This is a genomic window from Leucobacter sp. GX24907 (assembly GCF_053567335.1).
The window spans coordinates 1-54742 of the sequence record NZ_JBSGPD010000003.1 but is presented as its reverse complement, the minus strand read 5'-3'; the positions used below and the strand labels follow the sequence as shown (position 1 = coordinate 54742).

General features: G+C 65.1%; 58 protein-coding genes and 2 tRNA genes (1 of these 60 cut by a window edge). 28 read left to right on the top strand and 32 right to left on the bottom strand.

Annotation, left to right across the window (positions count from 1 at the left end):
• The 4 genes in view from ACUYV6_RS05340 to ACUYV6_RS05325 are tightly spaced (at most 20 nt apart) and all read left to right on the top strand, a layout consistent with a single transcriptional unit that may run on beyond the window.
• A protein-coding gene (locus tag ACUYV6_RS05340) for a sensor histidine kinase (RefSeq protein ID WP_449277622.1) crosses the window boundary here: on the top strand, window positions 1-983 show its 3' portion. Its footprint begins 292 nt before the window's first position; 983 of the gene's 1275 nt are visible here — the last part of the coding sequence; its start codon lies off the left edge, out of view; the stop codon is at window positions 981-983.
• Complete coding sequence (locus tag ACUYV6_RS05335; RefSeq protein ID WP_449277621.1) at window positions 971-1666, top strand: LuxR C-terminal-related transcriptional regulator; 696 nt, start codon at window positions 971-973, stop codon at window positions 1664-1666. Before ACUYV6_RS05340 ends, ACUYV6_RS05335 begins: the two co-directional genes overlap by 13 nt.
• Complete coding sequence (locus tag ACUYV6_RS05330) at window positions 1663-2553, top strand: hypothetical protein (protein ID WP_449277620.1); 891 nt, start codon at window positions 1663-1665, stop codon at window positions 2551-2553. The genes ACUYV6_RS05335 and ACUYV6_RS05330 overlap by 4 nt, the downstream gene beginning before the upstream one ends.
• Before the next feature lie 20 nt (window positions 2554-2573).
• Window positions 2574-4064, top strand: coding sequence for a SulP family inorganic anion transporter (locus tag ACUYV6_RS05325; protein ID WP_449277619.1), 1491 nt, complete (start codon window positions 2574-2576; stop codon window positions 4062-4064).
• 26 nt (window positions 4065-4090) lie between these two features.
• On the opposite strand, the gene ACUYV6_RS05320 is transcribed toward ACUYV6_RS05325, so the two are convergent.
• Window positions 4091-4594 (bottom strand): FBP domain-containing protein, encoded by a 504-nt coding sequence (locus tag ACUYV6_RS05320; RefSeq protein ID WP_449277618.1) that lies wholly within the window; start codon window positions 4592-4594, stop codon window positions 4091-4093.
• Window positions 4595-5041: 447 nt separating this feature from the next.
• Here ACUYV6_RS05320 and ACUYV6_RS05315 point away from each other — a divergent pair, with 447 nt between their 5' ends.
• Together ACUYV6_RS05315 and ACUYV6_RS05310 are read left to right on the top strand one after the other, a co-directional pair.
• The gene (locus tag ACUYV6_RS05315) at window positions 5042-5668 is read left to right on the top strand and encodes a GyrI-like domain-containing protein (protein ID WP_449277617.1); all 627 of its coding nucleotides are present in this window, start codon (window positions 5042-5044) and stop codon (window positions 5666-5668) included.
• Window positions 5669-5706: 38 nt separating this feature from the next.
• Window positions 5707-6294, top strand: coding sequence for an HhH-GPD-type base excision DNA repair protein (locus ACUYV6_RS05310; RefSeq protein ID WP_449277616.1), 588 nt, complete (start codon window positions 5707-5709; stop codon window positions 6292-6294).
• Window positions 6295-6370: 76 nt separating this feature from the next.
• Here ACUYV6_RS05310 and ACUYV6_RS05305 read toward each other — a convergent pair whose 3' ends face one another.
• The 3 genes from ACUYV6_RS05305 to ACUYV6_RS05295 form a co-directional block, all read right to left on the bottom strand.
• Window positions 6371-7363, bottom strand: a complete 993-nt coding sequence (locus ACUYV6_RS05305) for an SRPBCC family protein (protein WP_449277615.1) — start codon at window positions 7361-7363, stop codon at window positions 6371-6373.
• A 102-nt stretch (window positions 7364-7465) separates the two neighbouring features.
• On the bottom strand, window positions 7466-7807 hold the full coding sequence (locus ACUYV6_RS05300; protein ID WP_449277614.1) for an ArsR/SmtB family transcription factor: 342 nt from the start codon (window positions 7805-7807) through the stop codon (window positions 7466-7468).
• Window positions 7808-7904: 97 nt separating this feature from the next.
• Window positions 7905-8618, bottom strand: coding sequence for a DedA family protein (locus ACUYV6_RS05295; RefSeq protein ID WP_449277613.1), 714 nt, complete (start codon window positions 8616-8618; stop codon window positions 7905-7907).
• A gap of 90 nt (window positions 8619-8708) precedes the next feature.
• On the opposite strand from ACUYV6_RS05295, the gene ACUYV6_RS05290 reads away from it, so the two are divergent.
• A complete protein-coding gene (locus tag ACUYV6_RS05290; RefSeq protein WP_449277612.1) occupies window positions 8709-9689 on the top strand; it encodes a DUF368 domain-containing protein in 981 nt (326 codons plus the stop codon).
• 138 nt (window positions 9690-9827) lie between these two features.
• Here the strand turns inward: ACUYV6_RS05290 and ACUYV6_RS05285 are convergent, their stop codons facing one another.
• Genes ACUYV6_RS05285 through metG form a run of 4 tightly spaced genes read right to left on the bottom strand, consistent with a single transcriptional unit; the run spans window position 9828 to window position 14306 of the window.
• On the bottom strand, window positions 9828-10754 hold the full coding sequence (locus ACUYV6_RS05285; protein ID WP_449277611.1) for a 4-(cytidine 5'-diphospho)-2-C-methyl-D-erythritol kinase: 927 nt from the start codon (window positions 10752-10754) through the stop codon (window positions 9828-9830).
• 56 nt (window positions 10755-10810) lie between these two features.
• On the bottom strand, window positions 10811-11698 hold the full coding sequence (rsmA, locus tag ACUYV6_RS05280; protein WP_449277914.1) for a 16S rRNA (adenine(1518)-N(6)/adenine(1519)-N(6))-dimethyltransferase RsmA: 888 nt from the start codon (window positions 11696-11698) through the stop codon (window positions 10811-10813).
• 41 nt (window positions 11699-11739) lie between these two features.
• Complete coding sequence (locus ACUYV6_RS05275) at window positions 11740-12648, bottom strand: TatD family hydrolase (protein WP_449277913.1); 909 nt, start codon at window positions 12646-12648, stop codon at window positions 11740-11742.
• A gap of 20 nt (window positions 12649-12668) precedes the next feature.
• Window positions 12669-14306, bottom strand: coding sequence for a methionine--tRNA ligase (metG, locus tag ACUYV6_RS05270; RefSeq protein WP_449277610.1), 1638 nt, complete (start codon window positions 14304-14306; stop codon window positions 12669-12671).
• A 112-nt stretch (window positions 14307-14418) separates the two neighbouring features.
• Between metG and ACUYV6_RS05265 the strand changes: the two genes are divergently transcribed.
• Window positions 14419-15759, top strand: coding sequence for an aminotransferase class III-fold pyridoxal phosphate-dependent enzyme (locus ACUYV6_RS05265; RefSeq protein ID WP_449277609.1), 1341 nt, complete (start codon window positions 14419-14421; stop codon window positions 15757-15759).
• A 114-nt stretch (window positions 15760-15873) separates the two neighbouring features.
• Here the strand turns inward: ACUYV6_RS05265 and ACUYV6_RS05260 are convergent, their stop codons facing one another.
• The 16 genes from ACUYV6_RS05260 to ACUYV6_RS05185 form a co-directional block, all read right to left on the bottom strand.
• Entirely contained in the window at window positions 15874-16380 is a 507-nt protein-coding gene (locus tag ACUYV6_RS05260; protein ID WP_449277608.1) for a YehR family protein, read from the bottom strand.
• A gap of 76 nt (window positions 16381-16456) precedes the next feature.
• The gene (locus ACUYV6_RS05255) at window positions 16457-17356 is read right to left on the bottom strand and encodes a PP2C family protein-serine/threonine phosphatase (RefSeq protein ID WP_449277607.1); all 900 of its coding nucleotides are present in this window, start codon (window positions 17354-17356) and stop codon (window positions 16457-16459) included.
• Between the two features lie 29 nt (window positions 17357-17385).
• Window positions 17386-18162 (bottom strand): YaaA family protein, encoded by a 777-nt coding sequence (locus ACUYV6_RS05250; protein WP_449277606.1) that lies wholly within the window; start codon window positions 18160-18162, stop codon window positions 17386-17388.
• Window positions 18163-18285: 123 nt separating this feature from the next.
• Window positions 18286-18561, bottom strand: a complete 276-nt coding sequence (locus tag ACUYV6_RS05245) for a F0F1 ATP synthase subunit epsilon (RefSeq protein WP_449277605.1) — start codon at window positions 18559-18561, stop codon at window positions 18286-18288.
• Between the two features lie 2 nt (window positions 18562-18563).
• Entirely contained in the window at window positions 18564-20027 is a 1464-nt protein-coding gene (atpD, locus tag ACUYV6_RS05240) for a F0F1 ATP synthase subunit beta (protein WP_449277604.1), read from the bottom strand.
• 24 nt (window positions 20028-20051) lie between these two features.
• Window positions 20052-20942, bottom strand: coding sequence for a F0F1 ATP synthase subunit gamma (locus tag ACUYV6_RS05235; protein WP_449277603.1), 891 nt, complete (start codon window positions 20940-20942; stop codon window positions 20052-20054).
• 80 nt (window positions 20943-21022) lie between these two features.
• On the bottom strand, window positions 21023-22648 hold the full coding sequence (gene atpA / locus ACUYV6_RS05230) for a F0F1 ATP synthase subunit alpha (protein WP_449277602.1): 1626 nt from the start codon (window positions 22646-22648) through the stop codon (window positions 21023-21025).
• A gap of 54 nt (window positions 22649-22702) precedes the next feature.
• On the bottom strand, window positions 22703-23479 hold the full coding sequence (locus tag ACUYV6_RS05225; protein WP_449277601.1) for a F0F1 ATP synthase subunit delta: 777 nt from the start codon (window positions 23477-23479) through the stop codon (window positions 22703-22705).
• Complete coding sequence (locus ACUYV6_RS05220) at window positions 23479-24033, bottom strand: F0F1 ATP synthase subunit B (protein ID WP_449277600.1); 555 nt, start codon at window positions 24031-24033, stop codon at window positions 23479-23481. Before ACUYV6_RS05220 ends, ACUYV6_RS05225 begins: the two co-directional genes overlap by 1 nt.
• A gap of 35 nt (window positions 24034-24068) precedes the next feature.
• Complete coding sequence (gene atpE, locus ACUYV6_RS05215) at window positions 24069-24296, bottom strand: ATP synthase F0 subunit C (RefSeq protein ID WP_449277599.1); 228 nt, start codon at window positions 24294-24296, stop codon at window positions 24069-24071.
• Between the two features lie 51 nt (window positions 24297-24347).
• A complete protein-coding gene (atpB, locus tag ACUYV6_RS05210) occupies window positions 24348-25169 on the bottom strand; it encodes a F0F1 ATP synthase subunit A (RefSeq protein ID WP_449277598.1) in 822 nt (273 codons plus the stop codon).
• Between the two features lie 156 nt (window positions 25170-25325).
• Window positions 25326-25829: a 3-oxoacyl-ACP reductase gene (locus tag ACUYV6_RS05205; protein WP_449277597.1), complete on the bottom strand. Its 504-nt coding sequence runs from the start codon at window positions 25827-25829 to the stop codon at window positions 25326-25328.
• A 113-nt stretch (window positions 25830-25942) separates the two neighbouring features.
• Entirely contained in the window at window positions 25943-27085 is a 1143-nt protein-coding gene (locus ACUYV6_RS05200; RefSeq protein ID WP_449277596.1) for an MraY family glycosyltransferase, read from the bottom strand.
• A gap of 1 nt (window position 27086) precedes the next feature.
• Window positions 27087-27752 (bottom strand): L-threonylcarbamoyladenylate synthase, encoded by a 666-nt coding sequence (locus tag ACUYV6_RS05195; RefSeq protein ID WP_449277595.1) that lies wholly within the window; start codon window positions 27750-27752, stop codon window positions 27087-27089.
• A 102-nt stretch (window positions 27753-27854) separates the two neighbouring features.
• Window positions 27855-28859 carry a peptide chain release factor N(5)-glutamine methyltransferase gene (prmC, locus tag ACUYV6_RS05190; protein WP_449277594.1) on the bottom strand — a complete coding sequence of 335 codons (1005 nt, stop codon included), beginning with the start codon at window positions 28857-28859 and terminating at the stop codon, window positions 27855-27857.
• 177 nt (window positions 28860-29036) lie between these two features.
• Window positions 29037-29612, bottom strand: coding sequence for a DNA modification methylase (locus ACUYV6_RS05185; RefSeq protein ID WP_449277593.1), 576 nt, complete (start codon window positions 29610-29612; stop codon window positions 29037-29039).
• 153 nt (window positions 29613-29765) lie between these two features.
• Between ACUYV6_RS05185 and ACUYV6_RS05180 the strand changes: the two genes are divergently transcribed.
• The 3 genes from ACUYV6_RS05180 (at window position 29766) to ispF (ending at window position 31657) form a co-directional block, all read left to right on the top strand.
• Window positions 29766-30251 (top strand): CarD family transcriptional regulator, encoded by a 486-nt coding sequence (locus ACUYV6_RS05180; RefSeq protein ID WP_449277592.1) that lies wholly within the window; start codon window positions 29766-29768, stop codon window positions 30249-30251.
• Between the two features lie 138 nt (window positions 30252-30389).
• Window positions 30390-31178, top strand: coding sequence for a 2-C-methyl-D-erythritol 4-phosphate cytidylyltransferase (gene ispD, locus ACUYV6_RS05175; RefSeq protein WP_449277591.1), 789 nt, complete (start codon window positions 30390-30392; stop codon window positions 31176-31178).
• A complete protein-coding gene (ispF, locus tag ACUYV6_RS05170; protein ID WP_449277590.1) occupies window positions 31175-31657 on the top strand; it encodes a 2-C-methyl-D-erythritol 2,4-cyclodiphosphate synthase in 483 nt (160 codons plus the stop codon). The genes ispD and ispF overlap by 4 nt, the downstream gene beginning before the upstream one ends.
• Window positions 31658-31897: 240 nt before the next feature.
• Here ispF and ACUYV6_RS05165 read toward each other — a convergent pair whose 3' ends face one another.
• From ACUYV6_RS05165 to ACUYV6_RS05155, 3 genes are all read right to left on the bottom strand, one after another.
• Complete coding sequence (locus ACUYV6_RS05165) at window positions 31898-32638, bottom strand: phosphoglyceromutase (protein WP_449277589.1); 741 nt, start codon at window positions 32636-32638, stop codon at window positions 31898-31900.
• A 101-nt stretch (window positions 32639-32739) separates the two neighbouring features.
• A complete protein-coding gene (gene ygfZ / locus ACUYV6_RS05160) occupies window positions 32740-33882 on the bottom strand; it encodes a CAF17-like 4Fe-4S cluster assembly/insertion protein YgfZ (RefSeq protein WP_449277588.1) in 1143 nt (380 codons plus the stop codon).
• Window positions 33883-34256: 374 nt separating this feature from the next.
• Window positions 34257-34559, bottom strand: a complete 303-nt coding sequence (locus ACUYV6_RS05155; protein WP_449277587.1) for a hypothetical protein — start codon at window positions 34557-34559, stop codon at window positions 34257-34259.
• 94 nt (window positions 34560-34653) lie between these two features.
• On the opposite strand from ACUYV6_RS05155, the gene ACUYV6_RS05150 reads away from it, so the two are divergent.
• The 4 genes from ACUYV6_RS05150 to ACUYV6_RS05135 are packed head-to-tail and all read left to right on the top strand — an operon-like array spanning window position 34654 to window position 39733.
• Window positions 34654-35325, top strand: a complete 672-nt coding sequence (locus ACUYV6_RS05150; protein WP_449277586.1) for a winged helix-turn-helix domain-containing protein — start codon at window positions 34654-34656, stop codon at window positions 35323-35325.
• A complete protein-coding gene (locus ACUYV6_RS05145; protein ID WP_449277585.1) occupies window positions 35322-36539 on the top strand; it encodes a GNAT family N-acetyltransferase in 1218 nt (405 codons plus the stop codon). The genes ACUYV6_RS05150 and ACUYV6_RS05145 overlap by 4 nt, the downstream gene beginning before the upstream one ends.
• A 45-nt stretch (window positions 36540-36584) precedes the next feature.
• On the top strand, window positions 36585-38798 hold the full coding sequence (locus tag ACUYV6_RS05140; RefSeq protein ID WP_449277584.1) for an RNA degradosome polyphosphate kinase: 2214 nt from the start codon (window positions 36585-36587) through the stop codon (window positions 38796-38798).
• A complete protein-coding gene (locus ACUYV6_RS05135; protein ID WP_449277583.1) occupies window positions 38795-39733 on the top strand; it encodes an NUDIX hydrolase in 939 nt (312 codons plus the stop codon). Before ACUYV6_RS05140 ends, ACUYV6_RS05135 begins: the two co-directional genes overlap by 4 nt.
• 51 nt (window positions 39734-39784) lie before the next feature.
• Here the strand turns inward: ACUYV6_RS05135 and ACUYV6_RS05130 are convergent, their stop codons facing one another.
• Entirely contained in the window at window positions 39785-41017 is a 1233-nt protein-coding gene (locus ACUYV6_RS05130) for a CapA family protein (protein WP_449277582.1), read from the bottom strand.
• A 232-nt stretch (window positions 41018-41249) separates the two neighbouring features.
• Between ACUYV6_RS05130 and pstS the strand changes: the two genes are divergently transcribed.
• The 6 genes from pstS to sufU all read left to right on the top strand — a co-directional run bounded on the left by pstS (window position 41250) and on the right by sufU (window position 47268).
• A complete protein-coding gene (gene pstS / locus ACUYV6_RS05125) occupies window positions 41250-42344 on the top strand; it encodes a phosphate ABC transporter substrate-binding protein PstS (protein WP_449277581.1) in 1095 nt (364 codons plus the stop codon).
• A gap of 143 nt (window positions 42345-42487) precedes the next feature.
• Complete coding sequence (pstC, locus tag ACUYV6_RS05120; protein ID WP_449277580.1) at window positions 42488-43426, top strand: phosphate ABC transporter permease subunit PstC; 939 nt, start codon at window positions 42488-42490, stop codon at window positions 43424-43426.
• Window positions 43427-43428: 2 nt separating this feature from the next.
• Window positions 43429-44508, top strand: coding sequence for a phosphate ABC transporter permease PstA (gene pstA, locus ACUYV6_RS05115; RefSeq protein ID WP_449277579.1), 1080 nt, complete (start codon window positions 43429-43431; stop codon window positions 44506-44508).
• Between the two features lie 51 nt (window positions 44509-44559).
• Window positions 44560-45339 (top strand): phosphate ABC transporter ATP-binding protein PstB, encoded by a 780-nt coding sequence (gene pstB / locus ACUYV6_RS05110; RefSeq protein ID WP_449277578.1) that lies wholly within the window; start codon window positions 44560-44562, stop codon window positions 45337-45339.
• Between the two features lie 163 nt (window positions 45340-45502).
• Window positions 45503-46804, top strand: a complete 1302-nt coding sequence (locus ACUYV6_RS05105; protein ID WP_449277577.1) for an aminotransferase class V-fold PLP-dependent enzyme — start codon at window positions 45503-45505, stop codon at window positions 46802-46804.
• Window positions 46801-47268 (top strand): Fe-S cluster assembly sulfur transfer protein SufU, encoded by a 468-nt coding sequence (gene sufU / locus ACUYV6_RS05100; protein ID WP_449277576.1) that lies wholly within the window; start codon window positions 46801-46803, stop codon window positions 47266-47268. Before ACUYV6_RS05105 ends, sufU begins: the two co-directional genes overlap by 4 nt.
• 256 nt (window positions 47269-47524) lie before the next feature.
• On the opposite strand, the gene ACUYV6_RS05095 is transcribed toward sufU, so the two are convergent.
• Window positions 47525-48349 (bottom strand): ArsR/SmtB family transcription factor, encoded by an 825-nt coding sequence (locus ACUYV6_RS05095; protein WP_449277575.1) that lies wholly within the window; start codon window positions 48347-48349, stop codon window positions 47525-47527.
• 140 nt (window positions 48350-48489) lie between these two features.
• Between ACUYV6_RS05095 and ACUYV6_RS05090 the strand changes: the two genes are divergently transcribed.
• The 3 genes from ACUYV6_RS05090 (at window position 48490) to ACUYV6_RS05080 (ending at window position 51001) form a co-directional block, all read left to right on the top strand.
• Window positions 48490-49872 carry a DUF4192 family protein gene (locus tag ACUYV6_RS05090; RefSeq protein ID WP_449277574.1) on the top strand — a complete coding sequence of 461 codons (1383 nt, stop codon included), beginning with the start codon at window positions 48490-48492 and terminating at the stop codon, window positions 49870-49872.
• Window positions 49873-50077: 205 nt separating this feature from the next.
• Window positions 50078-50281, top strand: coding sequence for a cold-shock protein (locus ACUYV6_RS05085; protein ID WP_449277573.1), 204 nt, complete (start codon window positions 50078-50080; stop codon window positions 50279-50281).
• A gap of 117 nt (window positions 50282-50398) precedes the next feature.
• Window positions 50399-51001 (top strand): histidine phosphatase family protein, encoded by a 603-nt coding sequence (locus tag ACUYV6_RS05080; RefSeq protein WP_449277572.1) that lies wholly within the window; start codon window positions 50399-50401, stop codon window positions 50999-51001.
• Window positions 51002-51033: 32 nt separating this feature from the next.
• Here the strand turns inward: ACUYV6_RS05080 and ACUYV6_RS05075 are convergent, their stop codons facing one another.
• Entirely contained in the window at window positions 51034-51522 is a 489-nt protein-coding gene (locus ACUYV6_RS05075) for a DUF1648 domain-containing protein (RefSeq protein WP_449277571.1), read from the bottom strand.
• 104 nt (window positions 51523-51626) lie between these two features.
• Between ACUYV6_RS05075 and ACUYV6_RS05070 the strand changes: the two genes are divergently transcribed.
• The 4 genes from ACUYV6_RS05070 (at window position 51627) to ACUYV6_RS05055 (ending at window position 53088) form a co-directional block, all read left to right on the top strand.
• Window positions 51627-52109 (top strand): NUDIX hydrolase, encoded by a 483-nt coding sequence (locus ACUYV6_RS05070; protein WP_449277570.1) that lies wholly within the window; start codon window positions 51627-51629, stop codon window positions 52107-52109.
• Window positions 52110-52118: 9 nt separating this feature from the next.
• Complete coding sequence (yczE, locus tag ACUYV6_RS05065) at window positions 52119-52778, top strand: membrane protein YczE (RefSeq protein WP_449277569.1); 660 nt, start codon at window positions 52119-52121, stop codon at window positions 52776-52778.
• A 156-nt stretch (window positions 52779-52934) separates the two neighbouring features.
• Window positions 52935-53003 (top strand) — tRNA-Pro (locus ACUYV6_RS05060).
• A gap of 11 nt (window positions 53004-53014) precedes the next feature.
• Window positions 53015-53088, top strand: a tRNA-Pro gene (locus ACUYV6_RS05055).
• Between the two features lie 169 nt (window positions 53089-53257).
• Here the strand turns inward: ACUYV6_RS05055 and ACUYV6_RS05050 are convergent.
• Window positions 53258-54478: a tyrosine-type recombinase/integrase gene (locus ACUYV6_RS05050; RefSeq protein WP_029608026.1), complete on the bottom strand. Its 1221-nt coding sequence runs from the start codon at window positions 54476-54478 to the stop codon at window positions 53258-53260.
• Window positions 54465-54605, bottom strand: a complete 141-nt coding sequence (locus ACUYV6_RS05045) for a helix-turn-helix transcriptional regulator (protein WP_449277912.1) — start codon at window positions 54603-54605, stop codon at window positions 54465-54467. Before ACUYV6_RS05045 ends, ACUYV6_RS05050 begins: the two co-directional genes overlap by 14 nt.
• Window positions 54606-54742 lie beyond the last annotated feature (137 nt).

Sequence of the window (54742 nt, the reverse complement as noted above, 5' to 3'; positions counted from 1 at the left end):
TGTGGCGTCAGCTCGGCGACGGGGCGATGTGGCGGGCGCTCGCGAGCTTCGCGCTCTCGTGCCTGCTGGGCATGCTGCTCATGCCCATCGTGCGGATCATCGCGACCAGCATCGGGCTGCTGTTCGCCCCGCTCAGTGAAAGATCAGAGCACTGGTGGCTCGGCATCGAGGTGCCTGCGGGTATGGCACCGTTGTTCGGGATCGGCGGCATCGTGTTGTCGCTCGCCGCCGTCGTCGCGCTCGCACTGCTGCATCGCACGCTGAGCGTGGCGATCATCGCCTCGGCTCCGACCGAAGAGCGGCTCACGGCGGAGGCGCAGCAGTCGGCGGATCGCGCGCGACAGTCGGCTGAGCAGCGCGAGGGCGCGGTACGCGCGGCCGATGTTGAGCGCACGCGAATCGAACGGGATCTTCACGACGGTGTGCAGCCGCGGCTGGTGTCGATCGGAATGACCCTCGGTCTCGCGCAGCAGCGCATCGACGACGACCCCGCCGCGACGAAGGCACTCATCGCCGAAGCGCACACCTCCACGAAGGCGGCGATCACCGAACTGCGCCAGCTCGCTCGTGGCATCCACGCGTCAGTCCTCGAGGATCGCGGACTCGATGCAGCGCTTTCAGCATTGGCCGGGAGATCACCGATTCCCGTGCAGCTCGATGTGCGGCTTCCCGCGCCCGGAGGCCTCGGAACGCACGATGCCGACCGTGATGCCGAAACCGCCGTGTACTTCTGCATCGCAGAATCGCTGACCAACGCGGCGAAGCACTCCCGAGCGAGCTCTTGCCGTGTCACGGTGCGACGGCGCGACACCGATCTCACGGCCGAAGTCAGGGATGACGGCATCGGCGGAGCTCGCGTGGTGCCGGGCGGAGGTCTCGATGGACTCGCCAACCGCGTTCGTGCCGCCGGCGGTACTATTCGCATCGACAGCCCGCAGGGCGGGCCCACCACTGTGGAGGTGAGCGTTCCGTGCGCATCCTGATCTGCGAAGACTCCGTACTGCTGCGCGAGGGCATCGCCCGCCTGCTCGAGCATTCTGGTCACGAGGTGGTGGCGGCACTGCACGACGCAACCGACATCGATCGAGCCGTCACAGACCATGCGCCTGAACTGTGCATCCTCGATGTTCGTCTGCCGCCGACGTTCACCGACGAAGGCATCCGCGCCGCGCTCGCATTGCGATCGACCCACCCGAATCTTCCGCTGCTGGTGCTCTCCCAGTACGTGGAAGAGCGCTACGCGAGCGATCTGATCGCGGCGAGTTCATCCTCACTCGGCTACCTGCTGAAGGATCGCGTGGCCGATGTCGCAGAGTTCGTCGCCGACGTCGAGCGCATCGCAGCGGGCGCAATGGTGCTCGACCCCGAAGTGGTGTCACAGCTGCTCACACGGCGCAGTCAAGACGAACGCATGCGATCCCTCACCGATCGTGAGCGCACGGTGCTTGCAGCGCTTGCCGAGGGCAAGTCGAACCAAGCCATCGCCGCACTGCTGCACCTGTCGGAGGCGAGTATCGAGAAGCACATTACGGCGATCTTCCAGAAGCTCGGGTTCGAAGCCGACGAATCCGGCAACCGCCGAGTGCTCGCCGCGCTCGCCCACCTCGAGAGCAACCCAGGCCACCCGAGCGGCACACACCCCGATCAATCAGGAGCCCGACCATGAGTACCTCCCCTCCCCCAGCACACACGTCCGCAGGCACCGAATCACGTACGGGATCGCGCACCGCATCACGCACCGTCGCCATCATCGTCTCGGCTGTCGGCGGTCTCGCACTCCTCGGTATGGGTGCTTCGTCAGCCATCGCCGTCGTGGCCGGAAGCACCGGTGGATTCAGCACCCCGGGCACTTCCGGTAGCGGAGGCTCGCACTCGGTCGCCGTCGACGGCGTGACGTCGATCGACGTCGAATCGAACGCATCGGACTTCGAGCTGCGTTTCGACGACGTGCCGGAGGCTCGCCTCGAGGTTGTTGGCGACACCCGGTACCAGTGGGACATGGCGGTCGATGACGACGAGCTCGTCGTGACGAGCGGCCAGCCCTTCTGGGATTTCTGCCTGGGATGGTGCTCAGCTGGTCCCGCACGCGTCACGCTCACCCTCCCCGAAGAACTGAGCACTGGCAATCTCGACGCAGAACTCGAAGTTGCAGCCGGCAGCCTGCGTGCTGACGGCGACTTCCGCAGCCTTGACCTCGACATGAGCGCAGGAGCCGCCGATGTTGACGGATCCGCCCAATCATTGTCGCTCAGCCTGAGCGCGGGGCGCGTCGATGTGCAACTGGATTCGGTGCGAGAAGCGGTGTTCGACCTCTCGGCAGGGCGCGCGGACGTGCAGCTGACAGGTGACGCCCCTCGGCGCACCGGCATCGATGTGAGCGCCGGGAACCTCGACCTCGCGCTGCCCGACGAGGCCTACTCCGTGCAGAGTGAGGTGTCTGCCGGAAACATCGACAACCGCCTCCGCACCGATCCCGGATCCTCCCGGACGATCGAAGCAAGCGTCTCGGCGGGATCCGTCGTGCTGAAGCCCGGGAACCCCCAAACGCACTGATCCGGTTACAGTAGGGGCTCGTGAAGACTCGTCAGCAGCCTCCCAGTGCCTCCCCCACAGTCGGGGAGGCACTGCGCTCTCCGAAGTTGCTCACTCGAGAGGCCCTGGCTGGTCTTGTCGTCGGGCTCGCGCTGATCCCCGAAGCGATCTCGTTCTCGATCATCGCCGGTGTCGATCCGAAGGTCGGCCTCTTCTCGTCGTTCATCTTGGCGATCGCGATCGCGTTTCTCGGCGGGCGCCCGGCCATGATCACCGCGGCGACCGGAGCCGTTGCTCTCGTCGTCGCACCGGTCGCCCGTGAACATGGCGTCGACATGCTCATCGCGACGATCATGCTCGCCGGTCTGATCCAGATCCTGTTCGCCGTACTCGGCGTCGCCAAGCTCATGCGTTTCATTCCACGCAGCGTCATGGTCGGATTCGTGAACTCACTCGCGATTCTGGTGCTCCTCTCGCAGTTGCCCCACCTCATCGGAGTCCCGTGGCTCGTATACCCGCTAGTCGCCGCGGGAGTGCTGCTCATCATCGTGATGCCGCGCGTGACGACTCTGGTTCCGGCACCGCTCGTCTCAGTGATCGTCATCACCGCGATCGCCGTACTCTTCGCCCTGAACGTGCCGACCGTGGGCGACCAGGGCGAGCTGCCTCGCTCACTGCCCGAACTGTTCATTCCGCAGATTCCCCTGAGCTGGGAGACGCTCGGCATCATCGGCCCATACGCGGTCGGCGTCGCTCTCGTCGGCCTCATGGAGTCGCTGATGACCGCCAAACTCGTCGATGAAATCACTGATACGCACTCCGACAAGACGCGTGAGTCGTGGGCGCAGGGCGCAGCGAACGTGCTGTCTGGTTTATTCGGCGGCATGGGCGGCTGCGCAGTGATCGGACAGACGATGATGAATGTGAAGATCTCAGGTGCCCGCACGCGTATCTCGACGCTGCTCGCCGGAGTCTTCCTCCTACTGCTCGTCGTTGTATTCGGCGACGCAGTCGGCAAGATTCCCATGGCTGCGCTCGTCGCCGTCATGATCATGGTGTCGGTGGCGGCCTTCGACTGGCACAGCATCGCACCATCCACCCTGCGGCGCATGCCGAAGAGTGAGACGCTCGTCATGCTGACGACCGTCGTGGTGGTAGTCGCGACGCACAACCTCGCGATCGGAGTCATCGCGGGCGTGCTCACGGCTTCAGTGCTGTTCGTGCGTCGAGTGGCGCACTTCGTCGCGGTGGATCGACGCCTCGTCGATGACGGTGTCTGCTACACCGTCACCGGCGAGCTGTTCTTCGCGTCGAGCAACGACCTGACGACGATGTTCGCGTACGCGGATGACCCCGAGCGGATCATCATCGACATGTCGCAGTCGCACATCTGGGATGCGTCCACCGTTGCCGCACTCGACGCGATCATCACCCGCTACGAGCAGCGCGGCAAGCACGTGGAACTCGTCGGCATGAATGAGACGACGACGGAATTTCACTCGAGGCTGAGCGGGTCACTCGGTGGCGAGTGACCCGCTCACGCACTCACTGCGCGAAGCTAGCGGCCTGCGATGAGCATTTCGGCGAAGCCGGTCGCCCGCAGGCGAAGGTCTTCGATTCGTCGCTCTCGAGCCGCTGCCACGTCGAAGCCTTCGTAGGCCGGCGGCGGGTCGTTGCGCACGTTGCGTGAGCACTCGAAGTCCCGACAGATCAGCGTGCCGACCGTGTTGCCTCTGCGGCCAGCGGGACCGACGCGCTTCGCACTCCAGAACGCGACGTCGTTCGGCAGACGAACATCACGGCACCAATTGCACATGGGGCGGGATCGAGCCGACGCTTCCGTCTGCTTCAAGGCGATGCCAACAGGATCACCGTTCTCCCGTGGGAGTACGACGTATGCGCGTCCGGCGAACTTCGGGTCGCGCCATCCGAAGTAGTCGAGAGATCGCCATTTCGCTTCGGAAAGTTCATGGAACGAGGCGGGGAGCACGAGCTCCTTCGCCTCCTTACGCGATGCATTGATGAAGGACGCACGGATGAAGTCTTCGGTCAGAGGGTACATGGGTATGCCTTTCGCGAGCACACCGCTGCGGCGTGCTCGCTAGATATGTGAGATGAGGGTCGACGACATCGCCGTGCGGGCCTGAACGGCAGGCACGGCCGAGGCGGCGTAGCTACTCACCGTCGGCGAGCGCTTCGCCGACGACCTCCTGACGCTGGGAGTACAACTCTCGATAACTCACGCGACCAGTGTACGCCCTGCTGCGTCCCGTCAATGTGGCGCTCGGGTCTGTCGCGTCGATGTCTCGGCTGAGACTGCCTCGGTCCGGGGCCCAGTGCAATACTGGACGGCATGGAAACCCGCCTCACCGATGAGGCCGAAGCCGACCGTCTGCTGACCGAAGATCCGCTCGCACTGCTCATCGGCATGCTGCTTGATCAGCAGGTTCGTTAGCCATGGAGATAGCACTTCAATGCAGAACCTGCCCACTCTCAAAGGTAGGTGCCAATGACTGAAAAGATCGACTTCAAGAAAAAGCTGGACGGTTATCAGGCCAGAGAGGGTCAGTTTCGCATCGTCGACATTCCCGATACGCAATACCTTATGGTCGATGGACACGGGGATCCCAACATTGCTCCGGCTTACCAGGAGGCACTGGCTGCCCTGTATCCGGTCGCCTATAAGCTTAAGTTCATCAGCAAGCGAGAGCTTGGTCGCGACTATGTCGTTCCACCACTCGAAGGGATCTGGTGGGCCGAAGATATGGATACTTTCACGGTCGCGCGCGACAAGTCTCAGTGGGACTGGACAATGATGATCATGGTCCCTAGCTGGATCGACAGTACCTCATTCGCGCAAGCGGTCCGGCAGGCCGGCGCTGCAAAGAACCGGCCCGTCAGCCTCGACTCGGTGCGTCTCGAATCGCTCACGGAAGGACGTTGCGTGCAGACTCTCCACGTGGGATCGTTCGATAACGAAGGTGCCGTTCTCGAACAGATACACAATGAGTTCATCCCTGAGAACGGTATGCGTGTGGACGGCAAACACCACGAGATCTATTTCAGTGACTTCCGCAGGGTTTCCCCCACTAAGCTGCGCACCATCCTCCGCCAGCCGGTTATCGTGCGCTCGTGATCGAGGCGATCGAGTATGTCGTTTGCAATACTGAGACCATGCCTGAAATCCGCCTCACCGATGATGCCGACGCCGACCGACTGCTGACCGAAGATCCGCTTGCACTGCTGATCGGCATGCTGCTCGACCAGCAGATCACCATGGAGGTCGCATTCGTCGGCCCGCTCAAGATCCAGCAACGAGTCGGCGCGATTGACGCGCAGACACTCGCCGATGCGGATCCCGATGCGTTCGTCGAGGCCTTCCGGCAGACCCCGGCGGTACACCGCTTCCCCGGATCGATGGCCGGTCGCGTGCAGACACTCTGTCGGCAGATCGTGGACGAATGGGACGGTCGCGCCGAAGGCATCTGGACGCAGCCGACAGCAGACGGCGCGGAACCTGACGGCAAGACGGTGCTGAAGCGCCTGAAGTCGCTGCCCGGTTTCGGCGATCAGAAGGCGAAGATCTTTCTCGCCCTGCTCGGCAAGCAGTGCGGTTTCTCGGGTGCGGGCTGGCGCGAAGTATCGGCGCCGTACGGGGAGGAAGGCTCGTATCGCAGCGTGGCCGACATCGTCTCACCCGAGACCTTGCTCAAGGTACGCGACACCAAACGAGCGATGAAGGCAGCGGCCAAGCGCGGCTGATCGCCCGGCACCCAACGCACAAGCGGCGGGTCACGTCTGAACAGTAAGACCCGCCGCGCCGCCCGGAGCTTTGCGCTTAGCGCCCGAGAACCTCCTGCTCGAGTCGGGCATATCCGGTCTCCATGCCGTCAACCATGCCCGTCGCGAGCACGGTTTCGCGGATGTCAGCATCCGGATACGTGATGAGGTAGGCGAGCAGTGTCCCACCTTCGACAGGGGTGAGCGTCATCTCGTTGAGAGACTCCGGGCTCTCGGTCCCGTCAGGGTCCGCCGGAGAAATCATGCGCTCAGTAGTGACGAGTCGTCGGGGAGGGTCAGCTGCGACGACCTCTCCGACGAATCCGAAGCGCTCCCCCGACTCGTCGTTCTGCCACTCGGTGCGCAGCTTCTGGCCCGGCTTCGAGCTGTACTCGCAGACCGGCATGCTCCAGCCGTCGGGGCCGAGTTGCCAACGGTGCAACACCTCGGGGTCGACGTGGGCCCGCCACACCTCTTCGAGTGAGCCTCGGATGACTCTCGCAACGCGGACCTGGCGATCCCCGATGAGCTGCGCGTCAGTGTGACGATCGGCGGCAAATGCTCGTAGATCTTCGAGCACCGCGTCGATCTGTCCCATCGCAGCGCGAGTGCCCTCGATCATGCCCATCGCGGTGAGTTGCTCCAGCTCTTCCAGCGAGCGGAACTTAGTCGTAGTCGTGAGTCGCGAGCCAAGCGCGGTCTCAGTGAACTCGAACACCATGCGCATCGAGGGCAAATCGGTGTTCGGAGTTCCGTCGTCGTGCGCGAAGCCGTCGAGCACTTCGAAGGAGCGCAGGGCATCGACTGCTTCCCACTTCCAGTAACCGTAGCTGCGATCACCTTCGGGGCCTGTCATCCAGAAATTGGTGATTCCACCCGGGAAGCCGTCATGGCGCACAAAGGTCGCCGGATACTCGGGAGGCCCCCAGAAGCGCTCGATCTGACGCGGATCCAGGTAGGCGTCCCAGAGCCGCTGCACGGAGACTGGGAAGTCGGCGATGATGGTGACGGTGAGGGCCTCTGGGTCGGAGTTGATTTCGGTGACGGGCATGATGCAATCCTTTCGTTGGATCCGCGACGGTGCGGGTGTGGTGCAGTGATGCTGCGAAATGCGGTGGTTCTTTGATGCGCCGAAGCCAGTTGCGACGCGGGGTCAGGGCTCGGCGAGGAGCGCGTCGAGACGGTCGATGCGGCCGCGCCAGATCTGTTCGAAATGCCTGAGCAGCTGCTGCGCTCGGCGAATGGCTTCGGGGTTGCCTCTGATGATGCGCTCCCTTCCTCGGGGAATACGTGCGACCAGATCTGCTGCCTCGAGCACGCCGACATGCTTCTGCACGGCGGCGAACGACATGTCGTAGTCGCGGGCGAGCTCGGAGATGGAGGCTTCGGCCCCGAGTGTGCGTCGCACGATGTCACGCCTGGTGGCGTCGGCGAGTGCACGGAAGATGCGATTCACCGCCTCATCGCTGAGTTCGTGCCCGAGTACCGTGTCCATGTGCTCTGCACCTCCTTAACATACAACCAATTGGTTTCATGTTAGATGGCTGCGAGATCAGAGTCAATGCGTTTCGATGAATCGACCGCGATGAGAATCAGGCGCGGTGACGCGAGCGCCTCGCAGCGATCGCTCGCCACAGTTCGATGAGGATCGGGATACCCGGGATCAAGACGAGCACGATGATGAACACCTCGCTGTACTCCCGAACGAATGGAATCTGCCCGAGGAAGAACCCGAGGAGCGTGACACCGACTCCCCACAGCAACGCCCCGATCGCGTTGTAAGCAACGAATTGACGATAGTCCATCCGCCCCACTCCGGCCGCCGCCGGGACGAAGGCACGGAAGACCGGAAGGAATCGGGCGATGATGATCGCCTTCGGACCGTGCTTCTCGAAGAAGGCATGCGTACGAGCGACGTTCTCCGGGTTGAAGAACCGACTCCGCTCCCGTGAGAAGATCGCCGGCCCGAGCTTCCGACCGATCATGAAGCCGAGCTGATCACCCGAGAAGGCGAAGAGAAAGAGGAGCGTGCAGGTGATCCAGATGGGCACGTCGATGATGCCGGTCGACGAGAACAGCCCGACCGTGAAGAGCAGGGAATCTCCGGGTAGGAAGGCGAGAACGAGCACGCCCGTTTCGAGGAAGACGAAGGCGCAGGCGAGAATCAGCGCAGCCCACCCACCAGCCTTGAGCAGAGTCTCGGGATCCAACCAGTCGATACCGAGCAACGCGGCCGGACCAATCTGAGCTTGGGTGATCTGGCTCTGAGTGATGCACTCGTGCAGGGCGGCACAGATCAGACTCACGTTGGCACCTCTCGGTTCGGGACTCGTGAGTATTGTCACCCGAAACATTTCTCCCAAACTGATAATTCGCCGCCCCAGTAGACTCGGGGCGTGACCGATCCCGCCGCACACCATTCCGGACCGCCCATCGACTGGAAACCCAGCGACGAGCGGGATCCGGAGGTCTATGGCGAACGCCGCACGTCCATCATCGGAGATCTCATCCGCGGTGCCGCGATTGGCGCCGTCGAGACCGTTCCCGGCGTCTCAGGCGGCACCGTCGCACTCGTCACGGGCATCTTCACCCGTCTGATCGGTTCTGCCTCGCACGTCGTATCGGCAATGCGCAGACTCGCCACCGGCCCCGAGCGAGGCTCCCGAGCCGCGCAGCAGCTGCGGCATGTCGAGTGGCGACTCATCATCCCCGTATTCATCGGTATGGCGATTGCGGTATTCACCGTCGCCGGCCCCATGGCCGACCTCGTCGATACGCACCCGACGCTCACCCGCGCAGCCTTCTTCGGCATGGTGCTCGCCTCGATCTCGATCCCACTTCGCATGGCCGGGCCCCGCGATATTCGCTGGGGGCACATCATCCCTGCCCTCGCCGCCGCAGCCCTCGCATTCTGGCTCGTCTCACTCCCACCGACTGACATCGAGCCGACACCGATCGTCATCGTCGTCGCGGCGGCCATCGCCGTCAGTGCCCTCCTCCTTCCAGGGCTGTCAGGCTCCTTCCTGCTCCTCACCTTCGGCCTCTACGAGCCGACCCTGCGCGCCGTCGACGAACGCAACTTCGCCTACCTCGGGCTGTTCGTACTCGGCATGGTAATCGGCGTGATCTCGATCGTGAAAGGGCTCGAATGGCTGCTCCACCACCGGCGCCGCATCACCCTCCTCATACTCAGCGGAGTGATGGTCGGAGCGATGCGTACACTCTGGCCGTGGCAGACCGAAAGCCGAGGGCTCCTCACACCAGGAGATGACTGGCCGCTCGCACTCGGCCTCGCTGTCGCAGGATTCGCCGTCGTAGCGTTCCTCGCAGCCCTCGATGCCCGCATTTCCCGGCGGCAGCGCACCGAGATCACCTGACGCTCCGCGTTCTCGTCACAGCGAATCCGCGCTAGTGAGCGCGGCACGAATCGCGCGAAAACGCTCCGCGTTCTCGTCACAGCGAATCCGCGCTAGTGAGCGCGGCACGAATCGCGCGAAAACGCTCCGCGTTTTCGTCTAAGCGATTCGTGCCCCATGCACCGGGCCGGTGACGTAGAGCGAACGGATCCCGGACCGCGTCAACACACTCCGCAACTCCGCGGCTTCCTGCGGGCCTCCCACGAGGAACGCAAGCGTCGGCCCCGACCCCGAAACGATGCCGGCGAGTGCTCCACGAGACTCCCCGAGCTCCAGCACCTCGGTGAGCGCAGGATCCAGGCGCAACGCCGCCGCCTGCAAATCGTTGTGCATAGAATCGGCGAGCGACTCCGCATCTCCGACCCGCACAGCCTGCAACACGGCGGTATCCACCTTCACGGAATCCGGCACAGGAGACAGGTCCGCACGGTGATCGTCGCGGTGCTGATCGAGCGTCCGATACACGACCGGCGTGCTGAGCCCACCCTCCGAGAGCGCGAGTACCCAGTGGAACCCGCCCTTTGCGAGCGCAGGGCTGAGCTCCTCCCCCCGACCGGTTCCCACAGCCGTGCCCCCTTCGAGCGCGAAGGGGACATCAGCACCGAGCTCCGCGGCCAACGGCAGCAGTCCGCTTCGACCGAGCCCCGTCCCCCAGAGCTCATCGCACGCGACCAGGGTCGCCGCAGCATCTGCCGAGCCGCCGCCCATTCCACCCGCAATGGGCACGCGCTTGACCACAGTGAGGTCTGCTCCGCCGTGATACCCGGAACGTTCGGCGAGCAGCTTCGCAGCTCGGATCACGAGGTTCGTGTCATCGGTCGGCAGATCCGTCGTGTCTACCGGGCCCGCGAATCGCACGACGAAGCCATCTGCATGAGCGGCTGTGACCTCTTCGAATAGAGACACGGCCTGATAGAGGGACGCGACATCGTGATAACCGTCGGCTTGCAGGGCTCCGACACGGAAGAAGACATTGATCTTCCCCGGCGCACGCACCGTTACCGAGCCCGAAGTCGATGTCCCCATGGAACCAAATTAGCGCACTCCACGCACCCCGAAGAACATGGACTGGGCAGCCGGCCTCAGGCAGTCCGAGCGATGGCGAGGAAACGCTCGATGTCGAGCTGTTCGGCACGCAGAGTCGGGGCGACCCCGGCTGCTTCGAGCACGGCCACCGTACGGTCGAAGGATCCGAGCACAGGCTGCAGTGCCTGCCGCAGCATCTTGCGGCGGTGCGCAAAGGCGGCGTTCACGAGGTCGAACGTGAGTCGGCGCTCCTCCTCGCTGCCGCGCGGCTCGGCACGACGCGCATAGGAGACGAGCACAGAATCTACACCGGGCACCGGCCAGAAGATACGGCGACTGACTGTCCCGGCGATCCCCCATGCGCCGTACCAAGCGGCCTTCGCGCTGGGAGCGCCGTACTCCTTCGAGCCCGGCCTCGCGGCGATGCGGTAACCCACCTCGGCCTGCACCATCACCAGCCCGGCCTCGAGCGTCGGCAACAGCTCCAACAGATGCATGAGGATCGGCACCGAGACGTTGTACGGCAGGTTCGCAACCAGACGTGTCGGCGGTGCCGGTACGGACGCAGCAGACAGGTCCTCGCGCGAAAGCTCCAGCGCATCCGAGAGAATCACTCGGAAGCGCGCAGCGGCACTCGGCTGCATCGCGCGCACAGTAGCGGGGAGCTCAGCGGCGAGCCGACGGTCGATCTCTATGGCCGTCACCTGAGCGCCGGTCTCGGTGAGACCGAGGGTGAGGGACCCGAGCCCTGGCCCGATCTCAATCACCGAATCAGCGGCTTCGACACCGGCCAGACGCACGATCTTGCGCACGGTATTCGGATCGATGACGAAGTTTTGCCCGAGCTTCTTCGTCGGAGACACGTCGAGGCGCTCTGCGAGCTCGCGCACCTCCGCGGGTCCGAGCAGCTGCGGGCCGGGTGATCCGCAGGGCTCACTCCCCACATCGACCGCTCCGCCCGGGGCCTCACCCTCCGCCGAGTCGCTCACGCGTCCGCGACCTCGCCCTCGAATTGCCAGGACCCGTACACGCGTTCCGTGTTCGCCGCGAGCCGGCTGCACAGTTCACCCAGGTCTGCCTCACACACGTCCGCCATGCGTCGCACGGTGTGCGGCATCAGGTAAGGGGCATTGGGGCGGCCGCGGAATGGCTCGGGAGTGAGGAACGGCGCATCGGTCTCAACGAGCACCAGCTCGGGGTCGGCGAGCGCAAGCGCCTCACGCAGGGCGGGCGCGTTCTTGAAAGTCATTGTGCCCGAGAACGACATGATCCAGCCGTTGTCGTTGCAGATGCGGGCGAGTACGGCATCTCCCGAGAAGCAGTGGAAGACGGTGCGCTCGGGAGCACCAACGCGCTTCAGCGTCGCAACCACCTCGTCGTGGGCGTCTCGATCATGAATCTGCAGCGCGAGTCCATGACGCTTCGCGATCTCGATGTGCGCCTCGAACGACTCGATCTGCGAGGCGCGACCCTCTTCGCCCGTACGAAAGAAATCGAGGCCAGTCTCGCCGACGGCTCGCACACGCGGCTCAGCAGCGAGACGAGCGATTTCGGAGAGGTGCTCACCGAGAAGTCCCCGTTCCGCCAGCCGTGGCGCCTCATTGGGATGCAACGCAACGGCCGCGAGCACGCGCGGATCGGCAGCAGCGAGCTGCGCGCTCCATCGGCTGGTCTCGAGGTCGGTGCCGACCTGCACGACGCCGCCCACTCCAACCGCCGCGGCCCGATCCAGCGACTCGATCGGCGCGAGCTGATCGACGCCGTCTTCGAACTCGAGGTGCGTGTGGTTGTCATAGACCGCGACCGGCAGCGCCTCGGGCGCTGCCGGACGCTCGAGGCGGCGCGAACGCCGATGCTCGCCGTTGCCGGAACCTTCGGAGGCGCGCTTGCGCAGCCCGCCGCTCGGAACAGCCGTCACGCGCTCTCCTTCTCAATCCGCGGGAAGAGAGCGGCGAGGGGCTGCAGCTCGGTGCCGACGGGGAGTCGACCCCATCGACCCGATTCGCGCAGCGGCTGCTCGGTGAGCGCACCGAGCTCGGCCTCGGCGCCGAGCGCCGACCACAGCTTCGTCGCAGCCTGCGGGATCACGGGCGAGAGCAGCTCCGCCAGCACGCGCAGACCCTCGGTTGCCGTGTACAGCACGGTCGCAAGGCGCTCGCGCTGCGACGGGTCCTCGACGGAGCGCTTGGCGAGTGCCCAGGGCTCCTGCTCGGTGATGTAGCCGTTGAGCGCGTCGACGAGCTCCCACACTGCTGCAATCGCCTCGTGCACTGCCAGCTCCGAGATGCTGGCGTCGGCACGCTCGGCGACAGAGGTCGCAAGCTCGCGGATCGCTGCATCGGCGGGGTGTTCGGCGTCGCTCGCCGTGGAGGCCGTCGGGACGCGACCGTCGAAGTACTTGGCATTCATCGCCAGCACTCGGCTGGCGAGGTTGCCGAAGCCGTTTGCGAGCTCAGCGTGATACCGGGCGTCGAGATCCTCCCAGCTGAACGAACCGTCCTGCCCGAACGACACCGCGCGCATGAAGTAGTAGCGGAACGCATCAGAGCCGAAGGTATCGGTGATCTCGTTCGGGGCGATACCCGTCAGCTTCGACTTCGACATCTTCTCGCCGCCGACGAGCAGCCAACCGTGCGCGAAGACCCGATCAGGTACTTCGATTCCCGCTGCCATCAGCATTGCGGGCCAGATCACGGCGTGGAACCGCAGGATGTCTTTGCCGACGATGTGCGTCGCCGGCCAGCGCCGGGCGAACTGCTCAGGATCACTGCCGTAACCGGTTGCGGTCACGTAGTTGAGCAGGGCGTCGAACCAGACGTAGGTGACGTGCGAATGATCCCACGGGATCGGCACGCCCCAGTCGAAAGACGTACGTGAGATCGACAGGTCTTCGAGTCCCTGCTGCACGAAGGCGATGACCTCATTGCGCGCGCTCGCGGGCTGGATGAAGTCGGGGCGCTCTTCGTAGAGCTTCAGTAGACGGTCCTGGAACGCACTCATGCGGAAGAAGTAGTTCTTCTCTTGCAGCAGTTCCAGTGGCTTCGAGTGAATTGCGCAGACCTTCTCACCGACGAAGGCACCCTCGCCGTCGATGATCTCGCTCTTCGGTTTGAACTCTTCGCAGCCGACGCAGTAGAGCGCTTCGAACTCGCCCGCGTAGACGTGGCCCTCGTCGTAGAGGTGCTGCAAGAACTTCGCGACACCGCTCTCGTGACGCTCATCGGTCGTGCGGATGAAGTCGTCGTTCGAAATATCGATGAGATCGAGCAGCGGCTTCCAGGAGCTCTCAACGAGCCGGTCGGCCCACTCCTTGGGCTCGACGCCGTTCGCAGTCGCAGTACGCAAGATCTTCTGTCCGTGCTCGTCGGTTCCGGTGAGGAACCAGGTGTCGTCACCCGCCTGACGGTGCCAACGCGCGAGCACGTCGGTCGCGACCTCGGTATAGGCGTGCCCGATATGGGGCGCGTCATTCACATAGAAGATCGGTGTGGTGATGAAGAACGAAGAGGGCTGCGCCTGCTGCGCGGAGCGTGCCTGCTGGTCTGATGCCATGGGTTCCATTGTACGGAGAATCAGGATCGCTTCGCGCCGGGTTACGGGCCGCGCGATGGGGCCTGCCCGCGCCTCCCTGCAGGAGTCGCTCGGCGGGAGTAGAATCGGCAGCATGACAGAAGCTACTGCGCCCACGATTCCTCAGGAACGCCGTCTCGTCACCGAGATCCCCGGCCCGAAGTCGCAGGAGCTGCATGAGCGACGTCGCGCCGTCGTTCCCCCGGGTGTGCATACGGTGCTGCCGATCTATGTCGAGCAGGCGCACGACTCGATCCTCGTCGATGTCGATGGCAACCAGCTCATCGATGTGTGCGGCGGCATCGGTGTGACCACCATCGGCCACACCGATGATGCGGTCGTCGAGGCCGCACGCGCGCAGATGGGGAAGGTGACGCACACCCTCTTCACCATGACGGCGTACGAGCCCTACGTGCAGGTCGCCGAGCACCTCGCCCGTCTGCTTCCCGCCGGTGAGCAGTGGAAGACGCTGCTCATGAACTCTGGCGCTGAAGCCGTCGAGAACGGTGTGAAGATCGCGCGCAAGTACACGGGCCGTCCGGGTATCGCCGTGATCGAGAACGCCTACCATGGCCGCACCATGCTCACCTCGAGCATGAATCACAAGGCAGCCCCCTACGCGCTCGGCTACGGTCCGCGCGCCGGCGACATCACCAAGGCGCCCGGGTCGTACCCGCTGCGTGACGGGCTGAGCGGCCCCGAGGCGGCGAAGCGCACGATCGCCTATCTCGAGAAGATGGCCGGCGCAGAAGATCTGGCCTGCTTCGTCGTTGAGCCGGTGCAGGGCGAGGGCGGATTCATTGTGCCCGCCGACGGATACCTCCCGGCTATGGCGGAGTGGTGCCGCGAGAACGGTATCGTCTTCATCGCCGATGAGGTGCAGGCGGGAATGGCCCGAACCGGCACCGTCTTCTCCTTCGAACAGTTCGGTTTCGTCCCTGACATCGTGCTGACCGCGAAGGGCATCGCGGGTGGATTGCCGCTCGCGGGCATCACGGGCCGCGCGGAGATCATGGACAAGTCGCAGCCGGGCGGACTCGGCGGCACCTTCGGCGGCAACCCCGTCTCGTGCGCCGCGGCCGTCGCTGTCTTCGAGCGCATTGAAAGCGAGAACCTGCTGGAAGAGGGCAAGCGCATTGAGCGCGTCTTCAAGGGTGGGCTCGAAAAGCTCCAGCAGAAGCACTCCGGCATCGCAGACGTGCGCGGCATGGGCGCGATGCTCGCCATCGAGTTCGTGAAGCCAGGCACCCTCGAACACGACACCGACCGCGTGGCCCGCATCATCGATTTCGCAGCGAAGCGCGGCGTCGTCCTGCTGAGCGCCGGTATCTACAGCAGTGTTATCCGCTTCCTGCCGTCACTCAAGATGAGCGACGCCCTGCTTGAAGATGTGCTCTCGGTGCTTGATGAGGCCTGCACCGCCGAGCAGTCCTAAGCCTCCTCAGAACGACAATGGGCGAGTGGGATATCCCACTCGCCCATTGTCGTCATGACTGGATCCGCGCAGCCATCGCGCATCCAGTCATCTCGGTGCCTACTCGACCACCGCTTACTCGACCACCTTCGACTCGACTTCGGTGAAGCCCGCGTCGGCCAGCATCTTGCGGCTCTGCTCGAGCCCGACCTTGCCGCCGTCTTCGGCCTCCTCGTCGAAGGTGGAACCGGTCAGTCGCGCGACCTCCGAAAGGCTCGCGGTCGTGTAGTCGACGCTGAGTCGCTCAGTCGCGGAATCCTCGCCGTACTCGATCTCGTGCTCGACGCCCTCGATGTCCTTGAATTCCTCGGCCATCGGCGCCAGCATCTCTTCGGCGGAGTCCTGATCCTCGACCCCGAGCGCCTCGTAGCTGATGACGCTCTCGGTCGACTGACTGGTGACCTCATCGCCCGTGGCGTAGTAGGTCATCGTGATGTCGACACCGTTCTGGTTCGTGGTGAATACAGTCTCGGTCTTCTCGCCACCGCCGGCGCACGCCGTGAGGGCGAGGCCCAGTGCAGCGAGAACTGCGAGCAGCTTCACCGTCTTACCGGTCGTCTTCTGCTGTACCAGCTGGGTCATGCGTTGCGTCCTGCCTCTCGTCGGAGCGTCGAGGCTCCGGGTCTCCTCCTAGCGGGAGGTCGTGTGCTCGGTCAGTCTAACGAACGGCGCTGATCGGCTCGAATCCGGCAGTCTCGGTCGTATCGACCTCGATACCGTCGAGCGTGTCCTCGCTCATGCCCGCACTGCCCAAGTCGCCGGTGTCCATCGTGTCGCCGACTGCGTGCACATCGATGACGATGACTGTGACGTTGTCTCGTCCCGCATTGTCGAGCGCCTGCTGCACTAGAGTGTTGGCGGCCTCCTCGGCGGTCTGACACACCGCCAGGTAGTGCTGAATGCCCACCTCGGTCAGTTCTTTGGTGAGACCATCAGAACAGATGAGGATCCGTTGGCCAGGGATGAGCGCGAGCGCCGTGTAGTCGGGAATCGGTGCCTCGTTGAACCCCACTGCGCGGGTGATGACGTTCGAGTGCGGGTGCACTTCCGCTTCTTCGGCAGTGATGGCGCCGGTGTCGAGCAGATGCTGTACGACGGAGTGGTCGACGGTGATCTGGCTGAGAGCACCCTTGAAATATTGGTAGACGCGGGAATCACCGATGTTGAATACGTTCCACGTCGGTTCGTCGGCCCAGGCTCCGAAGCTCACTCCGGTCACGGTGGTGCCCGTTCCGAGCTCGGTATCGCCCGCGTCGAGCTCAATGTCATCCACGGCATCGGAGAGTGCCGCATCGATGTCTTCCTGGTGCACTTCAGGGAGTGTGCCCAGTTCTGCAAGACGCCGCACGACGGCACCCGAGGCGACTTCGCCGGCAGAGTGGCCTCCCATGCCGTCAGCTACGGCGAATACCGGTGGCACTACAACGTAGCTGTCTTGGTTGGTCTCGCGGCGACGTCCCACGTCGGTCACCGCGTGCCAGGAGAGCTCGATTTCGGTCTCAGAATCCGGGAGGTAGCGCATGCGTCGACGCACAGCGTTCTCACCGCGTGTCGTCATTCCGCACTTCCGTTCTGCACCGCACTATCCTAACGCGCCCGAGTCGGCGCGGGCGCGCCGATATCCGTCAGCAGGGTCATGCGCGCACCCTCCGTTGCGTCCCGCAGGGCCAGTCCATGCTCCTCGCCCCAGGCGAGGAACTCTCCTGCGCTCTCGATATCGGCTTCGGAGACGGCCAGTCTGCGAACGAGGTCGCCCTTCGCGGCCTTGTTGAAGTGATTCAGTGCACGGGTCGATCCGTCACTCTCGAGCGTTGCGACCTGCAACTGCACGGCACCCGGCATCGGTGCCAGCTCGGCATAGCCCTGCGAACGGAGGTCGAGCACGAACGTATGCTCCTCGGGGCACAGACCAGCGTGTGCATCGCGCCAGAAGCGCTTCAGGCTGGTCCCCAAGGCCGGCAACGAGGTACCAGCGGAGAGACGGTATGCCGGAATCAGGTCGCCTGCGGAGATCAAGCCGAAGAGTGCTGATTGGACGCTGACGTGTTCGTCGAGCCAGCCCCGCTCTTCCGATGCGAGCGACTCCACCCCGATGGCGTCGTAGAGCACACCGGTGTAGCGCTCAGCTGCGGGCATCACGCCGGATCGGTGCAGCTCGAGGTTGTATGCGAGCTCGTCTCGGTTCTTCACGCCGAGCCCGAGCGCCTTCACCGCGCGTTCAGTGTCGGAGGAGAGCGTGGTGAGTGCTTCGATGACGACGGCCCGGGCGTCGCCGAGTTCCTGGTGCGCCGAGAGCGTGGTGAGGTTGAGCATGCGCGATCCGCCGATTCGCTTCGTCTCCGAAGGCGGCAGTAGTACACGCATGAGTCTCTCCCCTACCCTCAGGTGATCTGAATCTTGCACTGGATCCTGCAAGATGTCGACATGCGCGGAGGCCGGTCACCAGATGCGGTGACCGGCCTCCACGACGGTGTGCTGCGACGAGCCCTAGGCCGCCGCACCCTCCGTGATCTGTGCCTTGCCGGCGACGATGCCCACGGTGTTGTGATCGACCGAGAGGAAACCGTCCTCGGCATCGACCGTGATCTTCTCGCCGACTTCGGTGGTGATGCGCACCTCGCCATGGGCGAGCATCGCGAGCAGAGGCTCGTGCCCACCGAGGATGCCGATCTCACCCTCGACGGTCTTCGCGATGACCTGGCTGGCGGTGCCAGTCCAAATCTCACGATCGGCCGAGACGACGCTGACGTTGAGAGCAGCCATGATCAGGCGTTGTCCTTCTGGATCTGCGCCCACTTCTCTTCGACGTCGCCGATACCGCCGACGTTGAAGAAGGCCTGCTCGGCCACGTGGTCAAACTCGCCCTTGACGATCGCGTCGAACGACTCGATGGTCTCCTTGAGAGGAACGGTCGAGCCCTCGACACCGGTGAACTTCTTCGCCATGTAGGTGTTCTGCGAGAGGAACTGCTGGATGCGACGTGCACGCGCCACAGTGATCTTGTCCTCTTCAGAGAGCTCGTCAACACCGAGGATCGCGATGATCTCCTGCAGCTCCTTGTTCTTCTGCAGGATCGCCTTGACGCTCGTGGCGACACGGTAGTGGTCCTCGCCCAAGTAGCGGGGATCCATGATGCGCGACGACGAGGTCAGCGGATCGATCGCGGGGTAGAGACCCTGCGACGCGATCTCACGCGAGAGCTCGGTGGTCGCATCGAGGTGCGCGAACGTGGTCGCCGGCGCCGGGTCGGTGTAGTCGTCCGCGGGAACGTAGATCGCCTGCAGCGAGGTGATCGAGTGGCCACGGGTCGAGGTGATGCGCTCCTGGAGGACACCCATCTCATCGGCGAGGTTCGGCTGGTAACCCACGGCGGACGGCATGCGGCCGAGCAGCGTCGATACCTCGGAACCCGCCTGCGTGAAGCGGAAGATGTTGTCGATGAAGAGCAGCACGTCCTGCTTCTGCACATCGCGGAAGTACTCCGCCATGGTCAGCGCCGACAGGGCGACACGCAGACGCGTCCCAGGGGGCTCGTCCATCTGGCCGAAGACCAGGGCGGTCTTGTCGAAGACGCCGGCCTCGTCCATCTCGTGGATGAGGTCGTTGCCCTCACGGGTACGCTCGCCGACACCGGCGAACACGGAGACACCACCGTGGTCCTGCGCCACACGCTGGATCATCTCTTGGATGAGGACGGTCTTGCCGACGCCCGCACCACCGAACAGCCCGATCTTGCCGCCCTGCACGTACGGGGTGAGAAGGTCGATCGACTTGATGCCGGTCTCGAAGAGCTGCGTCTTGGACTCGAGCTGATCGAAGGCCGGGGGCGTGCGGTGGATACTCCAACGCTCCGAGGCTTCGAAGGTCTCGCCCTCGGGGAGGTTCAGGACATCGCCCGTGACGTTGAAGACCTTGCCCTTGGTAACGTCGCCGACCGGCACGGTGATCGACTCACCGGTGTCGACGACTTCCTGACCGCGGACGAGTCCGTCGGTGGGCTTCAGCGCGATGGCACGGACGAGGTTGTCGCCCAGGTGCTGCGCAACCTCGAGGACGAGCTTGAACGACTCGCTGCCCTCGCCGAAGTTGATGGTGGTCTCCAGCGCGTTGTACACGGCGGGAATCGCATCGTGCGGGAACTCGATGTCGACGACGGGGCCGGTTACTCGAGCGATCCGCCCGACAACCTTCGTTGCGGCCTCAGTCGCCACTGCGGCGGTTTCGGTCATGGTTTCTCTCTCTTCGTGCGGTGCTTAGCTGGACAGCGCGTCAGCGCCGCCCACGATCTCGGAAATCTGCTGGGTGATCTCCGCCTGACGTGCGTTGTTGGCGAGGCGGGTGTAGTCGCGGATGAGGGTGTCGGCATTGTCACTCGCCGACTTCATCGCCTTCTGCGTCGCAGCGTGCTTCGCCGCAGCCGACTCGAGCAGAGCGTTGAACACGCGCGACTCGATGTAGGCGGGAAGCAGTTTGTCGAGCACAGTGTCGGCCTCGGGCTCGAACTCGTACAACGGTGCGGGCTCATCGGTGGGCTCTGCAACGCCCTCCACGACCTCGAGCGGCAGCAGACGGTGAACCGAGGGAACCTGGCTCACCATGCTGAGGAGGCGGTTGTAGACGAGGTGAATCTCATCCACTCCCCCTTCGGAGGCTTCCGTTGAGAATGCCGCGAGCAGTGCCTCGGTGATCTCCTGCGCCGTCTCGAAGACGGGCGCCTCGGTGCCACCGACCCATACTCGCTCGGACGGGCGATTGCGGAAACTGAAGTAGCCCTGGGCCTTGCGGCCGATCAGATAGAACGACACTTCCTTGCCCTCGCCGCGAAGCAGCTCGGTGAGCTCTTCAGCTTCACGGAGCACCTGCGAGTTGAACGCACCGGCGAGACCGCGGTCCGACGTGAAGATCACGACGGCTGCGCGCTCGACACGCTCGGGCTCGGTCAGCAGCGGGTGGTTGGTGTCCGAGTGCGTGGCGACGGCCGACACGGCGCGGGTGATCGCGTTGGTGTACGGCTTGGAGGCGTCAACGCGTGCCTTCGCCTTCTGGATGCGAGAGGCTGCGATCAGCTCCATCGCACGGGTGATCTTCTTGGTCGTCTGGGCAGAGCGGATCCTCTGCCGGTAGACCCGAAGTTGCGCTCCCATGTCTCTCCTGTGGTTCCTATGAGGTTCAGATGGTCAGAGTGTTCGGAGCCGGCGGGAGCGTTTCGCTCCCGCCGGACCGACTACTTCTTGACGACCAGCTGCTCCTGCTTGATCTCGTCCTCGGACAGGCTCTCGAACTGCTCGTTGAGCGACTGCCCCGCCGAGGTGCGGAACTCGAGCTTGAACGCCTCGATCTTCTTCTCGATCTCGGCGACGGTGTCGTCGTCGAGCACGTTGGTCTCGCGCAGGGTGTTCAGGGCCTCGGAGTTGCGGCCGAGATAGTCGAGGAACTCGCGCTCGAAGCGGAGAATGTCTTCGACCGGAACCTCGTCGAGGTGGCCCTTCGTACCGGCCCAGATCGACACGGTCTGCTCTTCGACCGGGTACGGGGTGTACTGGGGCTGCTTGAGCAGCTCGGTCAGTCGAGCACCACGCTCGAGCTGACGACGGCTGGCTGCGTCGAGGTCGGAAGCAAACATCGCGAATGCCTCGAGCGCACGGTACTGAGCGAGCTCGAGCTTGAGCGTGCCGGAGACCTTCTTGATCGACTTCACCTGCGCGTCGCCACCGACTCGCGACACCGAGATGCCCACGTCGACCGCGGGGCGCTGGTTCGCGTTGAAGAGGTCGGACTGCAGGAAGATCTGGCCGTCGGTGATCGAGATCACGTTGGTCGGAATGTACGCCGAGACGTCATTCGCCTTGGTCTCGATGATCGGCAGACCGGTCATCGATCCGGCACCCAGCTCGTCCGAGAGCTTCGCGCAACGCTCGAGCAGGCGGGAGTGCAGGTAGAAGACGTCACCCGGGTAGGCCTCGCGCCCCGGCGGGCGGCGAAGCAGCAGCGACACGGCGCGGTAGGCCTCGGCCTGCTTCGACAGGTCGTCGAAGATCACGAGCACGTGCTTGCCGCCGTACATCCAGTGCTGGCCGATGGCCGAGCCTGTGTAGGGGGCGAGGTACTTGAAGCCTGCGGGGTCGGAAGCGGGCGAAGCGACGATGGTGGTGTACTCCATCGCACCGGCATCTTCGAGCGCGCCCTTCACCGAAGCGATGGTCGAGCCCTTCTGGCCGATCGCGACGTAGATGCAACGCACCTGCTTGTTGACGTCGCCCGACTCCCAGTTGGACTTCTGGTTGATGATCGTGTCGATCGCGATCGCCGTCTTACCGGTCTGGCGGTCGCCGATGATCAGCTGGCGCTGGCCGCGGCCCACCGGGATCATGGCGTCGATCGCCTTGATTCCGGTCTGCAGGGGCTCGTGCACCGACTTACGGGCCATCACGCCGGGAGCCTGGAGCTCGAGAGCACGGCGGCCCTCGACGCCGGCGATATCGCCGAGGCCGTCGATCGGGTTGCCGAGGGGGTCGACCACGCGGCCGAGGTATCCCTCGCCGACGGGAACCGAGAGCACCTCGCCGGTGCGGGTGACCGGCTGGCCCTCGGCGATGTCGGTGAATTCGCCGAGCACGACGACGCCGATCTCGTCTTCCTCGAGGTTCTGGGCGAGGCCCAGGGTGCCGTCGGCGAAGCGAACGAGCTCGTTCGCCATGACGCCGGGAAGGCCTGCGACGTGCGCGATGCCGTCCGATGCGTCGACGACCGTGCCGACCTCGGTCTGCTCAGCCGACTTCGGCTCGTATGAGGACGCGAAGTCGTTCAGGGCGTCGCGAATCTCATCAGGGCTGATGGTGAGTTCTGCCATTTCGTTCTCTCTATCTTTGCCGAAGGCGCCGCCCCCGGGGTGAAGTTGCGTGTGTCAGCCGGCCAACTGCTGGCGGAGGTCTTCGAGTCGGGAGCGGATGCTGCCGTCGATCACATTGTCGCCGACCTGAATGCGCAGGCCGCCGACAAGATCAGGATCCACGACGGTGGTCACGCTCACCGGACGACCTGCGCTCTTTTCGAGCAGGGCGCCGAGGCGGGCCAGCTGGGCCTCGCTGAGCGGGGCTGCGGCTGTGACGGTCGCGAGTTCGCGGCCGTTCTGGTCTGCGACCACGCGCGCACTCTCCTGGAGCGCCGCGCTCAGACGACGACCTCGCGGGTGTGCGACGAGGTGTCCGACCACATTCACTGCGACAGCCGAGAGCTTGTCGGTGAACAGACGCTGGACGAGAGCGACCTTGGCCGCCGGATCGCCGAGCTTGCTCCCGAGCGTCAGCTCGAGCTCATGGTGGCCGTCAACAGTGCCGGCCGCCGCGAGCAGTTCATCGGCGAGCCCCGGGTGGGCGATCGCGTCGGCGCGCAGACCGAGCTCTTCGATGCCTTCGACGAGCTCATCGGCAGTCGACCAGCTCTGCTCGACCGCGGCGTTCAGCACCGTGCGAGCGGACTCCGATGCGCTGCCGAACAGGCGCTGCACGAGCTGCTGCTTGGCCTCGCGACCAGCAGTCGCGTCGGCAAAGGCTCCGAGCAGGGCCGGGGAGCCGGCGATCTGCGCGGAAGCCTGAAGCAGTTCCGCACCGACCTTCGAGCCGAGCAGCGGGCCGAGTGACGACCGAGCCGCGGCGAGTGCTACGCGTGACGCGCTTCCCATCAGTTCGCTGCCTTCGCCTTCTCGGACTCCTCGAGCTCGACGAGGAAGCGATCGACGAGGGCCGAGGCCTTCTCATCGTCCGCAAGACGCTCGCCGACCACGCCGGACGCCAGGTCGATAGCCAGGGTGCCCACTTCGCGGCGCAGCGAGACGACAGCGCTCTGACGCTCCGCCTCGATCTGGGCTTGCGCGTTCTGGGCGATGCGGGCGGCCTCGGTGACGGCGTCTTCCTTGGCCTTCTTCACGATGCCGTTGGCATCGGCGCGAGCCGCATCGCGGATCTCGCCGGCTTCCTCGCGAGCGTTCGCCAGCTGGGCGGTGTACTCCTGCAGAGCAGCCTCGGCCTTAGCCTGAGCCTCGTCAGCCTTGGCGATATTGCCTTCGATCGCTTCAGCACGCGCATCAAGCATCGCCTGCATCTTCGGAAGGAAGACCTTCCAGAAAGCGATCAGCAGGATGACGAATACAACCGACGACCAGACGATGTCGTACGTCGCGGGGAGCAGCGGATTCGGTGCCGCATCCTCAGCAGCAACAGCGATTGCGTTAATCATCGCTGCCTCCTCTCAAGTCAGTCGCAGATGCGGGTTTAGTAGCCGAACATGAACGCGGTACCGATGCCCACGAACGCAAGGGCCTCGGTGAACGCGATGCCGATCCACATCAGAACCTGCAGGCGGCCGGCGAGCTCGGGCTGGCGGGCGACGCCTTCGATCGTCTTGCCGACGACGATACCCACGCCGATGGCGGGGCCGATGGCTGCGAGGCCGTAGCCGACGGTTGCGATGCTACCCGAGACATTAGCGAGAACAGACACAGTAGGTGTTTCCTTCCGTATTGAAGAACGGCGTTTGCCGAACTCGTTGGTTTAGTGCTCTTCAGCCAGCGCGAGCTGGATGTAGACGGCGGTGAGAAGCGTGAAGACGTAGGCCTGCAGCACGGCGACGAGAATCTCGAACAGCGTGAAGGCCGCGCCGAAGGCGAAGGTTCCAAGACCGAGGACCGGGAAGAATCCGCCTGCGTAGAGGATGAAGAAGTTGGTGGCCGAGAAGGCGAGCACCAGGATCAGGTGGCCGACCATCAGGTTCATCAGTAGACGGAGCGTCAGGGTGACCGGACGCAGCACGAAGGTCGAGATGAATTCGATCGGGGTGACGATCACGTAGAGCGGCTTAGGCACGCCCGCCGGGAACAGTGAGTTCTTGAAGAAGTTCTTCGGGCTCTTCTTGATACCAGCGTAGATGAACGTGAAGTACGAGACCACGGCGAGCACCAGTGGCGTACCGATGACCGAGGTGGCCGGAATGTTGATGCCCGGGATGATGCCGGTGATGTTGAAGGCGAAGATCATGAAGAACATCGCCGTCAGGATCGGGAGGAACCGGCGCCCATCGACCTTGCCGAGAAGATTTTCCGAGATCTGCACACGCACGAAGTCGAGCGCCATCTCGGTGAGCGACTGGCCGCGGGTGGGAACCACCTTCATGTTGCGCGTGCCGAGCCAGAACAGCAGCAGCACCACGACTGCCAGCACGATGCGGAGCAGCATGATCCGGTTGATCTCGAAGGGAGTCCCCTCGAACCAGATGGCGGGCGGGAAGAAGTCGTTCAGCGACGGCGGATGGAATTCACCATCGGCGCGGAGCAGGCCTGGGGCGACTAGGTTTACAGCGTGAGTAAGCAGCGCCATTCTCCTGTTTCGGGGTGCAGACGTACTGCACTTCGTCGAACGGTGGTCGTGCCCCCGGCTCTCGCGGCTCGCGCAGCGTGCACTGTGGCAGGGAACTTGGCCAGTCTAGCAAGACTTTCGCGTCAAGCGAAACCGACCGAGAGCGCCCGAAGCGCCTCAGTCCTCCGTGAAGCGGGGCGAGATCACCGGGATCCGCGAACGCGCGACGACCACGACGTCGATGACGAGAGAGACCAGCACACCGCTGACGAGGGCGAGGAAGAACATCAGCGGATCGAGCCAAGGCTGACCGCGCAGCAGCAGAATCGCGATGATGAATCCGATAAATTTCAGGATCCAGGTACCGAGCACGATGCCGAAGAACATCGGGATGTAGAGATCGCTCTCGATGAAGCGGTTCGCGAACGCGATGCTGCCGACGGTCAGCAGTGTGAAGATTCCGGCGAAGGCGGCTCCGAGCGTCCCACCGGTGAGCCCTTCACGTCCGGCAACGAGGAAGCCGATGCCGCCCCACACGAGCAGCAGCAGCACCGTAGCGCCGATCCCCCACCACAACGCCTTCACCAGAGCAGGCTGCGAGACCGGCATCGCCGGCGGACGCTGCGCATCGTCGGCACCTTCGTTGCTGACGGGCGCTCCGGGCTCGTTGGCTTCGCTCACTCGGCGGTCCTCTCATCGGCGCGGTGCGCACGTGACATTCGACGGGACACCTTTCCCGTTCGCTCCGTCAACGATAGCAATCTTGTTATGGCCGGAGATGCTGCGGGTTCTCCTCACACCCTGGGTGTTGCTCTCTCGTCCCGGGATCTCTGCTCCCACCACTCACGCACCCGAACGAGCGGTGTGACCGTGACGATCATGCAGAGCACTCCTCCGACGACCGCGACGACAGTGGGCCAGAAGAAACTCTGCGTGGTGAAGACCAGCAGGCAGGCCAATGAGATGACAGCCGTCCAGAGGTAAAAGATGAGCACTGCCTGCAGCTGAGAATGCCCCATATCGAGGAGACGGTGATGCAGGTGTTTGCGGTCGGCGGCGAACGGACTCATGCCGGCCCGGAGTCGGCGCAGCACGGCGAGGGTGAAGTCTGCGAGCGGCATGATGAGGACCGCGACCGGCAGGATGATCGGGATGTAGCTCGCGAGCACGAGCTTCGGATCGAGGGACGCCGGGTTGAGCTGTCCAGTGACCGTCACTGTCGACGTTGCCATGAGCAAGCCGACGAGGAGCGCACCGCTGTCGCCCATGAACATGCGTGCGCGATGCCAGTTGAACGGGAGGAAGCCGACGCAGACCCCGACGATCACGACGGCGATGAGCCCCGCGAACGTCATGGCGTCGTCGCGCCCCATCTGCGCGGTGAGCAGCCAAATGTAGATGAAGAAGACGGCGTTCGCGATGATCGCGACCCCGGCGACGAGACCATCGAGACCGTCGACGAAGTTCACCGCGTTCATCACGAGCCCCATGAGAAAGACCGTGAGTACGAAGTTCACCGTGGGCGATCCGACAATAAGCGCATCGCCGAACGGGAGTGAGAGGATCTGGACGCCCTGCCACGCGAGCAGTCCGGCCGCAGCGAGTTGGGCTGCGAGCTTGATCATCCAGTCGAGATCGAGCAGATCATCGAGCACTCCGACGATCGCGATCAGGGTGCACGCGCCGATCATCGCCCAGACCTGGCCTGGGCGGTCGTACACACCCTGGAACGCCGGTTGGAGCGCTCCGACGACGAACGCCACGAGCAGACCCACGAACATCGCGACGCCGCCGAGCCTCGGTGTCGGCGCGCGATGCACATCTCGCGCCCGCACCTCGGGAGCCAGCCCGTACCTGCGGCTGAGCCGGAGCACCGCCCACGAGGCAGCCGCGGTCACCGCTGCCGCGGTGACCGCCACGATCAGGAACGGGGTCATGTCAGCCCTCGACCGAGACCTGCGGCAAGAGCTCGGCCAGCCGATCCCGAGCGATACCCCCCGCACGCAGGATGCGCAGTGCGCCGCCCTCGTCGGTGAGCGCCGTCGCATCGACGATGGTCGATGCGACCCCGTATTCGGACGATTGTCCGTTCTCGAGGTACACGGCGACCGAGTCGCCGAGCATGGCCCTTGCATCCTCGGCCGTGCGCGCCGCTTGCTGCCCCGTCAGATTCGCAGAGGAGACCGCGAGCGGCCCCGTCTCGTGCAGCAGTTCCAGCGCGAGCACATCGTCAGGGATGCGTAGCGCGACCGTGCCACCGGTGTCGCCGAGATCCCACTGGAGACCCGGGTTGGCATCCACGATCACCGTCAGCGGCCCGGGCCAGCAGGCGTCGGTCAGCGTGCGCAACGTCTGCGGCACCGCAGCCGCAAGCGCTGAAAGCGTGGCAGAGTTCGGAATCAATACGGGCGGCGGCGACTGACGATCACGGCCCTTCGCGTCGAGCAGGCGCTGCACCGCATCCGGCGAGAAGGCGTCGGCGGCGACCCCGTACACCGTATCCGTGGGCATCACGACAAGCTCGCCCCGGCCGATGGCCTGACGAGCGGAGCGCGTGCCCTTCAGCAGCTGCGCGCTTTCGGCGCAGTCGTAGAACTCGACCATAACGATCCACTGTACTCGCCCATTCCCGGCTCCCGACCGCGTGAGCCCTGCGATGGCCTTCTCATGATGGCCGTTCTACGACGACCGTTCGACAACTCTGATTCAGCGCCGCGCGGTCGTCGCGCGATCACGACCAGTCAGGTCTGGGTGGGTCGCGGCATCGCTCCAGCCCGCTGCGGCGAGCAGATTGCGGATCGCGGACCCCTGCGTCTCGGCGTGCTCGAGCACCAGCAGCCCTCCGGGCCGCACCAGCGCGAGACCAACCCGCGAGATGACACGAATCAGGTCGAGACCGTCGGCACCGCTGTAGAGAGCGAGCTCCGGATCATGGTCGCGCACCTCGGGATCCCGCGGCACCATCTCTTCGGGCACGTACGGCGGGTTGGACACGAGCACGTCCACACGTCCGGCCAGTTTGAAGCCGACACGGGCGACCGGGGATGCCGCGGACCGCGAGCGCTCGCCGGAATCCCGAATGTCGGCGAGCTCCTCGACCTCCCCGGGATCCCGAACATCAGCGAGCTCTCGCGCATCACCGAGTTCCCGAACATCTCCCTGCAGCAGCACCACTCGTCCGTCACCCAGGGCGCGCACATTACGGTCCGCCCACGCGTGCGCGTCAGCGCTCTTCTCGATCGCCCAGACTCGCGCGTACGGCACTTCATCGGCAATCGCAAGGGAGATCGCACCGCTACCGGTGCACAGATCAAGCGCGATGACTTCGTCGCTGCGCTCACCGGTCGACTGACCGCCAGCGGCCACTGCGCGGAGCTCGTCGATTGCAAACTGCGCGACAGTCTCAGTCTCTGGTCGGGGTACGAATACCCCAGGGCCCACCGCAAGTTCGATGCCACGGAACGGTGCGCGCCCGGTCAAGTGCTGCAGTGGCACCCGCCTGGCCCGCTCTGAAACGAGCGTTCGCACACGGCTCACGAGATCCTCATCGACCGACGACCCCAGCATCGACAGCACGCGCACCCTCCCCCGGGAATCCCCGAGCACGTGCGCGCAGATGAGCTCCGCATCGGCCTCGGGCGCTGCGACCCCAGCTGCGTCGAGCTCGGCGCTCGCCTCGGCGATCAGTTCGCCCCAGTCCATAGTGCTCATCTTCGGCTCCGCGTCCCTAACTACTCTGCTCGTCAACGCGAAAAACGGCCCGGAGCGTGTGCTCCGGGCCGTTTCGCTCAGCCGGTGACCCGTTCGAGTCGCCCTGTTCGAATCGTTTCACTCCGAGTGGTTGCACTCCGAACCGCTCTACACCGGGCCGTTCTACTCGGAGTTGCTCTACTCGGTGTCGCTCTGCTCCGAGGTCGCCCCTTCGTCGCCGTTGGTCGCGTTGCCCGAGTTCTCGCTGTCAGCCTCGTCTTCAGCAACGGAGTTCTGGGAGACGACAAGGTCCTTGTACTCCTTGAGCGTGCCGTCGAGCACCGGAACGTCGCGCTCCACCTCATCGCCGCCGGGCGTCTGGAAGTACGCCGTGACGGATTCGCCGGGCTGCACGTCGCTGAGAGAGATCAGCACGGGCTCCTGCTCGGCGTCGACCGGGCCGAAGATGGTCGAACCGGGCTCGAGATCGAAATCGGCCGATGCTCGCGCGGATCCCTCCGCCTCGAAATTGATGGTGAGCGGTACCGCGCTCGACCCGGTGTTGACGCCGGTGAAGACGACGTTGAAGTTCTCGCCGCTCTCGTCAGCGATCAGCATGAGGTTGCGCACCTTCGCCCCTTCGACGTTCACGTCGATGCCGTCGCTCGGGGCGTAGGGCGTCAGCGTGGCCTGCGGAGCGACCAGCCCGCAACCGGTCAGGCCGAATACGAGAGCCGCGGCGATGGCGGCGGACGAGGCGATCCGAGTCTTCAAGGGTGTCCTCCGGTGAATGAGTGAATCCGCAGCGCGGCGACAGTTTGAAATCATCCTACCGTCGCCGTGTCGTCGTGCGTAACTTAGGATCGCCTAAGCTCGCTTCGACTTTATGGTAAACTGGCGGCTGGACTGATATAAGGAGCCTACTCGATGCAATTTGAGGTCGGAGAGACAGTCGTCTACCCCCACCACGGAGCCGCCAAGATCATTCAGGTCAAGAAGCGCAAGCTCGGGGGTGAGGAGAAGCTCTTCCTCACGCTGCAGGTCAACCAGGGAGATCTCACGATTGAGGTCCCCGCAGAGAACTGCGACCTCGTGGGCGTTCGCGACGTGATCGACCAGGAAGGCCTCGAGCGCGTGTTCGAGGTGCTGCGCGCTCCCTTCACCGAGGAGCCCACGAACTGGTCCCGCCGTTACAAGGCAAACCTCGAGAAGCTCGCTTCCGGTGACGTCATCAAGGTCTCGGAGGTCGTTCGCGACCTGTGGCGCCGCGATCAGGAGGTCCGCTCCCTGTCTGCCGGCGAGAAGCGGATGCTCGCGAAGGCGCGCCAGATTCTCGTGTCCGAGCTCGCGCTCGCCGAGAAGACCGATGAAGAGAAGGCCTCGGAGATGCTCGACGAGGTTCTGGCTTCCTAAGCCGCTTCCTGTCGCACTTGCACGGTGCGCTCGAGCATGCGATCCCTCAGGCTCGCTCCGCTCGCTCCGCTCGTTCTGGCACATTCGCCGTTTCCGTCGATCTGAGCCCGATGGGCTCGCGCAGAGTACGCTGGACCCATGCTCAGCTCGGCACTTTCGAACGAACAGGCCCTCACCGGCGATGCCCCGCATGCTCCGACACGGCTTGGGGTGGTGCTGGTCGCTGCCGGCCGCGGTACCAGGCTCGGCTCAGATGAGCCGAAGGCATTCGTCGAGCTGCATGGTCGCGCGATCATCGAGTTCGGCATCAGCGTAGCGACGTCGCTCCCCCGCGCCGGGCACCTTGTCGTAGTTGTTCCGGAGTCCCATGCCGGTCGCGCACTCGAGGTCATTGAGCAGGTGCTACCGGAGCGCTCCCCCTGGGAAGTCTCGGTCGTAGCTGGAGGCCGCGAACGTCACGAATCAGTGCGGTTCGGCCTCGATGCGCTCCCTGAGACCGTCGAAACCGTGCTCGTGCACGATGCCGCACGCCCCTTCGCCGGGGCCGAACTCTTCGAGCGGGTGATCTCCGAGGTCGAGCGCACCGGAGATGCCGTGATCCCGACAGTTCCCGTGGTCGACACCCTCAAGCGCGTGGACGAGAACGGTTTTGTCGAAGAGACCGTGGCACGTGATCGCCTCGTCGCAGTCCAGACCCCGCAGGGCTTCCCGCGAGAGTTGCTCGTGGCAGCCCATGCCACAGCCCAGCTGCAGCAGACGTCGACCGGTACATCACCCACTGACGACGCTGAAGTCGTGCAGCGCGCCGGCGGAACGGTGCGGGTGATCGCAGGCGAGCAGCGGGCCCACAAACTGACAGTGCCGGCTGATCTTGCGATCCTCGAGCACATTCTCACGACCAACGTGCTCGGAACCGGGTCAGCATGACCACCGTCCCCGAGATTCGGGTGGGCACCGGCTGCGATGTGCATGCCTATGACCCAGCCGCTCCGCTGCACCTCGCGGGTCTGTTCTGGCCCGGAGAGCCGGGGCTCTCCGGGCACAGCGACGGCGATGCCGTCTGCCATGCGATCGTGGACGCGCTGCTCTCCGCTGCCGGCCTCGGTGACATCGGTTCACTCGTGGGGGTCGACCAGCCGGACACCGCAGGGGCTGCAAGTACCGGTTTCGTGCTGAATGCGCTCGAGCTGCTGCGCGAGCACGGATGGGCGCCCGTCAACGTCTCCGTGCAGATCATGGGGAATCGGCCGAAGTTCGCGTCCCGTCGAGATGAGGCGCAGCGACGACTCTCTGAGCTCGTCGGTGCTCCGGTGAGCCTCGGCGCCACCACGACGGATCATCTCGGCTTCACTGGACGCGGAGAAGGCGTGGCCGCGATCGCGAATGCCCTCATCGCTCGGGCCTGAGGCCCGGGCCTGAGGGTCGACCGATCCGGAGCGCCCTTATCGCCCTCGCCGCCCGGGCCTGATGGTCGGGTCGATCCTGACCGCCCTCATCGCCCTCGCACCGTGACTCTCGCGTCACCACCTTCACGGAGGCCGAAGAAGGTCAACTTGGGATGACTTTGGTGCGTTATCCGCCGGAATAGCGCACCAAAGTCAACCGAAGTTCCGGAGCCGGGCCTCGTCATCCCCCGCAGGGCAGGGTCAGTGCTTGCCCTGGGCGGCAACCGCGGCCGCGCCGGCGGCCGCAGCCTCCGGATCCAGGTACTCACCCGCGCCCGCAGCATTGCCGTCGGCATCGATGTCGTAGACGAGCGGCATGCCGGTCGGGATGTTGAGACCAGCGATGTCTTCGTCCGAGATGCCCTCGAGGTGCTTCACGAGCGCCCGCAGCGAGTTGCCGTGAGCCGTGACGAGTACGGTCTTACCAGCGCGCAGGTCTGGCAGGATCTCGCCCTCCCAGTACGGCAGGAGGCGCTCGATGACATCCTTCAGGCACTCGGTCCGGGCGACCTCGCCGTCGATGCCTGCGTAGCGGGGGTCGTCGACCTGCGACCACTCGCTTGCGTCGTCGAGCACGGGCGGCGGGGTGTCGAACGAGCGTCGCCACTGCATGAACTGCTCTTCGCCGTACTGCTCCAGCGTTTCCGCCTTATCGAGACCCTGCAGCGCACCGTAGTGACGCTCGTTCAGACGCCATGAGCGTCGCACCGGAATCCAGAGGCGATCGGCCGAGTCGAGTGCGAGGTTCGAGGTCTGGATCGCGCGCGACAGCACGGAGGTGTGGAGCACATCCGGCAGCACCCCCTTCTCGGCGAGCAATTCGCCCGCGCGAGCCGCCTCGCGACGGCCCTTCTCAGTGAGCCGCACATCGACCCAACCGGTGAACAGGTTCTTCTCGTTCCATTCGCTCTGGCCATGGCGGAGCAGAATCAGCGTCGTCATACCTCCCAGTTTATGGGTCCGACGGCTCTGACTCAGCTCAGAGCGACAGGACGGCCCCGCTCCCGACTGAAGCGCTTGCAACTGAGTCACGGTGGCGCCGCTCAGAGGCGCTTGAGCCGAGGGATCTCGCGGGTCGCACCTGCGTCTCCGGGAACGATGACCTCCTGTGCGGCCGCGATCGCTGATCCGCCATCGTCGACGCTCACTTCGAGCTCCGCGTCCTCGGCAACGGCGCGCTTCAGCAGAGCGAGCGCGATCCCGCCCCACTCGTGGTGCAGCGCTGGGCGGGTGATGCGGCCAACCGGCCGTGATCCTTCGCCCCCTGCCTCGCCCGCGCGGAACACGAGCGCACCCGCTTCAGGCAGCTGCCCCTCAGAACCGTCGAGGTGCAGCAGCACGAGCCTGCGCGGCGGATGCCCCAGGTTGTGCACTTTCGCGACGGTCTCCTGGCCGCGGTAGCACCCCTTCGTGAGGTGCACGGCGCTGCGCAACCAGTCGAACTCGTGCGCAATGCCGCGCTCGTCGACCTCGCCGTGCTGGGTGGGTCGCCAGGCTCGCACCTCGAGGGCGTCGAGCGAGAGGAGTCCGGCTGCGCGTACGCTCCCGTTCGTAACCAGCTCCGCGATGTCTGCGAGGCGCTCGCGCGGGAAGACCAGCTGCGCTGCCTTCCATTCCGCGCCGGCATGCGGATCTCGGGCGTACTGGTGCCCGCCCGGAGCGACGGTCGACCAGTGATCCTCCCAGACCACTGCCGGCCCCAAGGCCTGCAGCGCTGCGAGCGCCGATCCATCGCCGAGAGCGAGAACGGCCGCGTATTCAGCGCTGACGTCATGCACCTCGACGCGCAGTGCAAATCGCATCCGGTTCAAGAACTCGGCAAGACCCGCCGCCGAGCCCTCATCGACGAGCAGCCAGGTTCGAGCTCCGTCGTCGACGACGCGGATCGCATGTTCAATGCGTCCATTCGCGTCGAGCAGCAGCGTCTCGGTGCTCTCACCAGCGCGCAGCCCGACGAGCTGCTGACTCGTCATGGAGTGCAGCCAGTTCAGGCGATCTTCACCTGACACCGTCACGATGCCACGGTGACTCAGATCGACGATCGCCTCGCCGCCGTCGAGAGCACGTTGCTCGGAGAGCGGTGATCCGTAGTGGGCAGCGACCCCGAGGTCACCGCTTTCAACCGCGCCTGGCAGCGCAAGCAGCGGGTTGGACGGCAGCAGGTCTGACACCACAGGGTTCGTCATGATCGAGCCTCCTCCGAAATGCGGGATCGCGCTCCCACTACCAGGGAGCCCTCTGCGAGGCAGCTCACCGCAAAGGGGCTCACTCGAGGAGGCAGGGACTACTGCTGGCCCTTGAAGAGCTTGTAGACGACCGTTCCCGAAACCCAGGCGATCGCAAGCGTCGCGAGACCGAGCAGTCCGAGAAAGAAGAGTTCGAGAGCGAGCATGGCTCTCAGTCTAGCAGCGCCTCGCACATGCGGTACGCGAGGGCCGATTCATCGCGCACTGCGGCGCGCGAGCACCGGTACTCCCCGCGCAGCGACGCGCGGCACATCCTGCCCAGAGGAACTCAGGAAATGAGCCGTCCTGCCCTCAGGAAATGAGCCGTCCTGCCCTCAGGGAATGAGCAGCCCGACGACGTCGATCGCCGCGATCACGACAACCGATCCTGCGACACTGAACGCGGTCCGGGTGATGAACCCTTCACGCTGAGCGGTGCCGAGCTGCAGAGCGAAGGTGACGAGCACACTGAAGCCGACGACGAGTGCCAGCCACGAGAAGCGCTGAGCCTCAGGGGCGAGCACGGTGACGAGAATGCCGGCGACCATTGCGACTGTCCAGGCGATGATGAGGCGCGGGAGGTGCCAGGAGTGCACATCGTTCAGGTCCGGTTCACCGGGCTCGCGCGCGTCGTTCACGCACCTCATTGTGCCATGTCGCTCACGGATGCGTTTCCCGTAAATATAGAATGGTTCGCAGCCGCCGACTGGAACGCGGGGAGGGAGCAGAATCGTGCAGCTGCTCTGCCTCACCGATCAAGACCCGTTCGACATGCTTCCGGCGCTCGATCTGCTGCCCCACAGCATGAGTTCTTCTCCGCTCGGCATTTCAATCACTCCGACTATGGCGGCTCGCTTCGACGCACTCGTCATCGACGGCACGCTCGACGCTCGGCGCGCCCGGCTCGCATGCACCAACCTGCCCGAGGACTGCGAGATTCCTCGCGTGGCGGTCTTGCCGGAGGCGGCCCTCACCGCGCTCACCGCTGAGTGGCGTGTGAACGAGCTGCTGCTGCCCGCGGCGAGCGCTGCAGAGGTCGACGCCCGCCTCCGCCTCCTCGAGCAGGCGCTGCCCGAGGCGCAGGAGTCCACCTCGGTGAGCGTCGCCGGCGTGGTCATCGACGACGCGAATTTCACGGCCCGCGTGCACGATCGCACGCTCGATCTCACCTACAAAGAATTCGAGCTCATGTACTTTCTCGCGGCCCACCCAGGGCGGGTTTTCACCCGCGATCAGCTGCTGAGCGAGGTGTGGGGAGTCGACTACTTCGGCGGCACGCGCACGGTGGACGTGCATGTTCGGCGTCTGCGTGCGAAGCTCGGAGAGTACGAGGCCCTGATCAGCACCGTGCGCGGGGTCGGATACGGGTTCGCGCGGTCGCGCGAGGAGGAGGCGGAGTCATGAGCAGCGGCGCCACAGGCAGTGTCACGAGCAGAGTGATCGCGCGTTACGGTGCGCAAGCCGGCGCCGCCGAGTCCTCGCAGTCGGACGTCGACAGCTCAGCGCGATCTGATCTTGCAGGATCAATCCCAGACGCCGCGACTTTCGCTGCGGTTCGGGCGCTCCTGCGCGCGGCCAAACGCGCGGACGGCACACCCCCGATCTCTGACCAAGCTCTCGCGGGCGCCGAGCAGGGCAAACGCGAGCTCGTGCTGTTCGCGATCGGTGGCACGGACTCGGATGGTACCGACCCGGGTGGAACCGACTCGGCCGGCACGGACGGCAACACGACCGGCACCGATCCCGACGCCGCACCGACTCTCGCCGCGGTGGGCATCGTGGGGTCCGGTGAGATCGATCTCGCAGTGCACCCGGATCTCCGCGGCCGCGGCATCGGGCGTGCGGCACTCGCCGAGATGCTGTCGGAAGCTTCGCTCCGCGGCGACAACATCGAGGTCGATGACGGCGAAGACATCGCTGACGAGGATCTCGATGACCAGGGCGACGACATCGGGTCGAGCACGCCCCGTCCGGCCTCGCACACGGAACTGCGCGCGTGGGCGCACGGCGACAATCCCGCGGCGATCGCGCTGCTGCGCGGCGCCGACTTCTGCGCGGCGCGCGAACTGCTCCGCATGACGCTCGATCCGGCGCAGTTGCCGGATCCGGCCGCTGAGCTCGTCGTCCCTGACGGGTTCTCGATCGAGAGTTACGACCGCTCCGATTCGTCGCAGGCGTCTGAGTGGGTGGCGGTGAACGCTGCGGCGTTCGCGAGTCATGCCGAGCAGGGCAAGATGACTCTCGAAGACTTCACGACGCTGACGCACGAAGACTGGTTCGACCCCGACGACCTCTTCCTCTGCTACGCCGAGCCCGGCACCGCGGTATCGCCCGAGGAGCCGCTCGCCGCGTACGCGTGGGTGAAGACGGTGCGGCAAGATCCTGACCATACTGACGCGGGCGTCGAATGCGAGCTCTACGCGATCGGCGTGCACCCCGACTACGCGGGTTTCGGCCTCGGGAAGGTGCTGCTCGGTCGCGTGCTGCGCCGTATGGCCGAGCACGCGCCGCAGCGGGTCTCGTTGTACGTCGATGGCGACAATGAGCGCGCCGTCGGGCTGTACCTCACTCGCGGTTTCACTGTGGAACAGCGAAGTGAACAGTGGGTGCGCGGTTGACTCCAATTCTGCGCTGCGCGGTGCCACGGTGCCAGAATGGGGAACATGACGCAGGAGAACCTCACGACCGATAGTGCGCAGAATCACACGCCAGACACGGGTACCTTCGCCGCGCCTGGTACGGGAGAGCTGCGCACCATTGCGTCTGACGCGAAGTCAGTGGAGCCAGACACGCTTCCACCCGATCGCTACATCGATCGTGAGCTGAGTTGGCTCGCGTTCAACCAGCGCGTGCTCGAGCTGGCGGAGGATCCGACGGTCCCGTTGCTCGAGCGCGCGAACTTCTTGGCGATCTTCGCCTCGAATCTCGACGAGTTCTTCATGGTGCGTGTCGCCGGACTGAAGCGCCGTATCGTCACCGGTCTCGCCGTTCCGACGAACGTGGGCCTCTCCCCGACCGACCTGCTCGCCGAGATCAACCGCAAGGCGTATGAACTGCAGCTGCGGCACGCCCACTGCTTCCGCGACCGGGTGCAGCCCGAGCTCGCCGACGCCGGCGTGCGCATCGTCGGCTGGGACGACCTCGATCACGCCGACCGCGTTCAGCTCACCGAGTACTACGAGAAGCACATCTACCCGGTGCTGATGCCGCTGGCTGTGGATCCGGCGCACCCCTTCCCCTACATCTCCGGTCGCGCGCTCAATCTTTCGATCCGCGTGCGCAACCCCCGCACCGACAAGGTCGAGTTCGCTCGTCTGAAGGTGCCGCAGATGATCCCGCGCTACATGCGGGTGGATCGGCGCGAGAGTGTCGATGACGTCCGGTACATCCCGCTCGAGGCCCTCATCGCGAACCAGCTCGACGGGCTCTTCCCTGGCATGGAGGTCATCGACCACCACGTGTTCCGCGTCACCCGCAATGAAGATGTGGAGATCGAAGAAGACGAGACCGAGAACCTGATCCAAGCGCTCGAGAAGGAGCTGTTGCGCCGCCGCTTCGGCCCGCCGATCCGCCTCGAGATCTCCGACGACATGGACGAGACGACGCTCGAACTTCTGGTGCGGGAATTCGATATCGACGAGCAGCAGGTCTACACCCTGCCGGCTCCGCTCGACCTCTCGGGGCTGTTCGCACTCACGGGCATCAGCCGCCCCGACCTGAAGTTCCAGCCGCACATCCCGGTGACTCACCCGCAGTTCCGCCCGACCACTCCGAACGAGAAGCCCGACATTCTCGGCGCGATCGCGCGGCATGACGTGCTGGTGCATCACCCGTACGAGTCGTTCTCGACGAGCGTGCAGGCGTTCATCGAGCAGGCGGCGACCGACCCGGCTGTGCTCGCCATCAAGCAGACTCTGTACCGCACTTCGGGCGACAGCCCCATCGTTGCATCGCTGATCAAGGCGGCTGAGGCCGGTAAGCAGGTGCTGGCGCTCGTCGAGGTGAAGGCCCGCTTCGATGAGGAGGCGAACATCACCTGGGCGCGTCAGCTCGAGAAGGCCGGCGTGCATGTCGTGTACGGGCTCGTCGGGCTCAAGACGCACTGCAAACTCGTCCACGTGATCCGCGAAGAGGCATCGGGGCTGCGTCACTACTGCCACATCGGCACGGGCAACTACAACCCGAAGACGAGTCGCATCTACGAAGACTTCGGTCTCTTCACTTCGTCGCCCGAGGTGGGCCGCGACGTCACGAAGCTGTTCAACGTGCTCTCGGGCTACGCCATTGAGACCGACTACGACCGCCTGCTGGTTGCCCCGCTGCAGTTGCGCAGCGGCCTGCTCGAGCGCATCGAGCGCGAGGCCGAGAGCGCGCGCAGTGGCAAGCCCTCCGGCATCAAGTTGAAGGCGAATTCGATGGTCGATGAGGCCATCATCGACGCCCTGTATCGCGCGAGTGAGGCGGGGGTGCCGATCGAGGTCTGGATCAGGGGCATCTGCTCGATCCGCGCCGGCGTGCCCGGCCTGTCCGAGAACATTAGAGTGCATTCGGTGCTCGGGCGCTATCTCGAGCATTCGCGCATCTACGCGTTCGAGAATGAGGGGGATCGCGAGGTCTTCATCGGCTCGGCCGATCTCATGCACCGCAACCTCGATCGACGCATCGAAGTGCTCGTGCAGTTGACGGATCGCGAGCATCTTGCACGCATCGACCGATTCTTCGACTTCGCGTTCCGCGATGACGTGTCGACCTGGCGGCTGCTGCCCGATAATCGGTGGGACCGGCATGCCACGAATGAGGCGGGAGAACCTTTGCCTGACCTGCAGGATCTCGTGATGCGCGACCGCACCGAGGCCCGAGGCCGGGGCGCTCGATGAGCCGCACGGTGCTCGCGGCCGGCACGATTCCTTGGCGTCGCACCGGTAAGGGCCGCATCAAGGTGCTGCTGATCGAGCGTCGTAAGCGGCAGGATCGCAGCTTCCCGAAGGGCAAGCTCGACTCGGGCGAGAGCATGCCCGTGGCAGCCGTGCGCGAGACGGAGGAGGAGGTCGGGCTGCGAGTCGCCCTCGGCCCGAACCTCGGCACGATTTCGTACGTGCTCGGCAATGGCGACAACAAGACGGTGCAGTACTGGGCCGCCGAGGTATCGCGCAAGACGTGGAAGGCGCACGTCTTCGAGCCCAACAAGGAGGTCGCGTCGATCGAGTGGGTACCGCTCGACGAGGTGCGCGAGACGCTCACCTACCCGGCCGACCGCGAGATCTTCGATGTGTTCAAGCGGCTCGTCGACGACAACGCGATCAAGTCGTATTCGATCACACTGCTGCGGCATGCAAAAGCGATGCCGCGCGGGCACGAGTTCCCGGAGGATCGGCTGCGCCCGCTGAGCGATAAGGGCGAGGATCAGGCCGAGACCATCGTCCCCATGCTCGAAGCCTTCGGGCCCGCACGCATCGAGACGTCGACCGCGCTCCGCTGCACCAGCACGGTCGCACCGCTCGCCGCACGGCTCGGCGTTCCGCCGCGCAAGTATGCGGGGCTCAGCCAGGATGCGTGGGACGAGGGCGAGACCTGGGAGCTCAGGCGCATCGTCACCAACACGGTTGCCGAGCAGACGAATGCGATCCTCTGCGCCCATCGCCCGGTGCTGCCCGACATTGCCCGCGAGATCGCCGCGGCGACCCGCAGCCGACCCGGCGCCTACCTGCAAGAGGCTTCCGATCTGCCTACCGCAGGCTTCTCGGTGTTCCACATAGCGAAGCAGCCCGGAATCGGGATTCTGAGCGTGGAGACGTACCCGATCAAGCACTGAGCAAGCACGCCCGAGCCGCGGTGCGGCACTGTGTCACCTGCTCGGCGGCACCTACTCTTCCGAGAGCAGCCAGGGGTGCGCACCGGCGTCGGAAGCTCCGAGGGCGTCGACGGTCTGCTGCGTTCGAGTGAACACGTCGTTGTCGAAGTCCGCGCCCTGGCAGTCGCCCTGCGGCTTGTCGGGGTTCACCGAGCACCACTTGTATGCGCCATTCTGCATGTTCGTCGCGGCGGTCCAGGCGACGTCGTTCGTGGTCCATTCGCCATCCGGCTGCTTGGCGAACTGCACGCGTGTGAGCAGGAACTCGTTGTTCACCCGCCGGTCTGCCGGCGCGCTCTCACTGATGAAGTTGCCGGTGCCGTAGAGCACCCACTTGTCGTTGTACTGCTCGATCGGCTGAATCGAATGGGAGTGGTGCTGGTACACGAAGTCGAACTCGCCGCTGTCGTGGAGCTGATGCGCGAGCTCCATCTGGCCGGGGGTCGGTTCGCTCCAGTACTCCTCACCGATGTGCTGCACGCCGATCACGAGTTCGGCGCCCTGCTCCCGCGCCTTCTTCGCCTTCTCGATGGCGCGTTCGGGGTCGACGCGGGGTTCCTCGTCACGGTAGTCCACCTGCCAGGGGAACTCCACGAAGTTGCCGTTCACGGAGAATGTCGAGGTGATGACAGCAACCTTGACGCCGTTCGCTTCGACAATGAGGGGCTCGTCGCGCTCGCCCTCTTCTCGGTAGGTACCTGTGTGCGCGATCCCCACATCATCGAGCACGTCGAGGGTGCGCACGAGGCCCTCTGTACCCGTGTCGACGCTGTGGTTCGAGGCGGTCGTGCAGACGTCGAATCCGATGGTCTTCGCCGCCTCGGCGACCTCGGGCGGGGTGCTGAAGTTCGGGTACCCGGCATAGGGGCCGCCCGCCGGGGCGAGCGGCGTCTCCATCTGGCAGATCGCCAGGTCCGAGCGATCAAGATAGGGTTTTGCGCCTTCGAGCAGCGGCACGAAATCGAAGTTGCGACCCTCGTCGTCGGTGGGAATCGCGAACGGGGTCCAGAGGCCCTCATGGAAGAGCAGGTCACCGCCGACGGCGACCGACACGCAGTGATCGGTCGGGCACTCCGGCCCCTTGCCGGGCTGCGGTTCAGGCGTCGGCTCGGGGGTCGGGGTCGGTTCGGCCTCCGGGATCGCGGTGGGCGTTGGTTCCGGATCCGGTTCCTGTGCGCAGCCAACGAATCCGGCGAGCAGCGCCAGTGTCGCACCGGCGATCGCGATCTTCTTCAATCGAGTCACAGGTGACATGCTACCCGGGAGGGGCGCGTGGCACGGGAAACCCGCGAATCCCAAAGAACCATACTTCACTACTCACCTGATTGCCCGTTCACCCAGTTCATGTTCGCGTTCACCGACTGTTCACCCATCGGCAGACGCGACGACATATTGCCCGCCTAGCGTGGTCTGTGGCGCGGCACTTCGTCCGCAGCCAGCCCCATGCAGGACAACTTGTGAAAGAACAGGATCCACTGTGAAGCTCTCCCCTCTGATGAAGACTGCCGCGATCGGCGGTCTCGCTGCCCTCGCACTCACCTCGTGCGCCGCGAACGAGTCGAGCGCGGATGCCTCGGGCGACGGTTCGTCGCTCAGCGGCGAGCTCAGCGGTGCCGGCGCCTCGTCGCAGGGCTCTGCCCAGGAGGCGTGGCAGGCCGGCTTCCAGACTGCCAACGCCGATGTGACCGTGAACTACGAGCCTTCAGGCTCCGGTGCGGGACGCGAGACGTTCCAGCAGGGTGCGAGCGCGTTCGTCGGATCGGACCGCGCGTTCAAGACCGATGAGATCGAGGCCGGCCCGTTCGAGACCTGCGCGGCCGACAGCGGCCTCGTCGAGTTCCCCGCCTACATCTCGCCGATCGCGCTGATCTTCAACATCGACGGTGTCGACTCGTTGAAGCTCGACGCCGACACCGTTGCGAAGATCTTCGCCGGTGAGATCACGAAGTGGAACGACCCGGCCATCGCCGCGCACAACGAGGGCGTCGATCTGCCCGACCAGAACATCACCGCCGTGCACCGCTCAGACGAGTCGGGCACCACCGGTAACTTCACCGCATACCTCTCGGAGGCCGCGCCCGACGCGTGGACCGAGGGTGAGATCGAGTCGTGGCCGGCCGACTTCGGCGGCGAGGGCGCACAGGGCACCTCGGGCGTTGTGAGCGCCGTTTCCAACGGCACCGGCACGATCGGCTACGCCGATGCCTCGCAGGCCGAGGGCCTCGGCACCGTCGAGATTCAGGTCGGTGACGAGTACGTCGCCTACACTCCGGAGGCCGCAGCCGCGATCGTCGATGCGTCCTCGCTCGAAGAGGGCCGCGGCGAGCACGACCTCGCTATCGCACTCGACCGCTCGACCGAAGCCGAGGGCGTCTACCCGATCGTACTCGTGAGCTACCTCATCGGCTGCGAGTCGTACGAGGACCCCGCAAGCGCCGAGCTCGTAAAGGCCTACTTCGACTACATCGTCAGCGAAGAGGGCCAGAACACGGCCGCCGAGCAGGCCGGCAGCGCACCGATCTCGGAGGAGCTGCGCGGCACCATCCAGACCGCGATCGAGGCGATCAGCTAGTCGCCTCCTCCGTCATGCCGAACGCGCGAGTCGCAGGGGCCCTTCTCCCCGGAGGGGTTCCTGCGGCTCGCTCCGATCGCGCAGAATAACGGAGTACGGCAGATGCCACGCCGCCGCCCGCCCGCACACATCCCGGAGTCTCTGTGACCACCACCTCTTCGCCGGCCAAGCCGGTGCTCAGCCTGGGCGACCGAGTGTTCTCCCGGTCCGCCGTCTTCGCGGGCAGCATGATTCTCGTGACACTCGCCGCCGTCGCGATCTTCCTCATCGTCCGCAGCCTGCCGGCATTCGTCGCCACCGACGAGAGCGCGTCGCTGCTCACCTCCAACTTCTGGTCGTACGTCGGGCCGCTCATCTTCGGCACGGTGTGGGCCGCGGTTCTCGCCCTCCTCATCGCGTTGCCGCTCGCGATCGGCATCGCCCTCTTCATCTCGCACTACGCACCCCGCAGACTCGCGCAGGTGCTCGGTTACGTCGTCGATCTGCTGGCGGCGGTTCCGAGCGTCGTGTTCGGTCTGTGGGGCATCGGCGTGCTCGCCCCGGCGGTGCGCCCGCTGTACGTGTGGCTGAACGAATACCTCGGCTGGATCCCGATCTTCGCCGGCACTCCGAGCGGTACGGGGCGCACGATCTTGACCGCCGCGCTCGTCTTGGCAGTGATGATCCTGCCCATCATGACCGCGATCTGCCGCGAGGTCTTCTTGCAGGCCCCGGCTCTGCACGAAGAGGCCGCGCTCGCGCTCGGCGCAACGCGCTGGGAGATGATTCGACTCGCGGTGCTGCCGTTCGGCCGCCCCGGTATCGTCTCCGCAGCGATGCTCGGCCTCGGCCGAGCGCTCGGTGAGACGATGGCGGTCGCGATGGTGCTCTCGGCCACGGGTCTCGTGAGCTTCAAGCTGCTCACCTCCGAGAACCCCTCGACGATCGCCGCGAACATCGCGCTCTCCTTCCCCGAGGCCTACGGCGAGAACATCAACGTGCTCATCGCGACGGGCCTCATCCTCTTCATCGTCACCCTGCTGGTCAACGCGGTCGCACGCTGGATCGTGAGCCGTCGCGCCGAATTCTCGGGAGCCAACTGATCATGGCCATCAACGTCCGACCGGCCACCGCCGGTTCCACGCTCGCCGGCAACCGCTTGCCGAATGCCACACCCTGGGTGGTGCTCGCCGCGAGCCTCGCCGCTTCCGTCGCAGTGTTCGGGCTGCTCGCCGCTGCGAACGGCAGCCCGTTCTCGGTCGTCGGTGCGGCGGTCATCGGCGCGCTGCTCTTCCTCACTGCCAACACGGGTATCTCGGCTGCGGTCGAGGGCCGTCGCCGAGCGGTCGACCGCTTCATCACCGGTCTGGTGACCGGGGCGTTCCTGCTCGCCATGGTGCCGCTCATCTCAGTGGCGATCACTGTCGTCTCGAACGGTCTCGCCCGCTTCGACGGCGAGTTCTTCAACTCGTCGATGCGGAACATCACGGGCGAGGGCGGCGGTGCGCTGCACGCGATGATCGGCACGCTGCTGATCACCCTCGCGGCCACCGTCATCTCCGTGCCGCTCGGTCTGCTCACGTCGATCTACCTCGTCGAGTACGGGCGCGGTCGACTTGCGAAAACCATCACCTTCCTCGTCGACGTGATGACCGGTATCCCTTCGATCGTTGCCGGTCTCTTCGCCTTCGCCCTCTTCGCGCTGTTCTTCGGCCCCGGAGTACGCATGGGTATTGTCGGCGCAGTCGCGCTCTCGGTCCTCATGATCCCGGTCGTGGTGCGCTCGAGCGAAGAGATGCTGCGCCTCGTCCCGAACGAACTGCGCGAGGCCTCGTACGCACTCGGGGTGCCGAAGTGGCGAACGATCCTCAAAGTGGTGATCCCGACTTCCATCGCCGGCATCACCACGGGCGTGATGCTCGCGATCGCGCGCGTCATCGGCGAGACCGCGCCGCTGCTCATCACCGCGGGATTCACCGCCTCGATGAACTACAACCTCTTCAGCGACCGCATGCAGTCGCTGCCTGTATACGTCTATACCCAGTTCATGAACCAGGGCAATCCGGCCCACGCATTCGTCGATCGCGCGTGGGCTGCGGCCCTCGTCCTGATCCTGATCGTGATGGCCCTCAACCTGCTGGCCCGTCTCATCGCCCGCTGGTTCTCACCGAAGACCGGCCGCTAACCCGCTGCAACGCAGCCCCACAGATTTCACCCACCACGAAGGAAGCACAGCATGTCGAAGCGCATCGAGATCACCGACCTCAACGTCTACTACTCGAAGTTCCTCGCCGTCGAGGGCGTCTCGATGAGCATCGAACCGCGCAGCGTCACGGCGTTCATCGGCCCATCAGGTTGCGGCAAGTCGACCTTCTTGCGCACGCTCAACCGCATGCACGAGGCGATTCCGGGGGCCCGCGTCGAGGGCGAGGTGCTGCTCGACGGCGAAGATCTCTACGGGCCCGGCGTGGATCCAGTACTCGTGCGCCGTCAGGTCGGCATGGTGTTCCAGCGGCCGAACCCGTTCCCGACCATGTCGATTCGCGAGAACGTGCTCGCCGGGGTGCGGCTCAACAACCGCAAGATCTCGAAGAGCGACGCCGACGATTTGCTCGAGAGCTCCCTGCGCGGCGCGAACCTCTGGAATGAGGTGAAGGATCGCCTCGACCGTCCCGGTTCGGGCCTCTCCGGCGGCCAGCAGCAGCGTCTCTGCATCGCCCGCGCGATCGCGGTGCAGCCTGAGGTTCTGCTGATGGATGAGCCGTGCTCGGCACTCGATCCGATCTCGACGCTCGCGATCGAAGACCTCATCGACGAGCTGAAGCAGGAGTACACGATCGTCATCGTGACGCACAACATGCAACAGGCGTCCCGCGTGTCGGATCGCACGGCCTTCTTCAACATCGCCGGCACCGGCAAGCCCGGCAAGCTCATCGAATACGACGACACCCGGAAGATCTTCTCGACGCCGACCGTGCAGGCGACCGAGGATTACGTCTCCGGCCGCTTCGGCTAAGGGCTGCTGCGGGCGACCTGCTGCGGGCGACCTGCTGCGGGTCTCAACGCCGCGGGCAGGTCTGTCTCAGGGCAGGTCTGCCGCGAGTCGCGCGCGCCCTCTCTCCCCGGTGTTCGCGGAGGGCGGCATGCATCGGTGCGCGCCGAGTGGAAGAATGGGAGTCATGCCTGAACCCGCGCTCACTCCCGCGGAGGTCGCCGAGCTGCGATCCGCCTTCCCCTACTTCTCGTCCGCTCCGCTGAACGGTGAACGCCCCCCTGCGTACCTCGACGCCGCGGCGACTTCGCAGCGTCCCTCGCGGGTGCTCGATGCCGAACGGCACTTCCTCGAGACCGCGAATGCCGCCGTGCATCGCGGCACGAGTCAGGCGGTCGGCCTCGCGACGCAGGGGTTCGAAGACGCGCGCGCCGCGGTCGCGAAGTTCGTCGGCGCGCAGTCTCCCGAGCAGATCGTCTGGGCTGAGAACGCGACGGATGCGCTCAATATCGTGGCGCTGGGCTTCGGCGAGGCGAATGCCGGGCTCGGGGTCGATGGCTCCGACCGCTTCCTTCTCGGGCCGGGTGATGAGATCCTCGTCACCGAGGCGGAGCACCACGCGAATCTCGTGCCGTGGCAGCGACTCGCGCAGAAGACCGGTGCCGCACTGCGGTGGATTCCGGTGCGCGATGACGGCACGTGGACGCTCGACGACGCCCGCGCCGCCCTCAATGAGCGCACGAAGGTCTTCGCGTTCGCGCATGTGTCGAACGTGACCGGATATCTGGCACCCGTGGCCGAGCTCGCGGAGCTCGCCCGCTCGGTCGGCGCGCTCACCGTGCTCGACGCCTGCCAGTCGGTGCCGCATCTCTCTGTCGACTTCGCCGAGCTCGGCGTCGACTTCGCCGCGTTCTCGGGGCACAAGATGCTCGGACCGAACGGTATCGGCGTGCTCTACGGTCGCCCCGAGCTGCTCGCGGCACTGCCGCCGGCGCGCACCGGCGGTTCGATGATCACGCGCGTGACGATGGAGAGCGCCGACTTCATGCCTCCGCCCATGCGGTTCGAGGCCGGCACGCAGCCGGTGTCTCAGGCGGTCGGGCTGGGGGCCGCGGTCGAGTTCATGAGCGAGGTCGGGATCGATCGTGCTGCGGCTCGCGAGCATGGGCTCGTCGAACGCATGGTGGCCGGCATCGCTGAGACTCCCGGTCTGCGTTTGCTGGGGCCGACTGACACTGCGCAGCGTGTGGCGCTCGCTGCGGTCTCGGTCGAGGGGTTGCACGCGCACGACGTCGGTCAATTCTTGGACGGTGAGGGCGTGCTGGTGCGCGTCGGACACCACTGCGCCCAGCCGCTGCACCGCGCCTTCGGCATCGCTTCGAGCACGCGGGCGAGCGTGCATCTCACAACGACCGAAGACGAGGTCGACCGGTTCATCGACGCCCTGCGCGGCGCCCAGCGTTACTTCGGAGTGGAGGTGGCCCGATGAGCGCACTCGACGGCCTGTACCAGGAGCTGATCCTCGATCATTCGAAGCGACCCATCGGTCGAGGCGAGCTGACCGCGTCCGCCGACGCCCTGACCGCGTCGCACCACGAGTACAACCCGAGCTGCGGCGACGAGATCGACGTGAGCATCGCGGTGGATCCGGCGACCGGCGAGGTCTCGCAACTCGCGTGGAACGGGCAGGGGTGCTCGATCTCGATGGCCTCCGCATCGGTGCTGTCGCAGATGGTGCGCGACGAGGGGCTGACGATGGAAGACGCGCAGGTGAGGATCAACGCGTTCCGCGAGATGATCCAGTCACGTGGCGAGTCCGAGCCTGACGAGGACCTCCTGGGTGACGCCGTCGCGTTCCAGGGCGTTGCGAAGTTCGTGATGCGGGTGAAGTGCGCGATGCTCGCGTGGGTGGCACTCGAAGCCGATCTGCGCCAGGTCGAGGCGCAGCGGTAAGTATCTGGCCCGAGCCCGGATGCCGGTTGGCATCTGCGTGTCGGGGGCAGCGCCTGCGCCTGCGCCTGCGCCTGCAAGTGCACCTGCATCGGGGCAGCACCTGCATGTCAGGCCAACATGTAGATATGGGATCAGCACGTAGATATGCCGAATGCGCGATTTCCGGCATATCTACGTGCTGATCCCATACCTAGGCGCTTCAGCAGGACTGTCTCGCCGAGCCCCGCAGCCTTCAGCAGCTGGCAATTCTCGCCGCTCAGCCGTTTTCGGCCATGCGCGCCTCGCGCTCCTCGGCGTGGAAGTCCCACGGATCCTGAGGCAGTACCTCGCCGGTCTCAAGCAGGGTCTTGAGATTTGCGAGCACCGCGGGCCAGCCGAGTGAGATGCTCTGCAGGTCGTCGAGGCTCGCGAGCAGCGTGTGGGTGACGGTCAGCTTGACGATGTCGTGCCCCTGCTCGATGTCGAACGCGACGACGCTCGCTTCGACCGTCGGGTCGTCGTAACTCTTCGGATCCCCGAAGCCGAACACGAGGCGATGCGGCCGGTCGGTCTCCATCACGCGGCCCGATACATCGGCGATGCCGGAGCCGTCGATGCGCACATGATCGACCCTGCTGCCGACCTGCCAGTCGGAGGTCTGCGCGTGGCCCCAGAACCTGGAGGTGAGGTCGGCGCTCGTGAGCGCGTCCCAGACCTGCTCTGGCGTGGCCCGGATGTATGTGACGTAGACGTAGTCGGGAACGCGCCCGGCGGTCGATTCGAACATGGACTGCTCCTCGGCTCGGTGTTTTATGTCGTCGAGGGCCGCGAGCTGCGGCTCCTCGAACTTCCAGATCCAGCGACGCTGAATCTCATGGATCGGCACCGCGTTCAGGTAGTGCAGCTTTCGCCGTCCGTCGCGCAGTGACGTCACGAGTCCGGCCGCCTCCAGTACATCGATGTGCTGACTGACTGACTGGCGGCGCATCTGCAGGCCGCCGCAGAGCTCCGCCAGCGTCAGGCCGGAGCGCTCGTGCAGCATGTCGAGGAGCCGGCGCCGACCGGGGTCGGCGAGCGCCTTGAACACTGCATTCGGATCCATGTCGTAATTATGCAGGCATATACCTGCATATAGCAAGCGATTCTGCCTCACAACGTGCACTTGGGCTCAGTTCATCGGGATCCGGCTGCTGCGCTGTGGAAAAGCACTTGCGGCGATCGCGCACAGCGCAGGATCGGAGCATGACCTCCCGAACCCCGCACCGCTCCTCGGCACGAACGGCCGACGACCGCCGAATCGTGCGGTGCGCGAGTTCGGCGGACTTCCTCGCCGCGCTCCCCCAACTCACGGGCTTCACAGCAGATGACAGCGTCTTCGTCGTACTGTTCACCGGCAAGCGCGCCGAGAACGCAATGCGCTTCGACCTGCCTGCAGACGACGATCCACGGGAAACCCTCGCTCTGCTCGACGTGATGAGCGACCTCGTCGGCCGAACTGCGACGAGCCTTGGCGACACTTCGCCCGCCGTCGTCATCACTTCCTCCCGTTCATTCGCAGAGTGCGGCGGCGCCCCCTCACGGGCATTCGCTCGACAGCTCAAACGCCGCCTGGCCCGGGAGGGCCTCCGGCTGCGGGAGCTGTGCTGCGTCGGATCGGATGCATGGGTGAGCCTGCTCGATCCACGGGCTCCTCGTCTCGGGCGCCCACTCTCGGAGATCCGAGACAGTCCGGTCTCGCTCGAGGCAGCGGTGCACGGCCGTCCCACTCCCGACCTCACCGAGCTCGGCCGCCTCCCCGAACCCGATCCTGCGGTCACTCGCGACGTGAGCGCGCTGCTCGACCGCCTCGCACTTCCGGGCCCCGCTGCCCCTCTCCCCCAATCGGGGCCCGGAACACCCTCTGATACCACCAGAACTATCGGCGCGGAAACCGGGACCATCGGCGCGGAGACCAAGTCAGGAATCCGGGAGATGTTCCCGGGAGTCGAGTCGTCGACCGACATCGAGGCCATGTCGCGCATTCTGGACACGGCGCTGCTCGCCGAGGATCTTGTGGCACAAACGGGAGCCTCCGACCAGCTGCCGGGTCCCGAAACCGACGATGAGGCCGTGCCATCGCAAGTGCTCGCAGAGTTCATCGTGACCGCACAAGATCACCAACGCTGGGCGATGATCGCGCTCGCACTGGTGACTCGTCCCTGGTTCCTCTGCAACCTCGCGGCGGAGTTCGGCCCGGCGTCGTTCTTCTTCCTTCCCATCGAGATGAGCTGCGATCCGCCACCCAGCCCGGGCGGCTCGGAGCGGCCGACGCGCCTCTCCGTGTCCGACCTCATCGGGAACCTTCCGTCCGACGCGAGAGCGCGCGAACGGCTCAAAGCCGTGTTGCCGGCATTGAGCCTCGCCTGCGCCTCCGCCCCTGAGCGCTACCGTGCTCCACTGTTGACGCTGCGGGCTTGGGCCTGGTGGATGCGCGGCCTGCACTCGATCGCCTCGGCAGACCTCGACCGCGCACACGAAGACGATCCCGACTCGAACCTCGTGTCGATGATGCGCCAGATCGTCGACACGCGAATCGCATCCCGAGTCCGCGAAGGAGCCGTCGCACCAATCCCAGGCATTCTCTAAGCAAACTGGTGCGCCACGCCCTATCCGGAGTGGCGCCTATGGGGTAGGCTCGTCTATGAAAGACGAGTACCGCCGAACGTTTGGACACCCAGCACGTTTCACCGCCGCGCATCGCGCGGCATCGCTACCAGTCTCCACGTCGGCGCCGTCGCCGTGGTACCCGAAGATGATCGTTACCGCGGTCGCAACATGTAAGGAAATGCAGATGGCCACCGGCACTGTGAAATGGTTCAACTCCGAAAAGGGCTACGGCTTCATCGCTCCCGATGACGGCTCCGCCGATGTCTTCGCGCACTTCAGCGCGATCGAGGGCAATGGACGCCGCGACCTGTTCGAAGAGCAGAAGGTCGAGTTCGACACGGAGCAGGGCCAGAAGGGCCTGCAGGCGAGCAACATCCGCGCGCTGTAAGTCGTCAGGGAGCCTGCTCACGCAGGGCGTTCCTTGAACGGGGTCGGACGGGTTTTCCCGTCCGACCCCGTTTCTCATTTCAGCGAATGCCCTCTCGCACGCTCTAGGCTCGATTGCATGGAGTTCTCACTCATGCGGCATGGGCAGACCGACTGGAATCTGCACGGGCTGCTGCAGGGACGCACCGATATTCCATTGAACGACACCGGAAGGGCGCAGGCACAGGCCGCGGCCGAACGATTCCGTGACGCGGGCACGAACTGGGATCTCATCGTCTCGTCACCGCTGCAGCGCGCGGAAGAGACCGCCACCATCGTGGCTGAACTCCTCGGCATTCCCTTCGGCGGAACCCGCCCGGGGCTCGTCGAGCAGCACTTCGGCGAAGCCGAGGGGCTGCCAGCCATCGAGATTCCGAAGCGGTGGCCCGACCGCAACTTCCCCGGCGGCGAACTCGACACCGAGGTGGGAGAGCGTGGCCTCCTGGAGCTGCAGCGCCTCGCCGACGACTACCCCGAGATCCGCGTGCTCGCGGTCGGTCACGGGGCGCTGATCCATCGCGTACTGAGTCACGCCTCAGGCGAGGCCTACGACCGACTCCCCCGCATCGACAACACCTCGCTATCGACCCTGCGCCGTGTGCATCCGGCCTGGGAGGTACTCACGATCAGCGACATGCCGTTCGCAGAGGCGATCCAGCTCGGGCGCGCCCGCCGCATGTAGTTTTGCCGCTCGTGCACTGTCAAGAAGAACCGTCAGTCGCGTTCCTCGAGCATGCCCCGGATCCCGAACAACATGATCGCGATGAGCATCAGCATGCCGAGCCCCACAATGATGAAGCCCGGGAAGCCGAAGTAGAACGACGCGAAGCCGAGGTAGATGACCATGAGTGCGTTGGCGACGCGCAGCATGAGCTTCTCGCCGAGTTCGTAGAGTCGTTGCGCGTTCCGGGGCGTCACCGGCACCGGGTAGCGCGCGTGCTCAGGGCTTGTCGACGACCAGACCGTGAGGCCGATCAGCCCGACGAATACTGCGATGAGGATGAAGAGCGTCCAACGGGGTCCGTACAGGTCGGGTTCGCTGCTCAGGGTGAGGTGGATCGGGATCTCGGCCGGCAGTTGGAAGAAGAGCCACACAAGCGCCGCCGTGACAGCCGCCGCGCCGACGAGCGCGCGGGTGCGGCTGCGACGGGCGCCGGCGGTTGTAAGGTAGCTTCGCTCGGGTCGACTGCTCGGCTCGGTCACGGATTCCTCTCCTCCCGCACTGCCATTCGGGTGGCGCGGATCAGCACCAGCCTAGCGAGCCGCACCCTTTTGGCCTCTTTGCCTCACCCATCGAAAGGATCACCATGGCTTCGTCGAAGATCATCCGCGTGAGTGCCGTCGTGATGCGCGATGCCGAGGGGCGCGTGCTCAATGTGCGCAAGCGCGGCACGAACATGCTCATGCTGCCGGGCGGGAAGCCGGAGCCCGGAGAGGACGCGGCGGCGACCGCACTCCGGGAGTTCTCGGAAGAGCTCGGGGTCGACCTCTCCCCCGCCGAGTTGCGCCCGCTCGGCGAGTTCAGCGCGCCCGCTGCGAACGAGCCCGGCTGGCTGGTGGTCGCGTCGGTGTTCGAACATCCGTGGGTGCCCGCCATCGCGGGTGTTGAGCCCCAGGCCGAGATTGCGGTACTTGAGTGGGTGGACCCGACGGTTGCGCGCGACGACATGGCCCCGCTCAACACAGAGCATGTGTTCCCGAGGTTGCTGAGCGCCGACGATGCCGGGCGCATTACCTCCGATGCCACAGACGCATCGGACGATGCGGCCACACCATCGCAGTCGCGTTAAGCTTCGGCTGTGCTCCGTTCCGATTCTTCCGACTCCTCCGGGCGTCGGCCACGCTGGTCACGTGTGCGGTTGCCTGACCGACTCTGGTGGCGCATTCCGCAGCTCCTGATCGGGCTCGCAATTGCCGGTACCGGGCTCGGCCTCATGGTGATCGCCGCAATCGGTGTGGCGCCGTGGGACGTGCTTTCGCTCGGTCTGCTGAACTACATTCCGGTGTCGTTCGGCACGATGACGGTGATGATGAGCGGCATCGTGTTGCTGTTCTGGATCCCACTACGCGAAAAACCCGGGCTCGGTACCGTGCTCAACGCTCTGCTCATCGGGCCATTCGCCGATGTGGCGCTCACTTTGCTGCCGGAACCGCATGCATTGTGGTTGCGCGCGGTGTACTTCACGATCGGGCTCTGCTTCTTCGCGATCGGCAGCGGCATGTATCTCGGAGTCGGCTTCGGCGCGGGCCCGCGCGATGGACTCATGACCGGTCTGCACCGTAAGTTCGGGCTGCCGATCTGGGTGGCACGCACCGGAGTCGAGGTCAGCGTAGTGACGATCGGCTGGCTGCTCGGCGGCATCGTGGGCGTCGGCACGCTGCTATTCGCACTGCTCATTGGCCCGATGTGTCAGTTCACGATTCGGGTATTCACGATTCCCCCGCGACCTAAGCGGTAACGTCATGCTTCGCCGCGGCCAGGCCCTCACCCTGGTCGTGTCTGCACGGTCATTCAGCCGTCGCTGACGTGGTCAACGCACCTCTATTTTTATGGCTAAGATGGAGGGGTTGCCGAAGCAGAGTTTCCCACTCGTGAGAAGCCGCCGAAGGAACAGCGGGCTGTGGCGCAGCTTGGTAGCGCACTTGACTGGGGGTCAAGTGGGTTAGCGACTGTTTCAGCCTGAGAAGTGAACAACGGGATGTGGCGCAGCTTGGTAGCGCACCTGACTGGGGGTCAGGGGGTCGCAGGTTCAAATCCTGTCATCCCGACAGAAAAGCCCTGGTGAGACGGTAAATCTCACCGGGGCTTCGTCGTTCCCGCGGAGGGTTTATGTAAGCCTCGGTCGTTCCGGAGTTCTCGTGCGGGAGTAAGCCCGATGAGCCTGCTTATGACGAGCCGGGACCAAACCGGGACCAATCGGCGTGATTCGCCTTCCCGTCATCGACTGAGCGAAGGACTACGCGAGTTCCGCGCCGATCGTTCGGCGCCCTTGGTATTTTGACCGCTGAGGAATGCGTTGGCCTGCGCTGCGGCGTCGGCGAGGTGTCGGGTATCGGGGTGCAGATACCCTCGCGTGGTTTCCAGCGACTTGTGTCCGAGGATGCCTTGGAGCACGTGCAGCGGGATGCCCGCGTCGGCGAGCCAGGTCGCTCCGGTGTGCCGAAGGCCGTGCCGGGTGAGGTTCGGCAGCCCGAGCTGGGAGACCAGCGCATCCCACTTCGTGGCATCGCGAACGGTCGCTGTTGTGAGGACACCCCCGCGTGGCCCGGTGAGGAGTCGCTCCTCCGGTGCGCGATCAGATGTAAGGCGTTGGAGGACGGGCTCGAGGTGTTGCAGGATCGGGACGTGTCGAATCTCGCGCCCCTTGGTCTGCTTCGTGACGAGCCCGCCGGAGCCGGGAAAGGTTTGGCGTCGGATCGTTACGATACGCTGATCCCAATCCACGTCGCCGACCTGGAGCCCCGCGATTTCGGATCCTCGGGAAGCGAGTAACGCGCAAAGCATGACGAAGTCCGAATAGCTCTGGTGGACCTTGCCGCAAGCATCTGCCAAGGAGTTGAGCGTCGAAAGATCCTTGAGAGCGTGCACTCGCGGGGACGAGTCGTTCTCGACGACGGTGAGTGCGGTTTTGCCGAGGCTGCGGCGCGAACGCTGGCGAGCAGGGTTGCTCGGGATGACGTCGTCGCGGACTGCTTCGTCGAGCACGCGCACGAGCGGTGCGATCGTGTTCTTGATCGTCGAGGCGGAGCAGTGTTTCTCCCATTCATCGATCGTGCGATCGATCATGCCTGCCGTGATCTGCGAGATCGGGAGATGCCCCAGAGATGGCAGCACGCGCAGGCGGAGCCCGACTTTGTATCCGTCAACCGTGGAGGTGGGATCCAGCCCACGCATCCAACGGTCGCCGATAAAGGTCACGTACTCCGACAGCGAGATACGACGGTCGAGCCCGATCTTGGCAGAGGCCTGCAGACTCTGAAAGAACTCCTCGGCGGCTTCTTCGTCGGGAACGACGAGCGCACGAACCATCCTCTTCTTCGTCTCCGGGTCTGTCCATCTTGCCCGGGCGCGGATACCGGATCGGCGGTACTCGAGATCGGTGGCGACCTTCACCCCGATCGGCGGAATGGGCGACGGGCCGCTGTCAGCGCCGCTCATTGCTCAGAGACTCCAGCCAGGTTTCGACTGCGTCGAGCCGATACCGGGTGATGCCGCCCAGCTTGAGGAAGGGAGGCCCTTTCTCGTCTGCGCGCCACCGCGACAGCGTTGACTCCGACACCTTCAGGAGCGCCGCGACGGGTCTGGTGCAGGAACAGGTGACAGTTCTAATCAGGCCGCGAGGGCCAGGTCGTTGTTCATGATGGTCTCGAACTCGATCGGCGTCAACCGGCCCAGACGGGCCTGGCGACGCCTGCGATGGTA

What these genes read in the sequence shown, in the direction of transcription:
- ACUYV6_RS05330 (WP_449277620.1), top strand. Translation starts at nt 1,663, where the DNA reads ATGAGTACCTCCCCTCCCCCAGCACACACGTCCGCAGGCACCGAATCA.
- ACUYV6_RS05320 (WP_449277618.1), bottom strand. Translation starts at nt 4,594, where the DNA reads ATGTACCCTCTGACCGAAGACTTCATCCGTGCGTCCTTCATCAATGCA.
- ACUYV6_RS05315 (WP_449277617.1), top strand. Translation starts at nt 5,042, where the DNA reads ATGACTGAAAAGATCGACTTCAAGAAAAAGCTGGACGGTTATCAGGCC.
- ACUYV6_RS05310 (WP_449277616.1), top strand. Translation starts at nt 5,707, where the DNA reads ATGCCTGAAATCCGCCTCACCGATGATGCCGACGCCGACCGACTGCTG.
- ACUYV6_RS05305 (WP_449277615.1), bottom strand. Translation starts at nt 7,363, where the DNA reads ATGCCCGTCACCGAAATCAACTCCGACCCAGAGGCCCTCACCGTCACC.
- ACUYV6_RS05300 (WP_449277614.1), bottom strand. Translation starts at nt 7,807, where the DNA reads ATGGACACGGTACTCGGGCACGAACTCAGCGATGAGGCGGTGAATCGC.
- ACUYV6_RS05285 (WP_449277611.1), bottom strand. Translation starts at nt 10,754, where the DNA reads ATGGGGACATCGACTTCGGGCTCGGTAACGGTGCGTGCGCCGGGGAAG.
- metG (WP_449277610.1), bottom strand. Translation starts at nt 14,306, where the DNA reads ATGGCATCAGACCAGCAGGCACGCTCCGCGCAGCAGGCGCAGCCCTCT.
- ACUYV6_RS05265 (WP_449277609.1), top strand. Translation starts at nt 14,419, where the DNA reads ATGACAGAAGCTACTGCGCCCACGATTCCTCAGGAACGCCGTCTCGTC.
- ACUYV6_RS05260 (WP_449277608.1), bottom strand. Translation starts at nt 16,380, where the DNA reads ATGACCCAGCTGGTACAGCAGAAGACGACCGGTAAGACGGTGAAGCTG.
- ACUYV6_RS05255 (WP_449277607.1), bottom strand. Translation starts at nt 17,356, where the DNA reads ATGACGACACGCGGTGAGAACGCTGTGCGTCGACGCATGCGCTACCTC.
- ACUYV6_RS05250 (WP_449277606.1), bottom strand. Translation starts at nt 18,162, where the DNA reads ATGCGTGTACTACTGCCGCCTTCGGAGACGAAGCGAATCGGCGGATCG.
- ACUYV6_RS05245 (WP_449277605.1), bottom strand. Translation starts at nt 18,561, where the DNA reads ATGGCTGCTCTCAACGTCAGCGTCGTCTCGGCCGATCGTGAGATTTGG.
- atpD (WP_449277604.1), bottom strand. Translation starts at nt 20,027, where the DNA reads ATGACCGAAACCGCCGCAGTGGCGACTGAGGCCGCAACGAAGGTTGTC.
- ACUYV6_RS05235 (WP_449277603.1), bottom strand. Translation starts at nt 20,942, where the DNA reads ATGGGAGCGCAACTTCGGGTCTACCGGCAGAGGATCCGCTCTGCCCAG.
- atpA (WP_449277602.1), bottom strand. Translation starts at nt 22,648, where the DNA reads ATGGCAGAACTCACCATCAGCCCTGATGAGATTCGCGACGCCCTGAAC.
- ACUYV6_RS05225 (WP_449277601.1), bottom strand. Translation starts at nt 23,479, where the DNA reads ATGGGAAGCGCGTCACGCGTAGCACTCGCCGCGGCTCGGTCGTCACTC.
- ACUYV6_RS05220 (WP_449277600.1), bottom strand. Translation starts at nt 24,033, where the DNA reads ATGATTAACGCAATCGCTGTTGCTGCTGAGGATGCGGCACCGAATCCG.
- atpB (WP_449277598.1), bottom strand. Translation starts at nt 25,169, where the DNA reads ATGGCGCTGCTTACTCACGCTGTAAACCTAGTCGCCCCAGGCCTGCTC.
- ACUYV6_RS05200 (WP_449277596.1), bottom strand. Translation starts at nt 27,085, where the DNA reads ATGACCCCGTTCCTGATCGTGGCGGTCACCGCGGCAGCGGTGACCGCG.
- ACUYV6_RS05195 (WP_449277595.1), bottom strand. Translation starts at nt 27,752, where the DNA reads ATGGTCGAGTTCTACGACTGCGCCGAAAGCGCGCAGCTGCTGAAGGGC.
- prmC (WP_449277594.1), bottom strand. Translation starts at nt 28,859, where the DNA reads ATGAGCACTATGGACTGGGGCGAACTGATCGCCGAGGCGAGCGCCGAG.
- ACUYV6_RS05180 (WP_449277592.1), top strand. Translation starts at nt 29,766, where the DNA reads ATGCAATTTGAGGTCGGAGAGACAGTCGTCTACCCCCACCACGGAGCC.
- ispD (WP_449277591.1), top strand. Translation starts at nt 30,390, where the DNA reads ATGCTCAGCTCGGCACTTTCGAACGAACAGGCCCTCACCGGCGATGCC.
- ispF (WP_449277590.1), top strand. Translation starts at nt 31,175, where the DNA reads ATGACCACCGTCCCCGAGATTCGGGTGGGCACCGGCTGCGATGTGCAT.
- ACUYV6_RS05165 (WP_449277589.1), bottom strand. Translation starts at nt 32,638, where the DNA reads ATGACGACGCTGATTCTGCTCCGCCATGGCCAGAGCGAATGGAACGAG.
- ygfZ (WP_449277588.1), bottom strand. Translation starts at nt 33,882, where the DNA reads ATGACGAACCCTGTGGTGTCAGACCTGCTGCCGTCCAACCCGCTGCTT.
- ACUYV6_RS05145 (WP_449277585.1), top strand. Translation starts at nt 35,322, where the DNA reads ATGAGCAGCGGCGCCACAGGCAGTGTCACGAGCAGAGTGATCGCGCGT.
- ACUYV6_RS05140 (WP_449277584.1), top strand. Translation starts at nt 36,585, where the DNA reads ATGACGCAGGAGAACCTCACGACCGATAGTGCGCAGAATCACACGCCA.
- ACUYV6_RS05135 (WP_449277583.1), top strand. Translation starts at nt 38,795, where the DNA reads ATGAGCCGCACGGTGCTCGCGGCCGGCACGATTCCTTGGCGTCGCACC.
- pstA (WP_449277579.1), top strand. Translation starts at nt 43,429, where the DNA reads ATGGCCATCAACGTCCGACCGGCCACCGCCGGTTCCACGCTCGCCGGC.
- pstB (WP_449277578.1), top strand. Translation starts at nt 44,560, where the DNA reads ATGTCGAAGCGCATCGAGATCACCGACCTCAACGTCTACTACTCGAAG.
- ACUYV6_RS05105 (WP_449277577.1), top strand. Translation starts at nt 45,503, where the DNA reads ATGCCTGAACCCGCGCTCACTCCCGCGGAGGTCGCCGAGCTGCGATCC.
- sufU (WP_449277576.1), top strand. Translation starts at nt 46,801, where the DNA reads ATGAGCGCACTCGACGGCCTGTACCAGGAGCTGATCCTCGATCATTCG.
- ACUYV6_RS05095 (WP_449277575.1), bottom strand. Translation starts at nt 48,349, where the DNA reads ATGGATCCGAATGCAGTGTTCAAGGCGCTCGCCGACCCCGGTCGGCGC.
- ACUYV6_RS05090 (WP_449277574.1), top strand. Translation starts at nt 48,490, where the DNA reads ATGACCTCCCGAACCCCGCACCGCTCCTCGGCACGAACGGCCGACGAC.
- ACUYV6_RS05085 (WP_449277573.1), top strand. Translation starts at nt 50,078, where the DNA reads ATGGCCACCGGCACTGTGAAATGGTTCAACTCCGAAAAGGGCTACGGC.
- ACUYV6_RS05080 (WP_449277572.1), top strand. Translation starts at nt 50,399, where the DNA reads ATGGAGTTCTCACTCATGCGGCATGGGCAGACCGACTGGAATCTGCAC.
- ACUYV6_RS05070 (WP_449277570.1), top strand. Translation starts at nt 51,627, where the DNA reads ATGGCTTCGTCGAAGATCATCCGCGTGAGTGCCGTCGTGATGCGCGAT.
- ACUYV6_RS05050 (WP_029608026.1), bottom strand. Translation starts at nt 54,478, where the DNA reads ATGAGCGGCGCTGACAGCGGCCCGTCGCCCATTCCGCCGATCGGGGTG.